The organism is Edaphosphingomonas haloaromaticamans, assembly GCF_001853345.1.
Taxonomy (GTDB): domain Bacteria; phylum Pseudomonadota; class Alphaproteobacteria; order Sphingomonadales; family Sphingomonadaceae; genus Sphingomonas_E; species Sphingomonas_E fennica.
This window is the reverse complement of the sequence record NZ_MIPT01000001.1, coordinates 7,501-62,183: the sequence shown is the minus strand read 5'-3', so window position 1 is coordinate 62,183 and position 54,683 is coordinate 7,501. Positions and strand designations below refer to the sequence as shown.

Below are 54,683 nucleotides of genomic sequence, written 5' to 3'. Positions count from 1 at the left end.
GCGCGGCCGCGATCGCTTCCGCCTGCTCGACGTCGGCTTCGGCGAGGGGGACATGCTGCGCCGCATCGCCCGCTGGGCGGCCCGGCGCGGGATCGCCGCCGATCTCGTCGGCGTGGACCTCAACCCCAACAGCGCGCCCGCCGCCCGCGCGGCGACGCCGGCCGGCATCGGCGCCGCCATCGACTATCGCACCGGCGACTATGCCGACCTTGCCGGCGCGGGCTTCGACTTCATCGTCTCCAGCCTCGTCGCCCATCATATGACGGATGCGCAGCTGCGCGCCTTCCTGCGCTTCATGGAGGCCGAGGCGCGGGCCGGCTGGCTGGTCAACGACCTCCACCGCCACGGCTTCGCCCATGCCGGCTTCCCCCTGCTCGCCGCCCTGATGCGCTGGCACCCGATCGTCGCGGCGGACGGCCGGCTTTCGATCGCGCGCGCCTTCCGCCCGGCCGAATGGCGGGCGATCCTGGCGGAGGCGGGGATAGACGGCGCCCGCATCGTCCGCCGCTTCCCCTTCCGGCTATGCGTCGAACGGATGCGCTGATCGTCGGCGGCGGGCCGGCGGGCGCGGCCACCGCGATCACGCTCGCCGCCGCCGGCCGGCCGCCGCTGCTGATCGAGCGCGCGGCAACGCCCCGGCCGGTGGTGTGCGGCGGCTTCCTCGGCGGCGATGCGCTGGCCGCCCTCGCCGCGCTCGGCATCGATGCCCCGGCGCTGGGCGCGCGGCCGATCCACCGCCTCCGCATCGTCGCCGGCGGCCATATGGTCGAACGCCGCCTGCCCTTCGCCGCCGCCGGCCTGTCGCGCGCCACGCTCGATGCCGCGCTGCGCGATCGCGCCCTGGCGCTCGGCGCGATCGTCGAGACCGGCCGGGCCGCCCGCGCGATCGAGGACCGGCCCGAAGGCGGCGCCATCGTCCGCCTCGACGACGGCAGCGCCATCGCCGCGCCAGCCGTATTCCTCGCCACCGGCAAGCACGACCTGCGCGGCAGCCCCCGGCCCCGCCCCGCGCCGGGCGCCGATCCCGCCGTCGGCCTGCGCACCGTGCTGCCGGCCGACCCCGATCTTGCCGGCCGGATCGAGCTTCATCTGTTCGATCGCGGCTATGCCGGCCTGCTGGTGCAGGAGGACGGCAGCGTGAATCTGTGCCTTTCCGTCGCCCGATCGCGGCTGGCGGAGGCGGACGGGAACCCGGCCCGCCTGATCGCCGCGCTGGCCGCCGCCTCCCCCCGTTTCGCCGCGCGCATCGGCGGGGCGGCGGCGACCGGCGAAGCCTGGCAGGCGATCGCGGCGGTACCCTATGGGTGGCAACAACCCCTCGGCGCAGAGGAGGCGCTCTACCGCGTGGGCGATCAGGCCGCCGTCATCGCCTCATTGGCCGGCGACGGCATCGCCATCGCGCTCGCCAGCGGCGCGATCGCCGCGCGCGCCTTCCTGGCCGGCCAGTCGCCCGCGGACCATGCCCGCGCGCTGGCCGCCCGCACCGGCCGGCCGATCGCCATCGCCGGCGCGATCCGCCGACTCGCCGAAGGCCCGCACCGCGCGCTACTGCTCCGCGCCGCCGCCCTGCCCGGCGCGGCGGCGCTGGCCGCGCGCCTCACCCGCGTCGGCCATTGACCGCCCACCGGCCGGCTTCCACATTTCCCGCCATGGAGCGACTCGACCTGTCCGAGCAGGAATGGCGGAAACGGCTGACCCCGCAGCAATATCATGTGCTGCGCGAGGCCGGCACCGAACGCGCCTTCACCGGACTGCTGACCGACAACAAGGCCCCCGGCACCTATCGCTGCGCCGGCTGCGGGGCGGTGCTGTTCGACAGCGACGCCAAGTTCGATTCGGGCAGCGGCTGGCCCAGCTTCACCCACCCCTTCAACCCCGATGCGGTGACCGAGCATGCCGACGACAGCCACGGCATGCGCCGGGTGGAGGTGCGCTGCGCGCGCTGCGACGGGCATCTGGGCCACCTGTTCCCCGACGGCCCCGGCCCCGATGGCCTGCGATTCTGCATCAACAGCGTGTCGCTGGACTTCAGGGGCCGTTCCAGGGGCCATGGCGGCTGAACAACGCTTCGGCCCATCCCGGCTTGTGGCGGGACCAGATAGGCTCTAATCCCCCACAGCGAAGATGGCATCCAGGAAGCGTCCCCGACCGCAAAGAGGCCCGATCTGGGGCGCGACCGTGAAGGTGGCCAAATACGGCTTCTTCGCGGGCCTTGCCGCGTTCGCGGCGCTGGTGGTCGCGGTGCTCGTCACGCGATCGACCCTGCCCGGCTATCAGGAGCTGCAATCCTCCCCCAACGGGCAGATGATCCGCGTCCATGCCGCCGACGGCACGGTGATCGTGTCGATGGGGCCGAGCTACGGCCAGTGGATCCCCTATGACCGCATCCCGCAGGCGATGAAGGATGCGATGGTCGCCACCGAGGACCGGCGCTTCCGCCTGCACCCCGGCATCGATCCGATCGGCATGATCCGTTCGGTGATGGTGCGCGTCGAGCGCGGGCGCTGGGCGCAGGGCGGATCAACGATCACCCAGCAGCTCGCCCGCAACATCTTCCTCACCAACACCCGCACCTTCGGCCGCAAGTTCCGCGAATGGATCCTCGCGCTGGCGATGGAGCGCAAATTCTCGAAGGACGAGATCCTCGAGCTATACCTGAACCGCGTCTATTTCGGCGGCGGGGCCTATGGCATCGACGCGGCCAGCCGCAAATTCTTCGGCCATCCGGGCACGGACCTGAGCCTGGGCGAGGCGGCGATCATCGCCGGGCTGGTGAAGGCGCCGTCCAATTATTCGCCGACCGCCGATGCCGAGGCCGCCGTGGGCCGCGCCTCCGTCGTCCTCGGCCTGATGCGCGAGCAGGGCATGATCACGCCGGCCGAAATGGCCGCCGCCGATCCCATGAACGTCAAGCTCGCGCCCGAGCCGAAGCAGAACAGCGTCCGCTACTTCACCGATTGGGCGCTCGCCCAGCTCGACACGATGATCGAGGAGACGGTGCAGCCGATCGACGTGTGGACGACGCTGGATATCAACATGCAGCGCGCCGCCGACGCGGCGATCCGCGCGAACACGCCCGAAGGGCTGCAGGGCGCGCTGGTATCGCTGGACCAGGACGGCGCGGTGCGCGCGATGGTGGGCGGCAAGGATTATGTGTCGTCGATCTACAACCGCGCCACCCAGGCGGTGCGCCAGCCGGGATCGGCGTTCAAGCTGTTCGTCTATCTGGCCGCGCTCGAGGCCGGGCACACGCCCAAGGACATCGTGGTCGACGAGCCGATCGACATCAACGGCTGGAGCCCCCGCAATTCGAACCGCCGCTATGCCGGCGAGATCGACATCCGCACCGCCTTCGCCTTCTCGATCAACACGGTCGCGGCGAAGCTGGGGCAGGAGGTGGGCTTTTCCACCGTGGCGGACATGGCCCGCCGCTTCGGCATCACCACGCCGATCAACACCCACCCCTCGATGGTGCTCGGCACCTCCGACGTGCGGCTGATCGACATGACCCGCGCCTTCGCCGCCGTCAGCCGCAAGGGCGTGGCGGTGGTGCCTTACGGCATCATCAAGGTGACGGCCGGCAATGGCGAGGTGCTGTATGAGCATCAGCCCGACGACCAGCGCGTGCTGGTGGCGCCCTATGTCGCCGCGCAGATGACCGATCTTCTCCAGACGGCGGTCAACACCGGCACGGCCCGCGCCGCCCAGATCGACCGGCCCGTCGCCGGCAAGACGGGCACGACATCGTCGAACAAGGACGGCTGGTTCCTCGGCTTTTCGAGCGGGATCACCACCGGCGTGTGGATGGGCCGCGACGATGCCAAGCCGGTCGGCGGCCTGCAGGGCGGCCGCGCGCCCGCCACCGCCTTCCGCGATTTCATGAAGGTGGCGGTGGCCAACCGGCCGATCGAGAAGTTCGATACCGAGGTGACGCTGCCCGACTGGCAGCTCGAGCCCGACGCCGAAGCCTATTATGGCGAGCCGACCGAGGGCTTCGTGGACGAGAACGGCATGCCGGTGGCGCCCGAGCCCGACGCCCAGCCGGCCCCCCCCGCCCCCGAACCGGAGGACGCGCAGCAGCCGGCCGCGCCCGAGGAGCGGCTGGACGATCGCTGGCTCGACAATGCCCTGGGCCGCTCGCCGCGCGGCGAGCGCCCGCCTCAGCCGACCCGGCCCAACCAGTAAAGCGCGGCGCCGTTGGCGCGCAGCCAGGCCCGCTCGGGCGCGGGATCGCGGCCGAGCAGGCGGCGGACGGCGGCGTGGAAGGCGGGGCTGTGATCCATGTGCAGCCGGTGCGCCACCTCATGCGCCACCGTCGCCTCGCGGACCTCGACCGGCGCCAGCACCAGCCGCCAGCTATAGCGTATGTCGCCCGTGGCCGAGCAGCTTCCCCAGCGCGTGCGGGGATCGCCCACCGCCACCCGCGCGATCGAGACGCCGGCGCTGTCCGCCATGGCGCGCGTTTCGCGATCGAGCCGGATGAGCGCCTCCGCCCGCATCCAGCGCAGCAGGCGGGCGGCGATCGTATCGGCCGGCCCGCCCAGCACGAAGCGATCCTCCTCCAGCCGCACCGCGCGCGGGGCGCCTTCGCGCCAGTCGATCAGGCGCAGCCGGCCTTCGAACGGCGCCTCGCCGCCGGCGACGATCGGCACCGCCGCCGGCAGGCGGGCCAGGGCCGCCTCGATCCAGTCCCGCTTCGATTCCACCCAGTCGAGCGCGTGGCGCAGGGCGGCGCGCTTCGGCAGCGTCAGCCGCACGGCGCCGTCGCGCGGATCGATGGCGAGCCTGAGCGCGCGCGCCTGCGCCATGCGCCGCACCTCCAGCCGCCGTGTCCGCCCCCCGCCGGTGAAGACGGGATCAGAGGAGTCGATCGACAATATGATTCTCGTAATCGCCCGCTTCGTCTTCCGAAACCGTCCAGCCGCGCACGGATTCGCCGGCCCGGTGCACCGCCTCGCGATCGCCGCAGACCAGATAATGCCATTCGGGCAAGGGCTTGCCCTCGTCCACCAGGCGATAGGCGCAGGTCGACGGCAGCCAGTCGATCTTGCGGAGCAGGGTGGGCGTCAGCCGCACGCATTCGGGCACATAGGCCCGGCGATGCTTATAGTCCCGGCACTGGCCGCTGCGCCGGTCGAGCAGGCGGCAGGCGATGTTGGTGGGGAATAATTCCCCGGTATCGTCATCCTCCAGCTTGTGGACGCAGCATTTGCCGCAGCCGTCGCAGAGCGATTCCCACTGGTCCCGGCTCATGCGGTCGAGCGGCGTGGTTTCCCAGAAGGGTTTCAGCTCACCCATTTCGCCAGCTCCGCCGCGATCTCATCGGGCGTTCCTTCCTGCGGAATCAGGGCGATCGGCTCACCCTTGGGGCCGAACAAGGTCGCCTGCCGGGCGTGATCCACCAGATAGGCATCGGCCGTGCCGCCATCGGCCTTGCGATAATATATCGCATATTCCTTGGCCACGGCGGCGATTTCCGCCTCCGTGCCGGTAAGGCCGATCAGGCGCGGGTGGAAGGCCGGGACATATTGCGCCAGCACCGCGGGCGTATCGCGCGCGGGATCGACGGTGATGAAGATCGGCTGGATCCTGGCGGCCTTTGCCGGATCGCTCTTCTCCAGCCGCGCAAGGCCCTGCATCAGCTTCTGCAGATCGACCGGGCAGACATCCGGGCAATAGCTGTAGCCGAAATAGATCAGCCGGTATTTGCCGGCGAACTGCGTGTCGCTGACCTTCGCGCCGGTCTGGCTGGTGAGGGTGAAGGGGCCGCCGATGCGGGCGCCGGCCAGCGGCGCCTCGCCGGGCGGCGCCTGGCAGGCGGCGAACAGCAGGGGCAGCAGGATAGCGGCGAGACGGGCTTTGTTCATGGCATGACCAGCCATGCTTTGCTATTGGCCCGAGTGCAAGTGAGGCGCGTGCGCCGGCAGGACGGGACGAGTGGTTATGCGGGGTTCTGGCTTTTGGGGTCGATGGGTGGCGGCGGCGGCCGCCATGATGATCGCGGCGACGCCCGCGGCGGCCCAATTTTCGGATTCCTACAAGTTTCTGAAGGCGGTGCGCGACCGGGACGGCAATGTCGTGACCGAGATGGTCGAAAAGCCCGGATCGACCATCATCAACACCAAGGAGACGACGTCCGGCGACACCGCGCTCCATATCGTGGTGAAGCGGCGGGACGCGACCTGGCTCAACTTCCTCCTTTCCAAGGGCGCCAACCCCAATATCCGCGACGGCGAGGGCAATACGCCGATGATCGCCGCCGCCCAGCTGCGCTTCGCCGACGGCATCCAGACGCTGATCGCCGGCAAGGGCGACGTGAACGCCACCAACAGCCGGGGCGAATCGCCACTGATCATCGCCGTCCAGAATCGCGACGTCGCATCGGTGCGGCTGCTGCTGGCGGCGGGCGCCGACGCCAGCATGCCCGATCGCATCGCCGGCATGTCGGCCCGCGATTATGCCCGGCAGGACGGGCGGTCGGACATCATCCTGAAGATGATCGAGGACGCGAAGGGCACCAAGCCCAAGGGCCCCGTCGCCGGCCCGACCCTGTAGGAGCGGGTGGCCGGACGCGGGCGTTCCTGCGCTGTCGCGATTTCCCGGCCGGTGATCGATGCCGATCGCGGCGAGATCGCCCTAATCCATGCCCGCCAGCACCGGATCGAGCGCGCCCAGCATCCTGAGCGCGCCGCGCCGGGCGAAGCGCAGCGTTTCCGCCTTGCGCCGGGGCGCCGGCATCGGCCGGTGGGCGGCATCGCGCATCACGGCGGCGTCGTAGCGATCGGCCACGATCAGCCCGGCCGTCTCGGGCAGGAAGCCGGGTTCATCGAAGGGGGCAAGATCGAATCCCTGGGGCACCGCCCAGAAGAAGCGATCGCAATAATCGAGATATTCCTGCCACTTGCAGTCGCCGCGCAGATCGGCGCGGGAAACCTTGATCTCGACGATGGTGATACCGCCTTTGGCGTCGATCGCGAACAGGTCCGCGCGGCGGCCATTGGCCAGCGGCACCTCGCACAGGGCATAGCTGTCCTGCCGGAAGAGCAGGCGGGAAACGCCGCGCGCCACGTCGCGCGCGACCAGCGGCATATCGTCGAAACAGGATTCGGCTGTGGCGGCCATGCCGCTTTCTAGAACATCACGGGAACAAATCCAAGGTCAGCCGCCCGTCATCTCATCGGCGATGGCGCGTGCGTCCGGCCCGTCCAGCTCGACGGCCCAGAGATCGGGATCGAACCGCCGCTGCCGGGCGATATAATCGGCGAGCACGCCGGGGGCATCCGGGTCCGCGGGGCCGGTTTCCGCCCAGCGATAGCGACCTTCGGCATCGAGCGTGCGCTGGAGCACCGCCAGCGTCCTCCCGCGATCGAGGATCACCAGCAGGATCGCGCCCGAAACCGGATCGCCCCTGGCCAGCACCATGCCGCTGCCACCCGTGGCCTCGACCCGGCGGATCAGCGCCGATACGAGGACCCCGGCCGCCAGCCGCGCCGTCATGGCAGGCGGTAGCCGGGCAGCTCGGCGAGCGGGATGCGCGATCGCATGAAGGTGCCGGTGCCGCGCGCGGCCTCCTCGCCATCGGCATCGACCAGCCGGGCCTCGGCCACCAGCACGCGGCGGCGGCCGCTGATCCACTTGCCCTCGGCCACCAGCTCGCCCCCCAGGATCGGCCGGGTGAAATAGAGGTTGAAGGCGGTGGTCAGCAGGAAATGCTCCGCCACCAGGCTGTTAGCGGCGTAGAAGGCCGCATCGTCCAGCATCTTGAAATAGGTGGTGCCGTGCACCGCGCCGGCGGCATGGTGGACGCTTTCATCCACCTTGAAGCGGATGCGCGCGAAGCCGGGCTCGACGATCTCGAGCCGGGAATGGAAGATCTGGTTGATCGGCGCCGCGGCGTAGAGCGATTCCAGGGCGCGGAAATGCGCTTCCCCCGGATGTTCCGCCACGGCATCCTCAGGCGGCATTGCGCGCCTCGCCGGTCGCAAACAGCGCATAGAGCGCGTCTTCCGAGCCCGCGCCGCGCAGCTTGGCGACGAAGGCGCGATCGCGCAGCCGGCGGCTGACCCGCGCGAGCGCCTTCAGATGCTCGACCCCGGCATCGGGCGGCGACAGCAGCAGGAATACGAGATCGACCGGCATGTCGTCGATCGCGGCGAAATCGATCGGGGCGGCCAGGCGCACGAATGCGCCCACCACCCGATCGAGCCCGTCGATCTTGCCGTGCGGAATGGCCACGCCGCCGCCGAAGCCGGTGGAGCCCAGGCGTTCGCGTTCGGCCAGCCGTTCCACCACCTGCTTGGCATCGAGCCCGGCGAGCTTCGCCGCGATCGAGCCGAGCTGCTGGAACAGCACCTTCTTGTTGGGCACGGGCAGGGTCGCCAGGATCGCCTCGGGCGCCAGCAGATCGCTCAGATCGTCAGGCGCCCGGGCGAGCCCCGCCACCGCATTCACTTCATTGTTCACGATAGGATCAATTTCCCGCTGAAACCGCCCGTTGGGGTTCAACCCAGCCGATCGTTCCATCGGTGCGGCGATAGACCATGTTATAGGCGCCCGTGCCGCTGTTGCGGAACAGGAGCGCGGTGGTGTTGCGCAGATCGAGCATCATCACCGCATCGGAGACGCTGGTTTCGGGCACGTCGACGCGGGTTTCGGCGATCACCACCGGATTATCCGCCTCGGTTTCCTCGTCACCGGCATCGAAGACGGTATAGCCGGCATCATATTCCACGCCGTTAACGGCGCCGGCGCCGCTGCTGTGGCGATCCTTCAGGCGGCGCATGTAGCGGCGAAGCTGCGTTTCGATCTTGTCGGCCGCCAGATCGAAGGCCGGATGGGCCTCCATCGCCTGGCCCGATCCCTTCAGGATCACGCCCTGCATGACGTGCGCGATGATATCGCAGGAAAAACCGTTGTCGTGAGGCCCTTTTCCGAACGTGACCTGCGCCGACAGGCTGCGCGAGAAATATTTGTCGGCGATGCCCTGCAGCCGTTCCTCGACATGCGCGCGCAGCGCATCGCCGGTGTCGACCTGATGACCCGAAACGCGGATTTCCATGGCTTCACCTCCGATTAGTCTGTGCGACCGCACCGTGGTTCGGGAGCGGCCGCGCCTTAGGCCCGGTCTTCTGCCCGGTCAACCGGGCGGCCCGGCGCTTTCCCAGAGCGGGTTGCTCAGCTTGGAGACAAACGCCTGATGGCGGATGATTTCCTCCTCGCTGGGGGCGTGCGGCCTTGCCGGCCGCAGCGGCCGGGCCACGCGCCGTTCCAGGATCGGCACGGCGCGTACGTCCGACGACGCATCCGCCGCCGGTTCGTTGCGAAGCGACAGGCCGATCTGCCTGCCGCCGGTAAGCTCGACATAAAGCTGGGCGAGAAGCTGGGCGTCGAGCAGCGCGCCATGCTTGACGCGATGGCTGCGATCGATGCCGTAGCGCGAGCAGAGCGCATCGAGCGAATGCTTGGCGCCGGGATGCTTCTGCCGGGCCAGGGCCAGCGTATCGACCATGCGGGTCAGGCAGATGGCGTCATGGCCGCACCAGCCGAGTTCCGCATTGAGGAAGGTGAAGTCGAACGTGGCATTGTGCGCCACCAGCGGCGCATCGCCCAGAAATTCCAGCAGCTCCCGCACCCCATCCGGGAAGAAGGGCTTGTCGGACAGGAACCTGTCGGAAAGGCCGTGGACGGCCTCGGCCTCGGCGGGCATCGCCCGGCCGGGGTTGAAATAGGCATGGAAGGTGCGGCCGGTCTCGACCCGGTTCACCAGCTCCACACAGCCGATTTCGACGAGGCGATGCCCATCCGCTGGATTGAACCCGGTGGTTTCGGTGTCGAAGACTATCTCACGCATTTGAGTCTGTTATCGGCCTCCCGAACGGCTGAGGCAAGCGATCACACGGCGAACCTGTGCTCTCGTTACGGTGAGTGTCCCCCCCGTATCGATAATGAAGTCCGCCCGCCGCCGCTTTTCGGCGTCCGGCGTCTGGAGTGACAAAATATGGCCGAGCTGGCCGGCCGTCATGCCGGGCCGCGCCAGCACGCGGCGGCGCTGGACCCAGGCCGGGGCGGAGACCACGGCGATGGCATCCACCTTGCGCCAGCCGCCCTTTTCGAACAGCAAAGGTATGTCCAGCACCACCAGAGGCCGGGCGCGATGGCGCAGCAGGAAGCGCCGCCGCACCTTGTGCAGGGCCGGGTAGAGGATATGTTCCAGCCGGCCGAGCGCCTCGTCATTCCCCCACACCGCCTTGCGCAGCGCGGCGCGATCGACGCCGCGATCGGGATGCGTGGTCCCCGGATGGAGCGCCTCGATCTCCGGGAGGAGCGGGCTGCCCGGCCCCTGCAGCCGGTGCACCTCGGCATCGGCATCGAACACCGGCACGCCTTCGGCGCGGAACATGGCCGCGACGGTGGACTTGCCCATGCCGATCGATCCGGTGAGGCCCAATATCTTCATGCCGTGAGCAGCGCCCGCAATTCGGCATCATATTGGCGCGGCGCCGGCTGGCCGAAGAAAAGCCGGAACGCCGCCGCCGCCTGGCCGATCAGCATGGCGAGGCCATCGACGACGACGAGCCCGCGCGCGCGCGCTTCGCCGAGCAGGGCGGTTTCCAGCGGCGCATAGACGATATCGTAGATCAGCGCGCCGGGCGGGACATGGCTGTAATCGAAGGGCAGGGGGGGCTGGCCGGTCATGCCCAGCGGGGTCGTGTTGACGACGATATCGAGGATGCCTTCGCGATCGTCGAAGGCGAAATCGGTGGGCCGGGCGAAATGATCGAGCGTGGCGACATGGGTGTCGACGCCCTCGATCTCGGCCGCCAGCGCCTCGGCCTGTTCCAGCTTGCGCGCGGCGATCACCAGCGTGAAGCCTTCGCCGGCCAGCGCATGCGCCACCGCGCGCGCCGCGCCGCCCGCGCCGAGGATGCGGGCCATGCGGTAGAGGTGGCGGGTGGCGAGCAGCGGCAGCAGCGGTTCGAGGAAGCCGGCCGCATCGGTATTGTGGCCGACGAGGTGATCGCCGTCATGGACGACCGTGTTCACCGCGCCGATCCGCCGGGCGACCGGATCGATCCGGTCGAGGAAGGGCATCACCGCCTGCTTGTGCGGCACGGTGACGTTGCAGCCGCGCCACAGGGCATCCTGCCGCCGGCCCTCGAGGAAGGCGCCGAGATCCGGCCCATGCACCAGGCTCTTGCCGTAGCGGCCGGCAATGCCCAGCTTTTCCAGCCAGAAGCCGTGGATCAGCGGCGATTTGCTGTGCGCGATCGGATCGCCGATCACCTCGGCATGGGGAATGGCGGCGGCGGTCACGATCCCAGCACTCCACGGACGCGCAGATAATCGAGCAGCGGCAGCAGCGGCAGGCCGAGCACGGTGAAATAGCTGCCGTCGATCCGCGCGAAGAGCTGCGCGCCGAGCCCTTCCAGGCGATAGCCGCCCACGCACCCCGCGATCGCCGGCCATTCGGCGTCGAGATAGGTTTCCAGCCAGCCGTCCGAAAAATCGCGCATGGCGAGCTTGGCGACATCGACGTGGCGCCAGATCGGCTCGCCGCCCAGGCAGATCACCGCCGCGCTGATCAGCCGGTGGGTGGTGCCGCGCAGCGCGCGGAGCTGGGCCGCGGCCTCGTCGCGGGTTTCGGGCTTGTCGAACATCGCGCCGTCGGCCGCCGCCAATGTCTGGTCGCACCCCAGCACCAGCGCCTCCGGGAAACGGCGGGACAATTTGAGCGCCTTGAGCTCCGCCAGCGCATCGGCCATGCGGCGGGCATCATTGCCCTCGGCCCGCAGCGCCTGCTTCGCGGCATCCTCGTCGACCCCCGGCGCCATGGCGTCATGCGGCACGCCGGCATCGGACAGCATCGCGCGGCGCGCGGCGGATTGTGAGGCGAGGATCAGCGTCATTCCCCATTCTCCGGCTTGCGCCGTTCGTTGACGAGATTGATGATCGCGGCCGCCGTTTCCTCGATCGACCGGCGGGTGACGTCGATCACCGGCCAGCCATTGTCCGAGAATATCCGCCGGGCGAAGGCCAGCTCGGCCGCCACCGCCTCCTGATCGACATAGGGCGTTTCCGGCGCCTGGTTGAGCGAGAGCAGGCGGTTGCGCCGGATCTGGACGAGCCGGTCCGGGCTGGTGGTGAGGCCCACGACCAGCGGCTGCTTCAGCCGGAACAGGGAGGCCGGCGGCGGCGATTCCGGCACCAGCGGGATATTGGCGACCTTGTAGCCGCGATTGGCGAGATAGATGGCGGTCGGCGTCTTCGACGATCGCGAGACGCCGGCCAGCACGACATCGGCCTCCTCCCAATCCTCGGCGGCGATGCCGTCGTCATGGGCGATGGTGAACTGGATCGCCTCGACGCGGGCGAAATAGGCGGCGTCCAGCATGTGCTGGCGGCCGGGCCGCTCCATCGCCTCCTGCCCCAGCACGCGCGATAGCGCCTCGATCACCGGGTCCAGCGCCGAAACCGTCGGCAGGCCCAGCGCGTGGCAGCGCGTTTCCAGCCGCTGGCGCACCTCGTGATTGACCAAGGTGAAGATGACGAGGCCGGGCCGCTGCGCGATCTCGACCAGCACGCGATCGAGATGCCCTTCCGATCGCACCATCGGCCAGAAATGCTTGATCGTCTCCACCCCGTCGAACTGGGCGAGGCCGGCCTTGGCGATATTCTCCAGCGTCTCGCCCGTGGAATCGGAGAGGAGATGCAAATGGAGCCGGATCATAGCGCCCCCCGGCGATCTGTGGGCACAGCCCTGTGGAAAACCATGGGGATGGCGCTAGCGTGAAGCTGGGCATGGATTCAAGCGGAGGATTCCATGCCCGCCATTCTGACTCGATTCAGCGATTCCTCCACAGGCTATCCAGCGGAATCGGCGCCTGTGGATAACGGGGAGCGATTCAACGACTCTGCGGGGAATCGATATGAGTCAGCCGAGTCAAGCTGTTGGCGGAATCGGGGCCAGGAAATTAACCCCGGTTTGCCACCGCCCTACAATCTTCTACAGAATCTCTAAGATTCTTAAGATTGGATAGTTATGGAGTCCGAACCCGCGACGCCGCGCGACGCCGCGCTGGCGCAAGATCGCCCCCTTCTCGCCGTGCTGCGCGGGGAAAGACGCGATCCGCCCCCCGTCTGGCTGATGCGCCAGGCCGGCCGCTATCTTCCCGAATATCGCGCGCTCCGGGCCGAGAAAGGCGGGTTCCTCGAGCTGGTGAACGACAGCGCCGCCGCGGCCGAGGTGACCCTCCAGCCGATCCGCCGCTTCGGATTCGACGGCGCGATCCTGTTTTCCGACATCCTCGTCATCCCGCATGCGCTGGGCCAGGACCTGTGGTTCGAGGCGGGCGAAGGGCCGAGGCTTGCCCCCCGGCTGGTCGATCATGCGCTGGGCGGGCTGGCGGCGGTGCCCGAACGGCTCGATCCGGTCTACGAAACCGTGCGGCTGGTCCGCGCGCAGCTTCCGGCCGCGACCACCTTCCTCGGCTTCGCGGGCTCGCCCTGGACGGTGGCGACCTACATGGTGGCGGGGCAGGGGAGCCGCGAGCAGGCCGAAGCCCGCCGGCTGGCCTATCGCGATCCCGCCGCCTTCCAGGCGATCATCGACGCGATCGTGGCGGCGACGGTGGATTATCTTTCCGGGCAGATCGCGGCCGGGGTCGATGCCGTCCAGCTTTTCGACAGCTGGGCCGGCAGCCTGGCCCCCGCCCAGTTCGAACGCTGGGTGATCGCGCCCACCGTCGCCATCGTCGAGGCGCTCCGGGCCCGCCATCCCGATACGCCGATCATCGGCTTTCCGAAGGGCGCGGGCGGCAAATTGCCGGCCTATGCCCGCGAAACCGGGGTCGACGCGCTCGGCCTCGACGAAACCGTCGATCCGCACTGGGCGCATCGCAGCCTGCCGGAGGGGCTTCCCGTGCAGGGCAATCTCGATCCGCTGGCGCTGATCACCGGCGGCGACGCGCTGGACGAGGCGGTGGCCGCGATCCGCGCGGCGCTGGCCGGGCGGCCGCATGTCTTCAACCTCGGCCATGGCATATTGCCCGATGCGCCGATCGCGCATGTCGAACGCTTGCTCGCGCTGCTCAGGTCACGCTAGAGCTTGCCGCCATGGACATCGCCAGCCTGCTTCCCGGAATTGGTTTCATGGGCGCGGCCTATCCGTGGGTGAAGGCCGCCCACCTGATTTTCGTGATCTTCTGGATGGCGGGCCTGTTCATGCTGCCGCGCTTCCTGGTCTACCACCAGCCGGTGCCGCCGGGATCGGCCGAGGACAGGCTGTGGATCAACCGCGAGGATCGGCTGCGCAAGATCATCATCAACCCTTCGATGATCATCGTCTGGGTGATCGGGCTGGCGCTGGCCGTCAATGTCGGCGCCTTCCAGGAAGGCTGGTTCCACGCGAAGCTGGCGGCCGTGCTGGGCCTTTCGGCCTATCATGGCTGGATGATCGGCTATGCCAGGAAAATGGCCGACGGCTTCCGCCCGGCAAGCGACAAGCCGCTGCGCATCATGAACGAGATCCCCGGCATCGCCACCGCGGTGATCGTGATCCTGGTGATCGTCCGCCCCTTCTGATCGGGCCGCCGGCTCCGGCTGAATCGGACGCTGCCTGCTTGACTTGAATCACCGCCTTGCTTTACCGCGCGGAACCGAGGCCTGCCGTCCGTGTTAGGCCATTTTCCTGATCATTCTTACGTCTTGCGCGCCTCCAGCGCTTCCTGCCCGGGAATATCCGATGCACCTCAAGGATTTGAAGAAGAAAACCCCCGCCGAACTCGTCGGCATGGCCGAGGAATTGGGCGTCGAGGGCGCATCGACGCTGCGCAAGCAGGATCTGATGTTCGCGATCCTGAAGGTGCAGGCCGAAAATGGCGAGCAGATCATGGGGCTGGGCACCATCGAGGTGCTGCCCGACGGCTTCGGCTTCCTGCGCAGCCCGGAGGCCAATTATCTCGCCGGTCCCGACGACATCTATGTCTCGCCCAATCAGGTCCGTAAATTCGGCCTGAGGACCGGTGACACGGTGGAAGGCGAGATTCGCGGGCCGAAGGACGGCGAACGCTATTTCGCGCTCACGCGGCTCGTATCGGTCAATTTCGACGATCCCGACGTCGTCCGCCATCGCGTCAATTTCGACAACCTCACCCCGCTCTATCCCGAGCAGAAGCTGACGCTCGATCCGCAGGACCCGACGGTCAAGGACAAGTCGGCCCGGGTGATCGACATCGTCGCGCCGCAGGGCAAGGGCCAGCGCGCGCTGATCGTGGCGCCGCCGCGCGTCGGCAAGACCGTGCTGCTCCAGAACATCGCCAAGGCGATCACGGACAATCATCCGGAAGTCTTCCTGATCGTGCTGCTGATCGACGAGCGGCCCGAGGAAGTCACCGACATGCAGCGTTCGGTGAAGGGCGAGGTGATCTCCTCCACCTTCGACGAGCCGGCGCAGCGCCACGTCCAGGTCGCCGAGATGGTGATCGAGAAGGCGAAGCGCCTCGTCGAGCACAAGAAGGACGTGGTGATCCTGCTCGATTCGATCACCCGCCTCGGCCGCGCCTACAACACGGTGGTCCCGTCCTCCGGCAAGGTGCTGACCGGCGGCGTCGACGCCAATGCGCTGCAGCGGCCCAAGCGCTTCTTCGGCGCGGCCCGCAATATCGAGGAAGGCGGCTCGCTCTCGATCATCGCCACCGCGCTGATCGACACCGGCAGCCGCATGGACGAGGTGATCTTCGAAGAGTTCAAGGGCACCGGCAATTCGGAAATCGTCCTCGACCGCAAGGTCGCCGACAAGCGCATCTTCCCGGCGATGGACGTCGGCAAGTCCGGCACCCGCAAGGAAGAGCTGCTGGTCGACAAGGCCAAGCTTTCCAAGATGTGGGTGCTGCGCCGCATCCTGATGCAGATGGGCACGATCGACGCGATGGAGTTCCTGCTCGACAAGATGAAGGATTCGAAGACCAACGAGGACTTCTTCGATTCGATGAACCAGTAAGGCCATCGACGGTTCTTCCCCCATCCCCCGCCGCGATCCGCGCGCGGGCATTTGAAACCTAATGTGTCTGGCGCGTCACGGCGGAGGAAGGCTGTGGCGCGCGGACTTTCGAATCCGCTAAGGACGCATCATGCTTGAGCTTTGGCATCACATCGTCGCGGATTTTTCGAACATCGGCTCGCCGTCGGCCCTGGCGGCGTTCGGCCAGGTGCTGATGATCGACATCATGCTGGCAGGCGACAATGCGATCGTCGTCGGCGCGCTGGCGGCGGGCCTGCCGGCCGATCAGCGCCGCAAGGTGATAATGATCGGCATCATCGCCGCCTTGGTGCTGCGCATCGCCTTCGCGCTGGTCGTGACCCAGCTGATGCAGATCGTCGGGCTGATCTTCGCCGGCGGCCTGCTGCTGCTGTGGGTATCGTGGAAGATGTATCGCGAGCTGCATCCCGCCCCGAACAGCCCCGGATCGCCCGAGATCGCCGGCGACGAAGGATCGGGCGTGGCGCCGGCCAAGAGCTTCGCGGCGGCCGCCTGGGCGGTGGCGGTGGCGGACGTGAGCATGAGCCTGGACAATGTGCTGGCGGTGGCCGGCGCGGCGCGCGAGCATCCCGGCATCCTGATCGTCGGCCTGATCCTGTCGGTGGCGCTGATGGGCGTCGCGGCGAACATCATCGCCAAATATATCGAGCGGTTCCGCTGGATCGCCTATGTCGGCCTGCTCGTGATCCTCTACGTCGCGGTCAAGATGATCTACGAAGGCTGGATCGACCCCAGCGTCGGCCTCATGCGCATCTTCGCCTGAAACCCTCCCCGGTGGCCCGCGCCGCCGGGGAAGGGCTTGCGTTCAGGGGACCAGGATCGTCGATCCCGTCGTCGTCCGCGCTTCCAGCGCCCGGTGGGCATCGGCCGCCGCCGCGAGGGCGAAGCGCTGGCCGATATCGGCCCGGATCGTGCCGTCGGCGATCAGCCCGAACAGACGTTGGCCGCCCGCCCGGCGGTCGTCCGCCGTTTCGATATAGTCGAACAGCGTCGGCCGGGTGAGGAAGATCGATCCCGCGCGCAGCAGGTCCAGCGGCGATATCGCCGGCACGGGGCCGGAGGCATTGCCGTAGGTGACGAGGATGCCGCGCTTGGCGACGCTGGCGAGCGAGGCCGCCCAGCTATCGGCCCCGACGCCGTCCAGCACCGCATCGACGCCGCGCCCGAGGGTGAGCGCGCGGACCTCCCCGGCGAGCTGGTCGAAGGGGAGGTGGAGGGCATGGTCCGCGCCGCTGTCGCGGGCGCGTGCGGCCTTGGCGGCGCTGCCGGCATGGGCGATCACCGTCGCGCCCGCCGCCTTCAGCCAGGGAACCAGCACCGATCCCACGCCACCGGCGGCGGCATGGACCAGCACGCTCTGCCCCGGCTGCACCCTGGCGCACCGTTCCACGAGCATCCAGGCGGTAAGGCCCTTGAGCAGCAGGGCGGCCGCCGTTTCGGCGGAGACGGCATCGGGCAGCGGAAAGAGGCGCGCCACGGGCGCCAGGCCATGCGTGGCATAGGTGCCCGGCGCTTGCGCGACATAGGCCACCCGGCGGCCGACCCATGTCGGGTCCGCGCCTTCGCCCACCGCCTCGACGATGCCGGCGGCTTCGGTGCCGAGGCCGGTGGGGAGGGGCAGGGGATAGAGCCCGCCCCGATGATAGGTATCGATGAAATTGACGCCGACGGCCTCGTGCCTGACCCTCGCCTCACCGGGGCCGGGGACGGGAAGCGCGATGTCCTCCCGCTCCAGCACCTCGGGCCCGCCGGTGCGGCGGGCCACGATCCGCCAGGCGCCGCTCATGCGAGATGTTCGGCGAAGAAGGCCGAGGTCCGCGAATCCGCGAGCCTGGCGGCATCGTCCACGCGGCGCTTGCCGAACTGGGTGGCGAAGCCGTGGTCGAGGCCGGGATAGTCCCAGAGCGTCACGCGCGGATGATTGTCCAGCCCCTCGTGCATCTTCTTCTGCACTTCCGGCGGCACGAACCCGTCATTGCCGGCGATGTGCAGCATCAGCGGCCGGGCGATCGCGTGGCTTTCGCCGAGCAGCCCGTCGATCCCCACGGCATAATAGCCGACGCTGGCATCGATATCGGTGCGGGCGGCGGTCATATAGGCCAGCCGCCCGCCCAGGCAGTAGCCGACGGCGCCCACCTTGCCGCCGTTCACCAGCGCGCGCGCGGTGCGGATGGTGGCCTCGATATCCTCGATGCCCTTCTGCTGATCGAACCTGGGGAACAGGTCCAGCGCCTGCTGCAGCTGGGTATCGGGATCAAGCTCGATGCCCGGCTCCAGCCGCCAGAACAGATCCGGCGCGATCGCCAGATAGCCTTCCTTCGCCAGGCTGTCCGCCTTGTCGCGGATGCCGGCGTTGATGCCGAACACTTCCTGGATCACGACCACCGCCGCCTTGGGCGATCCGCCGGCGGGCTCCGCGACATAGGCGTTGAAGGTGCCGCTGCCGTCCAGCGCCTCGATCGTGATCGTCTTTCCCATGTTCAGCCTTTCCGTTGTCGTTCGTGTTGCAGCAGCCACGCCTTGGTGGGGACGCCGTCTCCGGCGCTATAATGGCCGATCGCGCCGCCGGCGGCGAGCACGCGATGGCAGGGGACGATGATCGGCAGGGGGTTGCGGCGGCAGGCCTGGCCCACCGCGCGGGGCGACGATGCGATGCGCCGCGCGATCTCGCCATAGCTTTGGGTTTCGCCATAGGGGATGGCGATCATCGCGGCGCGATGCGCCTCGCCACGTGGCGTCGTGAGAGGATCGAGCGGCAGATCGAAATCCACCAGCCGCCCGGCGAACCAGGCGTCGAGCTGGGCCAGCGCCTCGCCGATGATCGCATCCGATCGGTCGTCCCCGCCGGCCTTGCCGATCCTCAGGCCGGCGAGCGCGGCATCGCGCGCGGTGACGAATATCGGTCCGATCGGGCTCAGATAGGTTGCGTGCGACATGGACCCTTTCCCGAGAACGCTTTACCAGCATGCATAGCGCTCGCTCAACAGGAGACGGCGAATATGAAGATCAGCGTCGATGTCGATTGCACGCCCGAGGAAGCCCGCCGTTTCATGGGCTTGCCCGATCTTAGCAGCGTGCATGACGTCTATCTAGAAAAGATGCGCCGCACGATCGAGGACGGCATCACCCCGGACACGCTGACCAGCATGGTCCAGAGCTGGGCGCCCATGGGCGAGGCCGGAATGGGCATGTGGCGGCAATTGTTCGAGCAGATGAGCGGCACCGGCAAGAAATGAGGCGCTGCGCTGGATGACTTCCACGATCTTCGCCTTGTCGAGCGGATCGCCGCCCGCGGCGATCGGCGTGATCCGGATCAGCGGCCCGCGCGCCGGCGCGGCGCTGGAGGCGCTGGCCGGACCCTTGCCGGCGCCCCGCACCGCAGCCCTGCGCTGGCTGGTGGACGGGCGGGGCGATCGGCTGGATCGCGCGCTGATATTGTGGTTTCCCGGCCCGCGCACCGCGACCGGNGAGGATCTGGCCGAGCTTCACGTTCATGGGGGCCGGGCCGTGGTGGCGGCGCTGCAGGCCGCGCTGGGCGCCATGGACGGGCTGCGCCCCGCCGAGCCGGGGGAATTCACCCGCCGGGCCTTCGCCAATGGCGTGATTGACCTTGCCGAGGCGGAGGGCCTCGGCGATCTCCTCGCCGCCGAGACGGAAGGGCAGCGGCGGCACGCGCTGGCCATTGCGGGCGGGGCGCTGAGCCGCCAGGTCGAGGCGTGGCAGCAGGCGATATTGGAGGCTTCCGCCCGCATCGAGGCGATACTGGATTTCGGCGACGAGGGGGATGTCGACGCCGATGAGGCGCGGCCCCGCGCGATCGCCGACGGGGTTGCCGCCGGCATCGCCCGGCTGCTCGCCGCGCCCCCGGCGGAGCGGCTGCGGGATGGCGTCCGCGTCGTGCTCGCCGGCCCGCCCAATGCCGGCAAGTCGACGCTGTTCAATGCGCTCGCCGGGCGCGAGGCGGCGATCGTCACCGATATTCCAGGCACGACCCGAGACGTGATCGAAGCGCCGATCATGCTGGCGGGCCAGCCGATCCTGCTGATCGACACGGCCGGCCTTCGCGATGGCGACGATCCCGTGGAGCGGATCGGCGTGGCCCGTGCGGAGGATGCTTTGGCCGGCGCGGATATCGTGCTGTGGCTTGGCGATCCCGGCGCGGCGCCCGACCATCCCGGCCTGATCCGCATCGGCGCGCGCTGCGATACGACCGGGCACACGGCGGGTGTCGACCTGTCGGTTTCGGTGCATGCGGGCGAGGGGATGGATCGGTTGCGCGATCTGCTGATCGATCATGTCCGGGCCTTGCTGCCGCGTGAGGCCGACCTTGCCGTCAATGCGCGGCAGCGGGCCGCGCTGGAGGAAGCTCTGGAGGGTCTGCATCTGGCCACCTCGACCGATGCCTTGCTCTTTGCGGAGGGGCTGCGGCTGGCACGGGTGGCGCTGGACCGCATCACCGGACGAGCGGGGATCGAGGATATGCTGGATGGCCTGTTCGGCCGCTTCTGCATCGGCAAATGACATGTTCCACGTGGAACAGCTTTGACTTGATGCGGCCGCTGGCCTAGCGGGCCGCATGCCCGATAGCTTTGACATCATCGTCGTCGGCGGTGGTCACGCCGGCACGGAGGCGGCCGCTGCCGCCGCACGGATGGGCGCGCGCGTCGTCCTGGTCTCGATGCGGCGCGACATGATCGGGGCGATGTCCTGCAATCCCGCGATCGGGGGCCTGGGCAAAGGCCATCTCGTCCGCGAGGTCGATGCCTGCGACGGGCTGATCGCGCGCGCGGCCGATCATGCGGCGATCCATTATCGCATGCTCAATGCCAGCAAAGGCGCCGCCGTCCAAGGACCGCGTGTGCAGGCCGATCGAACCCGCTATCGCGCGGCCATCCACGAGCTTCTGGCGGACCTGCCTTCGCTGGAGATCGTCGAGGGCGAGGCGGCGTCGCTTCGCCTCGGCGGGCTGGAAGGGCGCCGGGTGGAAGGGCTGGTGCTGGCCGATGGCCGTATCCTCGCTGCCCGCGCCGTGGTGCTAGCGACAGGCACGTTCCTCAATGCCCGCCTCCATTTCGGCATGCGTCATGTCGCCGGCGGGCGGGTTGGGGAGGGGGCATCGGTGCCGCTCGCCGAACAGCTCCGCGCGCTCGACCTGCCGATGGCGCGCCTCAAGACGGGAACGCCTCCCCGGCTCGACGGCCGGACGATCGACTGGGCGGCGCTTGATCGGCAGGAATCCGATGCCGATCCGTGGACAATGTCGCCCCTGGGCAAGGGCCGGGTCGCGCCCCAACTTTTCTGCGCGATCAGCCGCACCAATGCCCAGACACATGCGATCATCCGTGGCGGCTTGGATCGCTCGCCGCTGTTCGCGGGCGTGATCGAGGGGCAGGGGCCGCGTTATTGTCCTTCGATCGAAGACAAGGTTGTCCGTTTCGGCGATCGCGACGGGCATCAGATCTTCCTTGAGCCGGAAGGGCTCGACACGCATCTCGTCTATCCCAACGGCATCTCCACCTCGCTGCCGGAAGATGTGCAGATCGCCTTCGTCCGCAGCATCGCCGGGCTCGATCGCGCCGAGATCGTGCAGATGGGTTATGCCGTGGAATATGACCATATCGACCCGCGCGCGCTCGATTCCGGTCTCGCGGTGCGGGCGATGGAGGGCCTGTTCCTCGCCGGGCAGATCAACGGGACGACCGGTTATGAAGAAGCCGCTGCGCAGGGCCTCGTCGCCGGGATGAGCGCGGCGGCCTTTGCCGCCGGCGCGCAGCCGATGCGCTTTGATCGCACCGAAAGCTATATCGGGGTGATGATCGACGATCTGACCTTGCATGGCGCCTCGGAACCCTATCGGATGCTGACCGCGCGCGCCGAATATCGCCTGCGCCTGCGTGCGGACAATGCGCCGACCCGACTGACCGGGGCGGCAATCGCGGCCGGAATGGTGGGGCCGGAGCGTCGCGCCTGGTTCGAAAGCCGGATGGCCGCGCGCCAACGGCTGGAGGAAGCGACGGCCGAGCGGCTCTCAGCCGATCGCATCGCTGATACCGGTGCGCAGGTGACGCGCGACGGGAGCGTGCGATCGCTCAGCGAATGGCTGCGCTTCCCCGGTGTGCGGGCGGACACGCTTCTCGCGCTTCGCCCCGCGCTTGCCGATATCGACGGCGACATCATCGCGGAGTTCCGCACCGATGCGCATTATGCGCCCTATCTCACCCGGCAGGAGGATGAGATAAAGCGGCTCAAGTCGGACGACGGTATTGCCTTGCCGGCCGACATGGATTTCGCCGGGATACCGGGGCTCTCCAACGAGATGGTCGAGCGACTGGGCAAGGCCCGGCCGTCGTCGATCGGGGCGGCGGGCCGGGTGAGGGGAGTGACGCCCGCGGCGCTGGCGGCCATCCTCGTCCACGCCCGGCGCCGGGCGGCGGCATGACCGAGGACGAGGCGCGGCGCTGGCTGTCCGCCAATTTCGATGTTCCACGTGAAACATGGGGCCGGCTCGAACGCTTCGTGGCCGAAGTCATCGCGGAAAACGAGCATCAGAATCTGATATCGGCGGCGACGATCCCGGAAATCTGGGCCCGCCATATCGTCGATTCGGCCCAGCTTTTGCGCCATGTGCCGGCCGGGCCCTGGATCGATCTGGGATCAGGACCGGGCTTTCCGGGGCTGGTGATCGCGGCGATGGGGGATTTTTCCGTCACCTTGGTCNAATCGCGCCGCCGCCGCGCGGACTTTCTGGCCCGGACGGCGGAGCGCCTTGGCATTGCCGATCGCGTGACGGTGATCGACAAACGGCTGGAGCAGGTTGAAAGCCGGCCCTTCGCCGCGATCAGTGCCAGGGCCTTCGCGCCGCTGGACCGGCTGTTGCCGCTCGCCGCCCGTTTTGCCACGTCTGATACGATTTGGGTGCTTCCCAAGGGGCGAAGCGCGCAGGCGGAACTGGATACCGCGCGGATAACATGGCAGGGTGCGTTCCGGATCGAACCCAGCGTCACCGATCCGGAAGCCGGTGTCATCGTTGCCACGGATGTCCGGCCCAAGACCATCAGGCCAGGGAAAGCGCGATGATCCGGATTGCGATCGCAAATCAGAAGGGCGGGGTGGGCAAGACGACCACCGCCATCAACATGGCCACCGCGCTCGCCGCCACGGGATCGCGGGTGCTGCTGGTCGATCTCGATCCGCAGGGCAATGCCTCCACGGGTCTCGGCGTCGATCAGGCGGCGCGGGTGCGCTCCTCCTACGAACTGCTCACCGGCGACGCCAGCGTGGCCGAAGCGGTGATCGCCACCAAGGTGCCGCGCCTCGATCTGATCGCCGCGACCGTCGATCTTTCGGGGGCGGAGATCGAGCTTATCGATTTCGACAACCGCACCCATCGCCTGGATACCGCGCTGGCGGAGGCGCCGGCCGGCCGCTGGGACATCTGCCTGATCGATTGCCCGCCCTCGCTGGGGCTGCTCACCGTCAACGCGCTGGTCGCGGCGCAATCGCTGCTGGTGCCGCTTCAATGCGAATTCTTCGCGCTCGAAGGGTTGAGCCAGCTTCTCACCACCATCGAGCGCGTGCGCGCGCGCTTCAATCCCGAGCTGCGCATTCTCGGTATCGCGCTCACCATGTATGATCGCCGCAACCGCCTGTCGGAACAGGTGTCGCAGGATGTGCGGGCAACGCTGGGGCCGGTCGTGTTCCAGACGGTCATTCCCCGCAACGTCCGCCTGTCCGAAGCGCCGAGCCATGGGGTTCCCGCCTTGATCTACGATTATCGCTGCGCCGGATCGGAAGCCTATATGGCGTTGGCACGTGAACTGATCGCCCGCTTGCCCAAGATCGCCGCCAGCACCGGAGTTGCGGCATGAGCGAGGAAGCGGCCGCCCGCCGCCGCCCGTCCGGCCTCGGCCGCGGTCTTTCCGCCCTGCTGGGGGAGGCCGCGCGCGAACAGCCGATCGCCGCCGATGGCGAGCAGCGCGCGCCCGGCGTCCAGATCGTCGCCGTCGCCACCATTCGCCCGCATCCCGGCCAGCCGCGCCGCCGCTTCAACGAGGAAGCGCTGGAGGAACTCGCCCAGTCGATCCGCGCGCGCGGCGTCATCCAGCCGATCGTGGTGCGGCCGCACGGCACCGGTTTCCAGATCGTCGCCGGCGAACGGCGCTGGCGGGCGGCGCAGCGCGCGCAGCTTCACGAAGTCCCTGTCATCATTCGCGATTTCAGCGAGGCGGAGACGCTGGAAGTCGCGCTGATCGAGAATATCCAGCGCGAGGACCTGAATGCGATCGAAGAAGCGGAAGCCTATAGCCGGCTGATCCGCGATTATGGCCATACCCAGGAGGCGCTGGGCCGGCTGGTGGCGAAATCGCGCAGCCACGTCGCCAACCTGCTGCGCCTGCTCGACCTGCCGGCGCCGGTGCGGACGATGGTGGCCGATGGCGCGCTTTCCATGGGCCATGCCCGCGCGCTGATCACCGCCGCCGATCCCGAAACCCTCGCGCGCGAGGTGGTGCAGCGCGGGCTATCCGTGCGCGACACCGAGGGGCTGGCGCGCAAGGCCAAGGGCGCCACGGGCCGGGCGGCGGCCCAGATCGAGCCCAAGGCCGGCAACGATGCCGATATCGCGGCGCTGGAACGGCAATTGGGCGACATGCTGGGGCTGAAGGTCTCGATCCAGCATGCCGGGCAGGGGGGCACGGTGACGCTCGCTTATTCCTCGCTCGACCAGCTCGACATGGTCTGCCAGCGGCTGAGCGGCGAACCGATCTGACGGGCATTTCCGGCGGTTGAACCGGCCGATCCGCGTGGATCGGGCGCCTTGGCGCGGCCCGTCGCAATATGATGCTGCTGCGGGGCGCCTGTCGCGGCGGGCAGGCCATCGTCCGGCCTGACGCCGGTGCGCGTGACGGGCGCTCATGCCGGGAACGCGATTGCTTCCCGCCGCCGGCCGCCCGCTCAATCGGGCACCGCCCCGGAAGCGGAAGGCCGCAAGCGGGGCTGGTGCGTGCCGGATCTCACCGGATTGCTCGCCGGATTTCGAACGGGCCGGACCCGTTCAGCCGATCGAAGGGAGGCGGATCAGAAGGGAACGTCGTCGTCGAGATCGTTGTCGAACGGGTTGGAGGGGCGCGCCGCGCCGCCGCCGGCCGGGCTGCCGCCCCGGTTGCCGCCGCCGAAGCCGCCACCGCCGCCGCCCATACCGGTCGATCCGTAATCGGGATCGTCATCGCCCCAGCCGCCGCCGGCACCGCCGCCCCGGCTGCCGCCGCCGCCACCTTCGCCGCGCCCGTCGAGCATGACGAGCTGGGCGTTGAAGCCCTGGAGGACGATTTCGGTGGAATAGCGATCCTGGCCGGACTGGTCCTGCCACTTCCGGGTCTGGAGCTGGCCCTCGATATAGACCTTGCTGCCCTTGCGCAGATATTGCTCGGCCGTGCGGGCGAGGCCTTCGTTGAAGATCGCGACCGAATGCCATTCGGTCTTTTCCCGCCGTTCGCCGGTGGCGCGATCCTTCCAGCTTTCGGAGGTGGCGATGCGCAGGTTCACCACCTTGCCGCCATTCTGGAAGCTGCGTGATTCAGGATCGCGGCCGAGATTACCGACCAGAATTACCTTGTTCACGCTGCCAGCCATGTCCGTCTCCCGATAACAGTCGCCTGCTCTAAGCATCGGGAGCCCGCGCTGCAATCCCGCCCGTTCCATCTTGCGGCACGGGCGGGATCGGGAGCCTAGAAACCGATGTTGATCGAGGCGCGGAAGGCGATGGCGGCGTGGCCCTGCTGTTCCTCGGCGCTCAATTCGCCGCCGGCGGTGAAGCCGCTATTGCCCCCGAGCAGCCTGAGGCGGCCGACCCAGCCGTTGGTGCGGTCTTCCGGCACCAGGGTGAAGGCCTCGCCATCGCGGAAGCGGGCGGTGGTGCTGCCCAGCTTGCCGCCGATGATCTGGCGGCGGCCACCCTCGATCTCGGTGCGGAACCAGCCGGCGTCCGGATCCTTGCCGCCGAAGTTCAGGCCGACGGCGACGGTGCCGTTGGCGGCGAACTCGTCGCTGGTGCGGCTGTCGACGATCAGGTTGAAGGCATCGCCGCCCCCGGTTTCGTCATAGCCCTTCTCATGCAGGCGGTAATAATCGATCGATCCCACCGGCCGCACGCTGACGCGGCCGAACTGCATCTCGTAGGAGGCGCCGCCCGCCGCCGAGAAGAGCGTGCCGTTCCATTTGCCCCTGGTCTGGCGGGTGACCTCCTCGTCCCCGAACGTGCCGGCAAAATCGCGCCGGCCCTTGAACTTCACATAAGCGCCGGATGCGCGCGCGAAAGTGTGGAGGGCGCCGAAATCGGCCCGCCAGTAACCGGCCAGCTCGAACTGGTTGGACTGGACCTCGTTGTCCGTGCCGCCATCGGCATCCTTGCCGTAGAGATAGGCGAGCGACACGCCGAAATTGCCGAAGCCGTCCGTCTTGGCCTCGGCACCGCCGGAGGCGCCCCAGCCGGTGATGTCGTAGGAGGCGGTATCCCCCAGGCTCTTGGACGTGCCCCAGGCCACCTGCTGCAGCCAGAAACCCCAGCCGCCCTGATCGGCGAAGGGCGCGCGCGGATCGGCGAGCATGCGGGCGCTGGCGCGCGAACCGGAGGTCACCGCCTCGAATGTGCCGCCGGCATGATCGGGCAGCATCTGGCGGAGCTGGCGGCGGAAGCGACCGCCATCGGCGATGTCGAGGAAGGCGCCGGCGATCTTGGCGTCCTTGTCCAGCACCTTGAACACCGCGTCATAAGCTGCGGCCTGCGAACGGTTGAGGCCAAGCTCGGTCGCGTTCTTGCGCTGGATGTCGATCGCCAGCTCGTTGGTGTTGGCGCCGGCGACCACGCTGCTCTTGAACATGTAGGGCAGCGCCGTATCGGCCGAGGCGAGCTGATCGCCGCCGGTAACGCTGCCGGCGCGCAGGAAGGTGTAGACGCCTTCGGAATCGGAGACGTTGGCGAGCTTCACCACCACCTTCGATCCGGCGGCGAAGCTGGCGTCGCCCGCGACCTGGTAGAGCGTGCCGGTGCCCGCCGCGCCATCGACGTTGACGCGGATCGCGCCAGTGCCGCCCACGTTGAGCGAGGCCAGGGCGACGGTGCCGGTGTTGGCGAGATCGAGCGTGCCGCCCGCGACGTTCACCGCCAGCCCCTGCGAGCCGGCGAGCGTGCCGCTGAACCGGGCGGTATCGCTGAGGGTGAGGCTGTCCGTCCCGCCGCCGAAATCGGCGGTGCCGCTGAAGATCGACGTTCCAGACAGCGCCATGACGTCATTGCCCGCGCCGAACTCCGCCTTGCCGGCATAAGCGGCGTCGCCCGAAAGCTGGAGCCGGTTGGCGCCCGTGCCGAAGCGGGTCGTTCCCGAAACCGCGCCGTCGGCGATGTCGAGCGTGTCGGATCCCGCGCCGAAGAGGATATCCCCCTGGATGGCCGGGGCGGCGGCGCCCTGGGCGGCGGCGATCTGCTTCACGGTGGTGCCGCCATTATTGGCGGACAGATCGATGGCGACGTTGCGATCGGAGGTGGCGAGCGCGCCGGTGGCGACGATCGAGCCGCTATTTTCGACGAGGGTGACGGTGCCGGCCTTGTCGACGATGGCGGTGGCGGCGCCGTCGGCGCTGCCGGCCGAGGCCTTGATCTGGCCACTGTTGCGGATCGTGCCGACATTGGCGCCGGCATCGATGCGGATCGCGGTGGCCTTGCCCTCCGCGCCGGTGCCCGATCCCGCGCCGATGCCGCCGCTGTTGCGGATCTCGGCCACGGTGGCGCCGCTGCCGATGCGCAGGCCGGTGGCGGACGATCCCGCCCCGGCGCCGGTGGCGGTGATCGTGCCGCTCACCGTCATCCCGCCGGCGATGGTGACCGCCTTGCCCTGTCCGCCGATCACCATGGCATTGCCGTCGATGCCAGCGAAGACGCCGTTGCCCGCGATCGCGCCTTCGACGACGAGGCCATGGCCGTTGGCGTTGCCCGCCACGGCGCCGATGGCGACGTCCTGCGCGGCCGATCCGATCTCGACCGCCGCGGCGGAGCCGTAGGAGGTGATGGCGGCCGTGCCCTCCTTCGAATCCTCGATGCCGTCCTTGTCCTCATCCTTGTCGTCGGGATTGGTGTCCTTGGGCGGGGCGGCGAAGACGATCCCGCCCGCGACGTTGCCGGCGACGCGCACGGCCGGCCCGCCCTGGAGCAGATCGTCCGCATCGAGCTTGCTGGGATCGGAAACCGAGGTGCTGCGATAGCCCGTCGCCGTGATGGCGCCCTGCACCACCATCGCCCCGCCGACATTGCCGTCGACGGCGAGGCCCACCGAATTGGCGCCCTGCACGTTGATCGCGCCCTGCACGCGGACATCGCCGCTCACGTCGCGGGCGCGGATGCCGTAGCCATTGTCGCCGATCACGTTGATCGAGCCGCTGTTGGTGAGCGATCCGGTGAGCGTGCCGCCCAGCACGATGCCGCCGGAATTATTGCCCTCGATCGCGATGGTGCCGCCGTTGACGATATTGCCGGTCATCGCGCCCGCGGTGCGGATGGCGAAGCGGTTGCTGCCCTGCGCCAGCGGACCATCGAGGTCGCCGTCCTTGTCCGTATCGGTGGGCGCATAGGTTTCGTCGATGGTGATCTTGCCGCTGTTGGTGATCGTGGTGGTCATGCCATCGTTGATGAGGATGCCGGTCGCGTCGTTCACGTCGCTGAAGGTGATCGCGCCTTCGTTGGTGACCTTGTTGGCGCTGTTGACGGTGACGGCCGCGCCGCTGGCGGTGGGGACGATCGATCCGGCGCTGCTGATCTTGATGTCGTCGGCGGCGCCGGAATTGACGGTGGCCGTCGCCACGCCCGCCGTGCGCTTGTCTCCAATGGTGGTTTCGGCCTGGACGGGGGCGGCCAGGATGAGGAGGCCGAGCGGTGTAAGGCAGGTCGTGGCAAGAAGGCTGCGCATCGAAGAACTTTCCCTTTTCCCTCGCGGCGGATTCTTCGTCTCCGGGATAGAAGACGAGACCGGCCGTCATGGCGAAGACGGTGCCGAAAGCACGGAACCTTGACCGCGCGCCACAGAAATCGTCGTTGATGAGTATTTGGAAATGCGCGGAAAGCGGATTTTCCGCGCAGCGCCTGCTCAGAAGTGCGCGTCGAGACCGAGGCGGACCGTGCGCGGCCGCAGGGGCGTGATCTGGTCGATACGGTTGATGAGGAAGGGCGTGCCGAGCGCGAAGCGGTTGCCGACCGCGTCGGCGAGGTTGGTCAAGGTGAGCGTGACGCCGAGATCGGGCCGGCCGATGCGGACGCTGAGCGCGGTATCGACATAGTCGCCCTGCGCCTCCCCCAGGATCGGCCCCACGCCCAGCCGCGACCGGCCGACATAGCGGAGGTTGGCGCCGACCCGGAGATCGAGATCGTCGGTGAGGATCGCGCGATAGTCCACGCCGCCGCGCGCGGACCATTCCGCCACGTTGGGAAGCTGCGACAGGCGGCCGAGCGTGATGGCCGGCGCCGGATCGCTGACCTTGCTGTCATTGTAGATGATGGCGGCGTCGATGCCGAGCCCGGCGAACGGCCGCCAGCCGGCATTGGCGGCGATGGAATAGATCCGGCCGTCGCCGATATTGGCGGTGGTGGGCAGGCCGGTGGCGTCGATATAGTCGGCCTGGATGTCCTGCCAGCGCGTGTAGGAGAAGCTGGTCGCGAGCATGAAGGCGTCGCCCGGCCCGCCGTGGCGGAAGCCGCTTTCCCAGGTCTTCACCTGATCGCCCTTGAAGCGGCGGACGAACTGGTCCTCGATCGCCAGGCCGCCGGGGCGGAACCCTTCCTGATAGCGCAGGAAGAAGACGAGATCGGGCATAAGCTGCGCCGACAGGGCGAGCGAGGGCGAGACGTTGGTTTCGCCGCGTGCCGCGCGCAGCCGCGCATTGGCGGCGGCAAGCTGGAGCGCGGTGCCCTCGTCCTGATTTTCCGGCGCCAGATAGGGGAGCGCGATATCCACGCCCTCGCCCGACAGGCGGGAATGGGTGACGCGGCCGCCGGCGGTGAAGGTGAGATCGCGCAGCACCTCCACGCTCGCCTCGCCATAAGCGGTATATTCGCGGATGCGGTTGATCACGCCGGTCAGCGGGACCGCCAGCCCGTCCGGCCCCAGCGAACGCCGGAGCTTGGCGCGATTGTCGAGATAGCTTGCCCCCACCACCCAGCCGAAGCCGTCGCGCGTCGGCCGCGACAGCCGGGTCTCGTGCGAGAAGAAGCGGGTATTATTGTGCTGGGTGAAGGCCATCGGCACGCCTTCGGCGACACCCGCGACCCGCACCGCGAGCAGCGGCCACAGCCGGTTGATCGCGGTGCCGTCGTCGGCGGGGCCGTCGGGCACGGTCGCGTCATAACGTTCGCCCAGCTTCTGGCGGGCGATGCCGGTGGAGGAGACGAGGCGGAGATCGTCCCAATCCTTCGTCACCACCAGATCGCCGAGCGCATAGCTGCCGTCGAAACCCTGGTCGACCCGGGTGGACCGGGTGAGGCGCGGGCCATCGCGATCGGCATATTGGCTGTCGGCGCCGTGAATGTCCTGATAGGTGGCGCCGATATCGATCGTCCAGCCATCGCCCGGCGCGATCCGCAGCGTGGCCCGGCCGCCATAGGTATCGGTGCGGTTGACGTTCTTCCGGTCGAGCAGCGGATTGTCGATATAGCCGCCTTCGGTGACGCCGTAGCCGACGAGGCGCAGCGCCATATTGTCGTCGGCCATCGGGAGGTTGATCATGCCCCCGATATCCGCGCCGGGATCGCCATGCTGGGTGAGGCTGGCGCCGGCCGAGAGCGCGCCTTCGAGCATGCCGGGCCGTGGCGCGTTGCGGACGACGCGGATGATGCCGCCCAGCGATCCCGCGCCGTAGAGCGTGCCGTTAGGGCCTTCCAGCACCTCGACCTGGGCGATGTCGTAGAGCTTCAGATCGGGATCGGGGGCGTTGTAGCTGAGCCGCACGTCGCCGAAATATTGGCCGACCGTCGCCTGCGTGGGGCCGGTGAAGCTGGAATCGGCGATGCCCCGGATGAACAGCTTGTTGCGCCCCGCGCCGAGATGGGTGGAGGACAGGCTGGCAAGCCGCGCCAGGATCGAATCCGTGCCGCCTTCCCCGCCGAAGGCCAGATCCCGCCCGTCGATCATGTTGACGGTGGCCGGATAATCGCCCAGCCGCGCGTCGCGCTTGCTGGCGGTGACGATGATGTCGCTGCCGCTTTCCGGGGCGGGGGCGGGCGGGGGAGCCGCCGCCGGCGCCCTTTGCGGCGCGGGGCGGGCCGCGGCCGCAGGCGCCGCGGCGACGATCCGCCAGCCGTCGCCGGGGAGCGCGACGGCGCGGCCGCCGGCCGCCGTGGCCAGCCGCCGCACCGCATCGCGCACCGTCATCCGCCCGTTGAGCGCCGGCACCGGCCGCGCCCAGAGCGCGGCATCGGGCACGCTGACGCTGACCCCGGCCTGCCCGGCCAGGGCCGCCACGGCATCGCCCAGCCGCCCGGCGGGAATCTGGAGCGAAACGGACGGCGCGGACGCGGCTACGGCCGGCGCCGCCATCAGCAACGCCGGTAGCATCATCCATGAAGGCGCGGAGCGGCTCACTTCTGCTTGGCGGTCAGAACCCATCCCTTCCCGCCCCGTTCTATGCGGACGTCGAGCAATGGCCCCAGCCGCTCCAGGAAGCGATCGCGCTGGCCGTCCAGCGCGATGACGCCACGGAAGGGCCGGGCCGCGACGTCGGGCGCGACCGAAACCGGCAGGCCGAGATTGCGGCTTATATCCTCCGCCACCACGCCGATGGGGGTGCCGTCATAGATCAGGCGGCCCTGCTTCCACGCCACCATCGCGGCGGGATCGGCCGTGCCGAGCGTGACCACCGAATCGTTCGCGCGGGCATGGAGCGTGCGGCCGGCGCCAAGCTCCACCGATTCCCCGCGCGGATTATAGACCACCGCGCCCTCCGCGACCGCGACCGAAAGCCCGGCCCGATCGCTGACGACGTTGAACACCGTGCCGACGTCGCGCAATTCCGCGCCGGCGGCATGGACGATGAAGGGGCGGCGATCGTCATGGACGACGGTGAACAGCGCCTCGCCGCGATCGAGCGTGGCAATGCGCTGGTTGCGGTGATCGAGGGTGATCCGCGATCCGCCGTTCAGGTCCACCTGGCTGCCATCCGCCAGCGCGATGCTGCGCCGTTCGCCGGGCGCGGTTTCGATGCTGTAGGGATCGGCCCGGTTCTGCAGCTCCGTATAGCCGGAGACCGCGACCAGCGACGCTGCGATTGCGCCGCCCAGCCAGCCGCCGAAGCGGCGGCGCGTGACCGGATTGGCGACCGGCGGCGCTTCGACAGGCGCGGCCGCCGGCGGCGCGGCGGCGAACCATTCCCCGACATCGGCGTCGGCGGCGGCAAGTTCATGATAGACGCGCGCGCGATCGGGATCGGCGGCCAGCCAGTCGCCGAACGCCTCCCAATCGCCGAACGCGGGATCGCGCTGGCGGATCAGCCAGTCGAGCGCCGCTTCGCGCATTGCCATGTCATCCATCATTGCCACGCCCTGTAGACGGAATCACATGCCGCCAGCCTCAGCCCCGTTTCATTCGGCATCGAGACGGCTCCTGAGCTCGATCATCGCGCGATAGGCGCGGCGCAGGTCGCTTTCGACCGTGGAGAGGCTGACGCCCAGCTCCATGGCGATCTCGCGCTGCGAAACCCCGTCCAGCCGATGCCGCCGGAACACGGTTTCCGCCCGCGTTCCCAGCGCCGCCAGCGCGGCCTCCGCCTGGCGCAGCCTTTCCCGCGCGATCAGCGTCCGCTCGCCGCCCGGCATGTCCGAAACCCCCGGCACCGTGGCGCCGGTGGCTTCGCTCCATTCATGGTCGCGCCGTTCCGCCGTGCGGAGCGCGCGATGGCGATCGACGATCAGATTGTTGGCCGCCCGGTAGAGATAGGCCAGCGGTTGCGCCACCGGCCCGGCCGGCGCCGCCGAGATGCGGACCCATAATTCCTGCAGCAGATCCTCCGCGCTTTCGCCGGCGCCATGGGCGGCGAGGAAACGAAGCAGCCGATCGCGATTCTCGAGGAAAACCGTTTCGAGGCCGCCGCTGTTCCGCATGGCCGCTTGCTATCAGCCCAATCGCGCGCCGAACAGGGCGGTGCCCACGCGGACATGGGTGGCGCCCAGCATCACCGCCGTCTCATAATCGCCCGACATGCCCATGCTGAGGCCGGCCAGCCCATGATCGCGGGCGATCTTCGCCAGCAGCGCGAAATAGGGCGCGGCCTCCGTATCGGCCGGCGGCACCGCCATCAGCCCGGCGAGCGGCAGCCCCGCCGCGCGAACCTCGGCGAGGAGCGAGGGCACATCGGCGATCGCGCAGCCGCCCTTTTGCGGCTCCTCCCCGATATTGACCTGGATGAAGCAATCCGGCCGGCGGCCGGCCCGCTCCATCGCCCGGGCGAGCGCGGTGACGAGCGACGGGCGATCGACGCCGTGGATCGCATCGAACAGGGCGACGGCATCGTCGGCCTTGTTCGACTGGAGCTGGCCGACATGGTGGAGCCGGAGCCCCGGCATCGCATCCCGCAATGCCGGCCACTTCGCCTGCGCCTCCTGCACGCGATTCTCGCCAAAGCTCGCCTGGCCCTGCGCGGCGAGCGCGAGGATCGCGTCCGCCGGCTGGGTCTTGGAAATGGCGATCAGCTCGATCTCGGAAGGGTCGCGCCCGGCGACGCGGGCGGCGCGGGCAATGCGCGCCCGCACCGATTCAAGCGCCGGCAGGCCATCATCGTCTCTGGAGTCTTCGTGTGGAACCATGGTCGCTGCTATAGGGAGCCGCATGACTTGCCGCCAGCCTTGCCCGCGCCTTTGGCTGATGACCGATGCGCGGATGGGCGAGGCGCTGTGGACCGCGCTCGGCCGGCTGCCGCGCGGGGCGGGCATCGTCTTCCGCCATTATGGCCTGCCCGATCGCCGCGCCATCTATGAGCGCGTCCGCCGGATCGCGCGGGCGCGCGGGCTGGTGCTGGTGCTGGCCGGATCGCCGCGCGAGGCGGTTGCCTGGAAGGCGGACGGCGCGCATGGCCGCTCCCCGCACCGCTTTGCCGCGCGCCCGCTGCTGCGCACCGCCCCGGCGCATGATGCGGTGGAGCAGGCCGCCGCCGCGCGGCATGGGGCCGACCTGGTCTTCCTGTCCCCCGCATTCGCCACCCGATCCCATCCCGGCGCCCGTGCGCTGGGGCCGGTGCGCTTCGGCCTGCTGGCCGGGCGCGGCCGCCTTCCGGTGATTGCCCTGGGTGGCATGGATGCGCCGCGATACCGAAGGCTGCGCGCCCTGGGCGCATCGGGCTGGGCGGGGATCGATGCCTTTACGGGCCCGGATTCTCAGGGAATCGGAGCGGCGAAGGGCTGAATTCAGGTGCGGAAGCTCCGCACCGCCCGGCGATCAGGCGCTATCCGGGCGATCAGAACTTGAAGGCGGTGCCGATATAGACGGCCTGGCTGTCGCGCCGGTCATCCTCGATCGACAGGCGATCGCGCTGGAGGCGGTAACGGACGCCGCCGGTGACCTCCAGATTGCGGGTGATCGCGTAGGAGCCGCTGAGATCGGCCGAGACCGCCTCATCCACGCCGATCAGGCCGGATCGGACGTCGGTGGGCCGATCGGCGCCGAGCTGGAACTTGGTGCTCCACTTGGGCGCGTTATAGCTGACGCCGACATCCACCGCCTCGCGGCCCGGCAGCAGGCCGCCATCGACGCGGGCGACCTCGCCCGAAAGGGCGAAGCGCTTCCAGCCCACCGCGACGCCCAGATTATAGGCGGTCGGCGTGATGCTGGTGGAAGGCGTGATCGCCAGGCGCTGGGCTTCTTCCTTGGTGGTCGCGCGGGCGCGGACCGCCACCGTCACGCCCCGGCGATTCGTGGCGGAGGAAGCGGGCGTGAAGCGGAAGGCGCCGCCGACCCCGCCGCCCGACAGCCCCGCGCCGTTGAAGGCGGCGGCAAGCTTCGGATTGGCGGCGGCGGGCGTGAAGGAACCGAGGCTCCCCGGCGCCGTCAGGCTGATGGCCGGCGCCCGCTGTTTCGCGGGCTTGACCGACGCGGCGATCGCGGGCGCAAACGCCAGGGCGCAGGCCGCCGCAGCGACCCCCGCCAATCCAGCAGTTTTGCGACTCACAGACACGGTTGCATACTCTCCCTGCAACTTGCGCCTAACATGAACGGGCAGGCGGGTTCCACCACTCGTCTGCAAATTCCCACGGCCTGTTGCACCAACTCCACAACCCGGGGAGGGTGCTGCGCGGGCATGCCAGCATCCCGCCGCCCGGCCAAGCGCCCGCGCGACGCAAGCGCGCCGCCGCACGGCGGACGGATTCGGCCCCGCATGCCGCGCTTGCGGGGCGGACGGGAGCATCTATAACGGCCCGCGACACCATATGCCTTCCAAGGACTATTTCATGGCCCGCTCGTCCGTTTCTCCCCTTGCCCTGGCCGCCGCGCTTTCCGCGCTGGTGGCGCTTTCCGCCTGCGGTGGCGGCAAGGAGCGGCCGAAGACGGACCTCGCCGCCTCGCGCGTCACCACGATCGGCGTGAACGCCTATCTGTGGCGGGCCGCGCTCGACACCCTGTCGTTCATGCCGATGGTGCAGGCGGACGCCAATGGTGGCGTGCTGGTGACCGACTGGTATGTGAACCCCGCGCTCGCCACCGAGCGGATGAAGGTGACGGTGACGGTGCTCGACCAGGATCTGCGCGCCGATGCGCTGCGGGTCGCGGCCTCGCGCCAGGTGATGCAGAACGGCCAGTGGGCAGATGCGCCCGTCCAGGCGGCGACGGTGCAGAAGCTGGAGGAGATCATCCTCACCAAGGCGCGCGACCTGCGCCGCGCCGCGGTCGCCGGCTGAGGACGGACGCCCCATGACCACGCGGTTCAACCCGCAGGCGGCGGACAAGCGCTGGCAGGCGGCCTGGGACGAGGGCCAGACCTTCCGCGCCGACGATGCCAGCCCCAAGCCCAAAAGCTATGTGCTGGAGATGTTCCCCTATCCTTCGGGGCGCATCCACATGGGCCATGTGCGCAACTATACGATGGGCGACGTGCTGGCCCGGTTCCGGCGGATGACGGGGCATGAGGTGCTCCACCCGATGGGCTGGGACGCCTTCGGCATGCCGGCCGAGAATGCGGCGATGGAAAAGAAGGTCCATCCCGGCAGCTGGACGCGCGAGAATATCGCCGCGATGAAGGCCCAGCTGAAGCGGCTGGGCTTCGCGCTCGACTGGAGCCGCGAGCTGGCGACCTGCGAGCCCGATTATTACGGGCAGGAACAGGCGCTGTTCCTCGATCTCTATGCGGCCGGCCTCGTCTATCGCAAGGAATCGGCGGTCAACTGGGACCCCGTCGACATGACGGTGCTCGCCAACGAGCAGGTGATCGACGGGCGCGGCTGGCGTTCGGGCGCGCTGGTGGAGCGGCGCAAGCTCAGCCAGTGGTTCCTCAAGATCACCGATTTCGCCGACGAGCTGCTGGAAGGCCTCTCCACGCTGGAGCAGTGGCCCGAAAAGGTGCGGCTGATGCAGGAAAACTGGATCGGCAAGAGCCAGGGCCTGCGCTTCACCTTCAAGCTGGACGCGCCGGCCGCCGGCCATGACGGCTTCGACGTGTTCACCACCCGGCCGGATACGATGTTCGGTGCCAGCTTCGCCGCCATCTCGGTCGATCATCCGATCGCGCTGGCGCTGGCGGAGCAGGACGCCCGGCTCGCCGCCTTTTCGGAGGAATGCCGCCGCACCGGCACCGCCGCGGCCGAGATCGAGACCGCCGAGAAGTTGGGCTACGACACCGGCCTTTCGGTGATCCACCCGCTCGATCCCACGTGGAAGCTGCCGCTGTTCGTCGCCAATTTCGTGCTGATGGATTATGGCACCGGCGCGGTGTTCGGCTGCCCGGCGCACGACCAGCGCGACCTCGATTTCGCCCGCAAATATGCGCTGCCGGTCGAACGGGTGGTGGCCCCTTCGCCCGAGGAGGCGGACGCGCCGATCGGCGACGAGGCCCATACCGGCCCCGGCCGGCTGGTGAATTCCCGTTTCCTCGACGGCATGTCGGTGGAAGGGGCGAAAGCGGCGGTGATCGCCCGGGCCGAAGGCGAAGGCTGGGGCCGCGGCACCACCGTGTGGCGCCTGCGCGACTGGGGGGTTTCCCGCCAGCGTTACTGGGGCACGCCGATCCCGATCATCCATTGCGACGCCTGCGGGCCCGTGGCGGTGCCGAAGGACCAGCTTCCCGTGGTGCTGCCCGAGGATGTTTCCTTCGACGTGCCGGGCAATCCGCTGGACCGTCATCCGACCTGGAAGAATGTCGATTGCCCGTCCTGCGGCGCGCCCGCGCGCCGGGAGACCGACACGCTCGACACCTTCGTCGATTCGAGCTGGTATTTCATCCGCTTCGCCAGCGCGCCCAAGGACAAGCCGTTCGATCGCGCCGTGGCCGAGCAGTGGCTGCCGGTGGGCCAGTATATCGGCGGGGTGGAGCATGCGATCCTCCACCTTCTTTATTCGCGCTTCTGGACGCGGGCGCTCAAGCGGATCGGCCGGATCGACATTGCCGAGCCCTTCACCGGCCTGTTCACGCAGGGCATGGTGACGCATGAGACCTACAAGGCGCCCGACGGCCGCTGGCTGAGCCCGGAAGAGGTGGAAAATCGCGACGGCGGGCTGGTGATCGTCGAGACCGGCGAGGCGGTGACGCCCGGCCGTGTCGAGAAGATGTCCAAATCCAAGAAGAACGTCGTCGATCCGGGGCCTATCGTCGATCAATATGGCGCGGACGCGGTGCGCTGGTTCATGCTGTCCGACAGCCCGCCCGAGCGCGATCTCGCCTGGAGCGAGGCCGGCATCGAGGGCGCGTGGCGCTTCGTCCAGCGGCTGTGGCGCCTGGCCGGCAGCATCGCGGGCACCGAGGGCGAGGACAGGGACCTGGACCGCAAGCTCCACCGCACCATCGCCGGCGTGGCGGAGGATGTGGAGGCGCTGTCCTTCAACAAGGCCGTCGCCAAGCTCTACGAGCTCGCCAACGCCATAGAGAAGGCCCAGCCTTCGGCCTCGCGCGATTTCGCGGTGCGGACGATCGTGCGTCTCGTCGCGCCGATGGTGCCGCACCTCGCCGAGGAAGCCTGGAGCCTGCTGGGCGAAACCGGCCTCGTCGCCGATGCGCCCTGGCCCGAGGCCGATCCGGCGCTGCTGGTCGATGACGAGGTGACGATTGCCATCCAGATCAACGGCAAGCTGCGCGACACGCTCGTCGCCCCCAAGGGCACCGACCGGCCGGCGCTGGAGGCGCTGGCGCTGGGATCGGACAAGGTGATCCGCCTGCTGGAAGGCAAGACGCCCAAGAAGGTGATCGTGGTGCCCGATCGCCTGGTGAATCTGGTCGCATGAGGCCGGCGCGCCCCGCCTCCCTGCTGGCGCTGGCGTTGCTCGGCCTTGCCGCGCCGATGCTGTCGGGCTGCGGGCTGCAGCCGCTTTATGCCGGCGGCAGCAAGGGCGCGGTGGCGCAATCGCTGGCCAATATCGAGGTGGCGCCGATTCCGGGGCAGGCCGGCTGGCTGGTGCGCAATGCGATCAACGACCGGCTGGCCGCCAGCGGGCCGGGGGAGAAGCGCTACCGGCTGGAGATCGAGCTGGACGACCAGCTCACCGGCTTCGGCGTCCGCACCGACAATGCCGTGACGCGCGAGCGGCGGACGCTGCGCGCCCGCTACAAGCTGATCGACGGCACCGCCGTGCTGCTGGATGCCACCGCCGGCTCCGATGCCGGCATCGACGTGGTCGGATCGGAATATGCGACCATCGCGGCCGAACAGACCGCGCTCGAGAATCTCTCCAACCAGATCGCCGACCAGATCGTCGCCCGCCTCGCGCTCTACGCCAAGCGCACCCAGACGGAGCAATGAAGGCCAGCCAGCGGCAGATCGAGCAGGCGCTGGACCGCGCCGATCCCGCGATCCGTTTCTACCTGCTCCACGGCCCCGATGAATCGGCGTCGCGCGCGTTGGCGAAGCGGCTGGCCAAGGCGCTGGGCGCCGATGCCGAGAAGGTGGCGCTGGCCGGGGCCACGCTGAAGGCCGATCCCGCCTTGCTGGCGGACGAGGCGGCCGCCATCGCCCTGTTCGGCGGCCCCCGGCATATCCTGATCGATCCGGCCGGCGACGAGATATTGGAGGCGGTCGAGGCGCTGCTGGCGCTTGCCCAGGCCGGCAATCCCGTGGTCGCCGTCGCCGGCGCGCTGCGCAAGGATTCGAAGCTGCTGAAGCTCGCCACGGCGGACGACGCGGCCATGGCCTTCGCCAGCTACGTGCCCGAGGGGCGCGACGCCGATCGCATCGCGGTGGCGCTGGGGCGGGAGATGGGGTTGCTGATCGAGCCCGACGTCGCCCGGCGGCTGGCGGCCGCCAGCGCCGGCGACCGCGCGGTGCTGGGGCAGGAGCTGGACAAGTTCGCGGCTTTCCTCGATGCGGACCGGGACCATCCCAGGCCGCTTGACCATGAAGCGCTGGACAGGCTGGGGGCCGACAGCGAGGAAGGCGATCTCAGCCGCCTCGTCGATACGGCGCTGGCCGGCGACGTCGCCGCCGCGGATGACGAGCTTTCCCGGCTGATCGCGCTCGGCACCGATGCCATCCCGATCGTCCGTGCCTTCCAGCGTCAGCTGCTGCTGCTGATCCAGCTCCGCGCCGAGGTGGCCGAGGGCAAGTCGATCGACGCGGTGATGGCGGGCCCGGCCGGACGCGCGGTGTTCTGGAAGGAAAAGGACCGGGTGGCCCGGCTCCTGACCCGCTGGACGCCCGAGGCGCTGGCCACCGCGCTCGGCCGCATGGCCGATACCGGCCGGCAGGTGATGCGCNCCGGCGGGCCGGGGATCATCGCGATGGAAACCGAGATACTGGCGCTGGCCCGCGCCGCCAGCCGCCTGCGCTAGGCCGGAATCCAGCCCGGCCCCGGCCGGATCGCCCCGCCACTTTCTGCCCGTCCCGATCAGCTCAGGCCGACGCGCCCCAGCACCTTGCGCGCCCAGGGCTGCAGCCGGTGCGGCACCCAATCGTTCACGAAATGCCGGCCGCGCACCTGCCAGTCGGTCTTGTCGCCGCTGCCGGGGCGCGGCTTGAACACGGTCGTGCGTTCGGGAACGGCGGCCGCCCCGTCCGGGAAGGCGGTGTAATAATAAAGCGCGATCGATCGCCGCGCCCGATCGGGCGGGCAGGTCAGCGGCTCGGGATGGCCGTGATAGCTGTCGAGCGCGGTGTTGAAGAGCACGGCGCGGCCCAGCAGCGGCGCGATCACCTTCTGCCGCGCCTTCATGCCCCGGTCCCACAATTCCAGATGGCCGCCATATTCCTCGGGCCAGTCGTCGTTGAGGTAGATCAGCAGGTTCAGCCGCCGCTCCACCTTCATCCGGCCGTGGATGTTGAAATCGGCATGGACGGAAAGATGCCCGCCGGCATGGATCTCATGCAGGCCGGCGCCCGAATAATAAGGATCGGGTATCAGCCCCTTGATGCCGGATATCCCCTCGATGAAGCGCAGGAAGGCATCGCTGTTCAGCTCGGCCAGCAGGTTGCGGATCAGCGCGCTTTCGATCGACTTGGGATGGAACTGGTATTTCAGCCGTTCCTGCGCGCGATTGAAATAGTCGCGTCCCTCGGTGGACGGGAATTGGGCGACGATCCGCCGCAGCAGATCCGCATCCAGGAAATCGTCGATCACCGCATGGGGAAAGGGATCGGCTGCGGCATAGTCCGCCGCCAGCGCCTCGCCGGCGGCGCGGCATTCCTCGGGATCGAAATGCAGATAGCCCTGGACGTCGCGAACATTCAGCAAAGGCATCGGCTTTCTCGCTACTCAGCAGGATCAGCCTCGATCGAGGCGGGCCGGGGCTTGTCCGGCGGTGCGGATGGTGCACCGCACACCGATCCTACGATCCGCCAGCCCAGCGTCAACCCTCGCAGCTGTCGCCCACATGCCGGCCGGACGAACGCGCCACCATCGTCATGCCCTTGCTGCCGGGGCCGCCCTGGCTCGTCATCCGCACGGTCATGTCGTAGGAATCGGCCGCATACGTGCCCGACATCTCCATCCGCAGCGGCTCGCCTTGCCCTTCGCGCGCGCCGCAGACGACCACGGCGTCGATTTTCCCGCCGGCCATGTCGAATTTTTCCGACGTGCAGTTTCCATTTTTCACGTCGGGATGTGCGAAGAAATCGGCGGGCGGCCGCTCCGCCTGCTCGGGCGTCACGCAATTGTGGAACTCGGTCTTCCGGCCGATGCCGTTCTTCAGCAGCGCCGGGTCCACGCCCGGCATCTCCATGGATATCAGCTCGGACGTGCCGTTCCAGGCGCCGGCCTTCAGCTTCACGGTTCCGCCGGACGGTGCCGTGGCCGTGGCGGCAGGCGCGGTTCCGGCGGTTTCGTTGCCGGTTCCGCTCTTGCCGCAGGCGGCGGTGGCAAGCAGCGCCGGCACCAGCAGATAGGCGATTTTCATCCGGGGCCCCTTTGCGAATGCCCGCCTGATTGCGAACAGGTTGGCAACATCCCATATTCGCACCCGATGGCAATCCAGATTCGCACCAGCCTTGCCGAGCCGGAAACCGGCGAAGGCTTCGTCCCCCACCGGCCCGAGCGGCCGCCCAAGGCGGAAGGCGGCAAGCCGTTCAAGCTCGTTTCGGACTACCAGCCCGCGGGCGACCAGCCGGCCGCGATCGCGGAGCTGGTGGAGCAGGCGAGGGCGGGCGAGCGCGATCAGGTGCTGCTGGGCGTCACCGGATCGGGCAAGACCTTCACCATGGCCAAGGTGGTGGAGGCGTTGCAGCGCCCCGCGCTGGTGCTGGCGCCCAACAAGATCCTCGCCGCACAATTATATGGGGAATTCAAGAGCTTCTTCCCCGAAAACGCGGTCGAGTTCTTCGTCAGCTATTATGATTATTACCAGCCCGAAGCCTATGTGCCGCGCACCGACACCTACATAGAGAAGGAATCGTCGATCAACGAGGCGATCGACCGGATGCGCCATTCGGCCACCCGATCGCTGCTGGAGCGCGACGACGTGCTGATCGTCGCCTCGGTCTCCTGCCTCTACGGCATCGGATCGGTGGAAACCTATTCGGCGATGATCTTCGACCTGAAGAAGGGCCAGACGGTCGACCAGCGGGAGATCATCCGCAAGCTGGTGGCGCTGCAATATAAGCGCAACGACCAGGCCTTCACCCGCGGCACCTTCCGCGTGCGCGGCGACAATCTGGAAATCTTCCCCTCGCACTATGAGGATTCGGCCTGGCGCATCGCCTTCTTCGGCGACGAGATCGAGGAGATCGTCGAGTTCGATCCGCTGACCGGCAAGAAGGCGGCCTCGCTCGATCATATCCGCGTCTATGCCAACAGCCATTATGTGACGCCGGGGCCGACCCTGAAGCAGGCGAGCGAGGCGATCCGGCACGAGCTGGCCGAGCGGCTGAAGGAGCTGCAGGCCGAGGGCAAGCTGCTGGAGGCCCAGCGGCTGGAACAGCGCACCAATTTCGATCTGGAGATGATCGCCGCGACGGGAAGCTGCGCCGGCATCGAGAATTACAGCCGCTTCCTCACCGGGCGCCTGCCGGGCGAGCCGCCGCCCACTTTGTTCGAATATCTGCCGGAAAATGCGCTGCTGTTCGTCGATGAAAGCCACCAAACGGTGCCGCAGGTTGGCGGCATGGCGCGGGGCGACCATCGGCGGAAGATCACGCTGGCCGAATATGGCTTCCGCCTGCCGAGCTGCATCGACAACCGGCCGCTGCGCTTCAACGAATGGGATGCGATGCGCCCGCAGACGGTATCCGTCTCGGCGACGCCGGGCTCGTGGGAGATGGAGCAGACCGGCGGCGTCTTCGTCGAGCAGGTGATCCGCCCGACCGGGCTGATCGATCCGCCGGTGGAGGTGCGCCCGGTCGAGGACCAGGTCGACGATCTCGTCCGCGAATGCCGGGCGGTGGCGGCGCAGGGCTATCGCGCGCTGGTGACGACGCTGACCAAGCGGATGGCCGAGGACCTCACCGAATATCTGCACGAGGCGGGGCTCAAGGTCCGCTACATGCATTCCGACGTCGAGACGCTGGAGCGTATCGAGCTGATCCGCGATCTTCGCCTGGGCGTCTATGACGTGCTGGTCGGCATCAACCTGTTGCGCGAGGGGCTCGACATCCCCGAATGCGGGCTGGTGGCGATCCTCGATGCGGACAAGGAAGGTTTCCTGCGGTCCGAAACCTCGCTGATCCAGACGATCGGCCGCGCCGCCCGCAATGCCGACGGCAAGGTGATCCTCTATGCCGATCGCATCACCGGATCGATGGAACGCGCCATGGCGGAAACCCAGCGTCGCCGCGAAAAGCAGATGGCCTACAACACCGCCCATGGCATCACGCCGGAAAGCGTGAAGCGCGCGGTCGCCGATATCGTCGGCCATCTCGCGTCCAAGGACCAGGTGACGGTCGATACCGGCATCGAGGAACGGTCGCACATGGTCGGCCATAATCTGCGCGCCTATATCGAGGAGTTGGAAGGCCGCATGCGCAAGGCGGCCGCCGATCTCGAGTTCGAGGAAGCGGGCCGGCTGCGCGACGAGATCCGCCGGCTTGAGCAGCAGGAGCTGGGCCTGCCGGTCGAGGAACATCGCGCCCCGCTCAAGGAACATGCCTCCAGCGGCCGGCCCGGCACCCGCACCACCCGTTACGGCAAGGCCAAGGCGGCACGGTCCGCCCGGCGGGGGCGCTAGGCCCTCCGTTCCGCCCGCCGGTGATCGGCCCGCCGCCGGAATCGCACCTGCCGTCTCCACGCCGTTGCGCTGGGGCCACAGTTTTCGGGCGAAAACCATGATCTTGCAACGGGATGACACCGCGCCGCGTTGTGCGGGGCGAGGGCTTGGGGGCGAGTCCTCGGCGCGCGGATGACCGTCGCGTCTCCTTGGCAGCAAGGATCATGAGTATGCGCAAAATGTTGATGATCGCCTCCGCCGCCGCCCTGTTGGCGCCGGCCGCGGCATATGCCCAGGATGGCAGCTCCCTGCCGCTGGGCATGGAACCCTATATCGGCCTGATGGCGGGCTATCATGATTTCGACAGCGACAATCGCGGCCCGCTTACCCGCAACTGCAACGGCGCGTCGGGCTGCGTGGACGGCGCGGTGATCGAGGCGGTCGGCGGCGTCAACGTGCCGGTCGGGCCGGTCTTCGTCGGCGTCGAAGGCAATTGGGCGCGCGGCTTCAGCGGCATAGACTGGGAATATGGCGTCTATGGCCGCTTCGGCGCCCGCGCCGGCAAGAGCGGGCTGATCTATGTGAAGGGCGGCCGCCAGTGGATCGATCCCGACGGCCCCGGCAACAAGGATGACGACTGGTCATACGGCATGGGCGTCGAGGTCGGGCCGCAGGATATCGGCCTTGGCGGCCTCACCCGCGCCAGCGGCGTCCGCCTGCGGCTGGAAGCCAGCACCTATGATTTCCAGAGCATCCGGCCGACCGCCGGCATCATCTACCACTTCTGATCTCGTGGCAGGCCCGGTTGCCGCCGGGCCTGCCCTTCCCGGCCGAAGGGAACCGCCGGGCCTCTCCGCGCTTTCTACCCGCATGCGCCGTAAGGGAGCGTGCCATGGACTGGAGGACGGTCCTTATCCTGGGATTCTTGCCGCTCGGCCTTTCCGCCGAAGCGGCGGCCGCGCCGGAAAGGCCGGCGGCCGGCCGGCATGGAGCGATGCCGGTGCTGCTTGCCGATGCCTGGAAATCGCCGGTCGAAAGGCAGAGCCCGGCCGATATGGCGCGGGATCGCTGGCTGCTGGGCGAACCGCTGCGCATCGCGGCGCCCGATCCGCCGGCCATCCGCTGGCGGCTGCGGGGGGCCGGCGTCAAACTGAAGATGCCGGTCGACCTGCCCTGAGCCGCCGCACGGTGGTTCAGTTCGCCCGGATCATCGGCTAGGCTGGATCGCGATCCATTCCAGGCTGATGAGGACCGGCAGTGACGAAAGCCCCACTTCCCCGGCGGGGCGCGAACTCCGCATTGCGCGATTTCCTGCGGTCCGAGGCGTCTGGCGGCATCCTGCTGATCGCCGCCGCCATCCTGGCGATGATCGTCGCCAACAGCCCCCTGGCCGAATCCTATTTCCACCTGCTCCATCACCGGACCGGGCCGGTGCTCAGCGACAAGCTGGGACCCATGACGGTGCATCTGTGGATCAACGATGCGCTGATGGCGCTGTTCTTCATGCTGGTGGGGCTGGAGATAAAGCGCGAGTTTCTCGACGGCCATCTTTCCACCTGGAAGAATCGCGGCCTGCCCATCGTCGCGGCCGCCGGCGGCATGATCGCGCCGGCCATCGTCTATCTCGCCGTCACCGGCGCGGCGCCGGCGCTGATCCGGGGATGGGCGATCCCTTCGGCCACCGACATCGCCTTCGCCATCGGCGTGCTGGCGCTGCTCGGCAGCCGCGCGCCGACATCGCTCAAGCTGTTCCTCACCACCGTGGCGATCGTCGACGACATGGGCGCCGTGGTGATCATCGCCGTCGCCTATACCGCCAGCATCGGGGGAGCAGCGCTGCTGGCCGCCGCCATGCTGTGGGCGGCGATGTTCGTCCTCAACCGGCTGAAGGTGATGCGGCTCTGGCCCTATCTGCTGCTGGCGGCCGCCTTGTGGTTCGCGGTGCTGTCGTCGGGCGTGCACGCGACGATCGCCGGCGTGCTGGCGGCGATGGCGATTCCGCTGCGCGTCACGCCGGCCGCGCCCGATGCCGATGATTCCCCGCTGCACCGGCTGGAACATGGCCTCCATCCCTGGGTCGCCTACGCCATCGTCCCCTTGTTCGGCTTTGCCAATGCCGGCGTTTCGCTCAACGGGGTGGGGGCCGAGCAGCTTTTCGCGCCGCTGCCGCTCGGCATCGCGCTCGGCCTGTTCCTCGGCAAGCAGGCCGGCATCTTCGCCAGCATCCGGCTGGCGGTGGCGCTGCGGATCGGCGATCGCCCGGCCGGGGCGACCTGGCTCCAGGTCTATGGGGTGTCGCTGCTCTGCGGCATCGGCTTCACGATGAGTCTGTTCATCGGCGGCCTCGCCTTCGTCGATCCGCTGCTGATGGACGAGGTGAGGATCGGCGTTCTCGGCGGCTCGCTGCTGTCGGCGCTGGCCGGCTTCACGCTGCTGCGCCTCGCGCCCGCAAAAGGAAAAAATTAAGCATCCATCGCTACCTCCGTTCGTTCTTCCCACTGGGAATCGGATGGACGATCGTGCGGATACTGGCGGTGATTCACGAACAGCGGGCGGAAGATTCGCGCAACGACACGCGCCGTCCGGTCGATATCAATGCCAGCCTGCGCATGGCCGGCGCGCGCGGCATCGGCTGCGTGCTCTCCAATATCTCGCTCGCCGGCTTCATGGCGCGCAGCTATGCGCGGGTCGAGCCGGGCCGGCCGATCTGGCTGCGCGTGCCGGGCTTTCCGGCGCTGGCCGCGCGCGTGATCTGGTCCGACGACCAGCGGCTCGGCTGCCAGTTCGAAACGCCGCTCTCGCCCGAAATGCTGGTGCGGATCGTGGCCGAGGCGCCCAATCTCCACTGATTCCGGCTCCGGTGGCCGGGACCGGACAGCAAAAGGGCGGCCGTCGCGGGCCGCCCTTCGCATTTTAACGAGGCCGGAGGCTCAGAGCTTGTCGGTCAGTTCCGGCACGACCTTGAACAGGTCGCCGACCAGGCCGATGTCCGCCACCTGGAAGATGGGGGCGTCCTCGTCCTTGTTAATGGCGATGATGGTCTTGGAATCCTTCATGCCGGCGAGGTGCTGGATCGCGCCCGAGATGCCGACCGCGATATAGACTTCCGGGGCGACGATCTTGCCGGTCTGGCCGACCTGATAGTCGTTGGGCACATAGCCCGCGTCCACCGCCGCGCGGCTCGCGCCGACGGCCGCGCCCAGCTTGTCGGCGAGCGGCTCGATGATCGTGTGGAAATTCTCGCTGTTCTGCAGCGCGCGGCCGCCCGAGACGATGATCTTGGCCGACGTCAGCTCCGGCCGCTCGGACTTGGAGATTTCCGCGCCGACGAAGCTCGACAGCCCCGAATCGCCCTTGCCGGCCACCGCTTCCACGGCTGCCGATCCGCCCTCGCGCGCCGCCTTCTCGAAGGCGGTGCCGCGCACCGTGATCACCTTCTTGGCATCCGACGACTGCACCTTGGCGATCGCGTTGCCGGCATAGATCGGCCGGGTGAACGTATCGGCTGATTCCACCGACAGGATGTCGGAGATCTGCATCACGTCCAGCAGGGCGGCGACGCGCGGCGCGATATTCTTGCCGTTCGACGTGGCGGGCGCCACGAACGCATCGTAATTCGCCATCAGGTCCACGACCAGCGGCGCCACATTTTCCGGCAGGGCATGGGCATAGGCCGCGTCGTCCGCCAGCAGCACCTTGGAAACGCCGGCGATCTTGGCGGCGGCATCGGCCGCGGCCTGCGCGCCCGAACCCGCGACCAGCGCGTGGACCTCGCCCAGCTTGCCCGCCGCGGTGACGGCGGCGAGCGTCGCATCCTTCACGGACGCATTGTCATGTTCGACCAGAACCAGAACGGTCATGCCGCAACTCCCAGCGCCTTGAGCTTGGCGACAAGCTCGTCAACATCCGCAACCTTCACGCCCGCCGTCCGCTTGGGCGGCTCGGAGACGTTGAGGGTCTTGAGGCGCGGGCTGGTGTCCACGCCGTAATCGGCCGGGGTCTTCTGCGCGAGCGGCTTGGACTTGGCCTTCATGATGTTCGGCAGCGAGGCGTAGCGCGGCTCGTTCAGGCGAAGATCGGTGGTGACGATCGCCGGGGCCTTGAGGCTCACGGTCTCGAGGCCGCCGTCCACCTCGCGGGTCACCTTCACGCTGTCGCCTTCGACGGTGACGGCGCTGGCGAAGGTGCCCTGCGGCCGGCCGGTCAGCGCCGCCAGCATCTGGCCGGTCTGGTTGGAATCGTCGTCGATCGCCTGCTTGCCCAGGATCACCAGGCCGGGCTGTTCCTCGTCGACGATCGCCTTCAGGATCTTGGCGACCGCCAGCGGCTCCACCTCGCCCTCGGCCACCACCAGGATCGCGCGATCCGCGCCCATCGCCAGCGCCGTGCGCAGGGTCTCCTGCGCCTTCGCCTCGCCGATCGAAACCGCGACGATCTCGGTCGCCACGCCCTTTTCCTTCAGGCGGATGGCTTCCTCGACCGCGATCTCGTCGAACGGGTTCATCGACATCTTGACGTTGGCCAGATCGACGCCGGTCCCGTCCATCTTCACCCGCGGCTTCACATTATAATCGATCACCCGCTTCACGGGCACCAATAGCTTCATGAGCTGTCTCCTTGAGCCTTCCGATCTCCCTGGGGAGGAGTGATCAGGCGGCCTTCTTCACCTGCGCCACGATCTTCTTGGCGGCGTCGCCCAGATCGTCGGCGGCCACGATCGGCAGGCCGCTATTGGCGAGGATGTCCTTGCCCTGCTGGACGTTGGTGCCTTCGAGGCGGACGACCAGCGGAACCGAAAGATTCACTTCCTTGGCGGCCGCGACGATGCCCTCGGCGATGATATCGCAGCGCATGATGCCGCCGAAGATGTTGACGAGGATGCCTTCCACCGCCGGGTCGCTGAGGATCAGCTTGAAGGCTTCCGTCACCTTCTCCTTGCTGGCGCCCCCGCCCACGTCGAGGAAGTTGGCCGGGAAGGCGCCATTGAGCTTGATGATGTCCATCGTCGCCATGGCGAGGCCGGCGCCGTTGACCATGCAGCCGATATTGCCGTCCAGCTTGATGTAGGCGAGGTCATACTTCGACGCTTCGACCTCGGCGGGATCCTCCTCGGTCTCGTCGCGCAGCGCCAGGATATCCGGGTGGCGGAAGAGGGCGTTCGAGTCGAAGCTCACCTTGGCGTCGAGCACCAGCAGCTTGCCGTCGGTCGTCTCGATCAGCGGGTTGATCTCGAGCATCGCCATGTCGGTGGCGGTGAACGCCTCGTAGAGCTGGCCGGCGAGCTTCACGGCCTGCTTGTTGAGATCGCCCTTCAGCTGAAGCGCAAAGGCCACGGCGCGGCCATGGTGCGGCTGGAAGCCTTCGGCCGGGTCGATGGTGATGGTGCGGATCTTCTCGGGCGTGCTGTGCGCCACTTCCTCGATGTCCATGCCGCCTTCGGTGGAGACGATCATGGCGATCCGGCCGGTCTTACGATCGACCAGCATGGAGAGGTAATATTCCTTGGCGATGTCCGCGCCGTCGGTGATGTAGAGGCGGTTCACCTGCTTGCCGGCTTCGCCCGTCTGGATGGTGACGAGGGTGTTGCCCAGCATGTCGGCCGCATTCGCGCGCACTTCGTCCAGGGTCTTGGAAAGGCGCACGCCGCCCTTGGCGTCGGCCGGCAGTTCCTTGAACTTGCCCTTGCCGCGGCCGCCCGCGTGGATCTGGGCCTTCACCACATAAAGCGGTCCGGGGAGCTTGCCGGCGGCGGCGACCGCTTCGTCGACCGTCAGGGCGGCGTGCCCCGCGGGAATCGCGACGCCGAACTTCGCCAGCAGTTCCTTGGCCTGATATTCGTGGATGTTCATGACGCTCCCAGCCTGCTCCGGTTCAAAATCCGCCGGGCTAAAGCATGAAAGTGTCGCGAATGAAAGCCCGCACGCGCGGCATCCGGCGCAAAGATGGGCCGGTCAGCCGGCTATGGCGCAGCCTATGCCTGCCCGGCTGACCACGGCGAATATCTCCGGGTCCTTCAATGCGCGCAGGTGGTGGAGGAACTGGTCGATGGTCATCGATCCGATATCGCGATCGGGCATCTTCGCCAGCGACTGCAAGCGTTTGAGCTGGGTTATCGAAAGCCTGTCGACCATGCGTTCCGCCATGCAGCCGGCGATCGGCGGGGCGATCCCGGCGTCGATCAGCGATGCCCGCACCCGGGCCTCGGGCGAGGTGGAGGCGCAGCCGGCAAGCGCGAGCGCGCCGGCGATCACGGGGAAATATGTCTTCATGGCCATGCTTATTTTGTCCGAACCGATGAATCGGAGCTGAGCGGGAATCAGCCGGCGAGCAGCCGGGTGACATGGCCCATCTTGCGCCCGGGGCGCGGCGCCCCCTTGCCGTAGAGATGGAGATGGGCGGTCGGATCGGCGAGAATTGCGGGCCAGTCGTCCGCTTCGGCGCCGATCAGGTTGCGCATTTCGACTCGCGGCGCGGCGAGCGCGGTGGAGCCGAGCGGCAGGCCGCAGATCGCGCGGATATGGTTTTCGAACTGGCAGGTCACCGCCCCCTCGATCGTCCAGTGGCCGCTATTGTGGACGCGGGGCGCCATCTCGTTGAACACCGGCCCGCCGGCGGTGGCGAAATATTCCACCGCGAGCACGCCGACATAATCCAGCGCCTCGGCGACTCGCCGGGTCATCGCCACGGCTTCCTCCACCTGCGCCTGCACCAGCGGCCCGGCGGGCACGGTGGAAAGGGCGAGGATGCCGTTTTCGTGGACATTGTCCGGTGCGTCCCAGGTGGCGAAGGCGCCATCGATGCCGCGCACGGCGATGATCGAGAATTCCCGGTCGAAGCGGACGAATCCCTCCAGCACCGCCGGCCGGCTGCCGATCGCCGCCCAGGCGGCCTCGGCATCGGCGGGGGAGGCGATGCGCGCCTGGCCCTTGCCGTCATAGCCGAAGCGGCGCGTCTTGAGGATCGCGGGCGCGCCGAGATCGGCGATCGCGGCGCGCAAGCCCTCCAGATCGTCCACCGCGCGATAGGGCGCGGGCCGCAGGTTGAGCCCGGCGACGAAATCCTTCTCGGCCAGCCGGTCCTGCGCCACTTCCAGCGCGATCGGATTGGGGTGGAGGCGCGATGCCAGCAGCTTCACCGGCGCCACGGGCACATTCTCGAACTCGTAGGTCAGGACGTCGACGGTGGCGGCGAAGGCGGCCAGCGCATCGGCATCCTCATAGGCGCCCTGCGTCCAGCTTGCCGAAACGTCGGCGGCCGGCCCGCTCGCCTCGGGCGCGTAGATATGGCAGCGATAGCCGAGTCGCGCCGCCGCCAGGGCCAGCATGCGGCCCAGCTGGCCGCCGCCGATGATGCCGATGCGCGAACCGGGGGGAACGATCATCCTCAGCCCTTACTCCGGCGTTTCGGCGACGTCGGCGGTCTGCCGCGCGCGCCAGGCGTCCAGCCGGGCGGCCAGCGCCTCGTCGGTGGTGGCGAGGATCGCGGCGGCGAGCAGGGCGGCGTTGACCGCGCCGGCCCGGCCGATGGCCAGCGTGCCCACCGGGATGCCCGCCGGCATCTGGACGATGGAAAGCAGGCTGTCCATGCCGCTCAGCGCCTTGGATTCCACGGGCACGCCCAGCACGGGCAGGCGCGTCATCGATGCGGCCATGCCCGGCAGGTGGGCGGCACCGCCGGCGCCCGCGATCACCACGCGCAGGCCGCGCCCGGCGGCGGACTTCGCATAATCATAAAGCCGCTCGGGCGTGCGGTGCGCGGAAACGACCTTGCATTCGTGCGCGATGCCGAGCGCGTCGAGCGTCTCGGCGGCATGGCGCATCGTCTCCCAGTCGGAGCGGGAGCCCATGATGATCCCGATCAGCGGCCCGGCATCGGCCATTCTCGTTCCCCCGGCAAAGCGCGGTCCTTAATGCGGGACGGCGCGGCGCGCTAGATGCAACTGGGTCTGCGGCCCGCCGGCGCCGGCGGGCGCCACCTCAGCGTTCGGACAGATAGTAACGGTCCTTCGCGGAAAGATCGTCGGCAAGCTCGTAGACGATCGGCTGCCCGGTCGGGATCTCCAGCTCGGTGATCTCATCGTCCGGGATGTGCGACAGATGCTTCACCAGCGCGCGCAGCGAATTGCCGTGCGCGGAGATCACGACCCGCTGGCCGGACCGCAGCGCGGGCGCGATCCGCTGTTCCCAATAAGGCAGCACGCGGGCGATCGTGTCCTTCAGGCTTTCGGTATTGGGAATGGCGATGCCGGCATAGCGGCGATCACCGGAAAGATCCCATTCGCTGCCGGCTTCCAGCGGCGGCGGCGGCACATCGAACGAGCGGCGCCAGATCTTCACCTGCGCCTCGCCATGCTTGGCGGCGGTCTCCGCCTTGTTGAGGCCGGTCAGCCCGCCATAATGGCGCTCGTTCAGCCGCCAGTCCTTCTCCACCGGCAGCCACAGCCGGCCCATCGCCTCCAGGGCGATGTTCAGCGTCTTGATCGCGCGGGTCTGCAGGCTGGTGAAGGCGATGTCGAAATCCAGGCCCTTGGCGGCCATCAGCTCGCCGGCGGCCTTGGCCTCGGCGATTCCCTGCTCGGTCAGCGTCACGTCCCACCAGCCGGTGAAGCGGTTTTCGAGGTTCCAGGCGGACTGGCCGTGGCGGATCAGGACGAGCGTGGGCATGGCGGCTCCCGGATTTTGACGATTCGGGCCGCTAACTAGCGGCTCGNGCGGCGGGCGCAACGTGTCTCGGCACGATTGCCGTCGGGGCGGGCGCACTTTCCGGGCCGTCGGCGCCGAACGGCCCGCCCGGTGCGCCCTTCCGCGCCATGGGAGATTCCACCTGCTTCGAAAAGGCTCTAGGAACGCGGACGAACCCGCCCTGCCGGAGGAAGGCCCCATGACGATCCAGACCCGACCCGTCGAGCATGACGGCCCCGGCGGCCCGTTCGAAGGCGTCTATATATGGGATGATGCCGTTTCCGGCCCGCGCCCCGGCGTGCTGGTCTTCCCCAATGTCATGGGGCTCAAGGCGTTCGATATCGAACGCGGCAAGGCGCTGGCGGCGCAAGGCTATGTCGCTTTCGCCGCTGACGTCTATGGCAAGGGCAGGCGGCCGGCGGACCGGGAATCCGCCTTCGCGCTGATGCAGGAAGCCGGCGGCGACCGGAAGATATTGCAGGGTCGCCTGCTCGCGTCGCTGGCGGCGATCCGCGCCCAGCCGGAAACCGACGCCGCGCGCGTCGCCGCGATTGGCTTCTGCTTCGGCGGCAAGTGCGTGCTCGATCTCGCCCGCTCGGGCGCGGACGTGGACGGGGTGGCGAGCTTCCACGGCGTCTATGATCCGCCGCCCTTCGCCAATGCCGATCCGATCCGCGCCCGGCTGATCGTGTTCCACGGCTGGGACGACCCGCTCTGCCCGCCGGAGGCGACCGTCGCGCTCGCGCGGGAGCTGACGGCCGCCGGGGCCGACTGGCAGATCCATGCCTATGGCCACACCGGCCATGCCTTCACCTCGCCCGAGGCGAGCGGTCCTGGCCTTGCCTACCAGCCCGATGCCGATCGCCGCTCCTGGCAGGCGTTCGGCAACTTCCTTGGCGAATTGTGGGGGTAGCGCGGGGCGGGGGGCTCGCCTTATAGCGCCTCCCATGGTTCGCTTTTCGTTCTGTGGAGTCGATCTGGCCGCGCTGCCGCACGGCGCCCTGTTCCTGCCGGGCCGGCGCGCGCTGCTCGTCGCCGATCTCCATCTCGAAAAAGCGAGCTGGTTCGCCGCCGGCGGGCAGATGCTGCCGCCTTATGATTCCATGGCCACCCTCACCGATCTCGATCGCATCGCGCGCGACGTGGATGCGGCGGAGATATGGTGCCTGGGGGACAGCTTCCACGATTCCGCCGGCTGCGACCGGCTGCCTGCGCCGGCCGAGGCGCTGCTCCGCCGGATGGCGGGCGCGATGCGCTGGACCTGGATCACCGGCAATCACGATGCCGGCATGGTCGATCGCTGCGGCGGGGCGGTGACGGCGGAAGCCGAGGTGGAGGGCCTGCTGCTCCGTCACGAAGCCGACCCCGCCGATCCCCGGCCGGAGCTGTCGGGCCATTATCACCCGAAGCTGCGCGTTTCGATGCGCGGCCGGCAGGTGGCCCGCCGCTGCTTCGTCGCCAGCGCCACCAAGCTGATCCTGCCGGCCTTCGGCGCGCTCACCGGCGGGCTCGATGCCGGCCATCCCGAAATCCTCCGCGCGGTGGGCGGCCCCGCCCAGGCCTGGGTGCCGCTCGCCGATCGGATGCTCCGCTTCCCGCTCGCGGCCTGAGCGCCGCCGGCGCTCAGCGCGCCGCGGTGGGGCGGACGACGATCTCGTTCACATCGACATCGCCGGGCTGCTCGATGGCAAAGGCGATGGCGCGGGCGATCGCATCGGCCGGGATGGCGGTCTCGCGATAGCGTTCGATCATCGCCCGGGTCTCGGCATGGGTGATGGTGCCGGCCAGCTCGGATTCGGTCACGCCCGGCGAGACCACGGTGACGCGGATATCCTGATTTTCCAGCCGCAACCCTTCCGAAAGCGCGCGCACCGCATATTTGGTTGCCGAATAGACGGCGCCCGTCTCCATCACCCGGTGGCCGGCGATCGAGGAGATGTTGACGAAATGGCCGCTGCCCTGGGCCTTCATCCGCGGCAGGGCGGCGGCGATGCCGTTCAGCACGCCCTTGATGTTCACATCCACCATCCGGTCCCATTCGTCGACCTTCAGCGCGGCGATCGGCGAAAGCGGCATCAGGCCGGCATTGTTGACGAGCACGTCGACACGGCCGTGCTTCTCCAGGGCGGTGGCGACGAAAGCCTCCATGCTGGCGCGATCGGTGACGTCGA

The 54,683-nt window shown here is 68.6% G+C and carries 60 protein-coding genes (2 of these 60 only partly in view); 27 read left to right on the top strand and 33 right to left on the bottom strand.

What is annotated here, in order from left to right; genetic code table 11:
* The 4 genes from BHE75_RS00335 to BHE75_RS00320 form a co-directional block, all read left to right on the top strand.
* Nucleotides 1-544 carry the 3' portion of a methyltransferase domain-containing protein gene (locus BHE75_RS00335; RefSeq protein ID WP_015458780.1) on the top strand. The gene continues 152 nt to the left of window position 1, outside the view, so only the last 544 of its 696 coding nucleotides appear in the window; its start codon lies beyond the left edge, outside the window; its stop codon occupies nt 542-544.
* The gene (locus BHE75_RS00330; protein ID WP_070931623.1) at nt 523-1,617 is read left to right on the top strand and encodes an NAD(P)/FAD-dependent oxidoreductase; all 1,095 of its coding nucleotides are present in this window, start codon (nt 523-525) and stop codon (nt 1,615-1,617) included. Before BHE75_RS00335 ends, BHE75_RS00330 begins: the two co-directional genes overlap by 22 nt.
* A 32-nt stretch (nt 1,618-1,649) precedes the next feature.
* A complete protein-coding gene (msrB, locus tag BHE75_RS00325; protein WP_015458778.1) occupies nt 1,650-2,060 on the top strand; it encodes a peptide-methionine (R)-S-oxide reductase MsrB in 411 nt (136 codons plus the stop codon).
* 64 nt (nt 2,061-2,124) lie between these two features.
* A complete protein-coding gene (locus BHE75_RS00320) occupies nt 2,125-4,185 on the top strand; it encodes a transglycosylase domain-containing protein (protein WP_236626759.1) in 2,061 nt (686 codons plus the stop codon).
* Here the strand turns inward: BHE75_RS00320 and BHE75_RS00315 are convergent.
* The 3 genes from BHE75_RS00315 to BHE75_RS00305 are packed head-to-tail and all read right to left on the bottom strand — an operon-like array spanning nt 4,161 to nt 5,882.
* The gene (locus BHE75_RS00315; protein WP_084652811.1) at nt 4,161-4,877 is read right to left on the bottom strand and encodes a M48 family metallopeptidase; all 717 of its coding nucleotides are present in this window, start codon (nt 4,875-4,877) and stop codon (nt 4,161-4,163) included. The two genes, BHE75_RS00320 and BHE75_RS00315, sit on opposite strands and share 25 nt — an antisense overlap.
* Nucleotides 4,858-5,298, bottom strand: coding sequence for a YcgN family cysteine cluster protein (locus tag BHE75_RS00310; RefSeq protein ID WP_015458775.1), 441 nt, complete (start codon nt 5,296-5,298; stop codon nt 4,858-4,860). Before BHE75_RS00310 ends, BHE75_RS00315 begins: the two co-directional genes overlap by 20 nt.
* Nucleotides 5,286-5,882: an SCO family protein gene (locus BHE75_RS00305; RefSeq protein WP_041864875.1), complete on the bottom strand. Its 597-nt coding sequence runs from the start codon at nt 5,880-5,882 to the stop codon at nt 5,286-5,288. Before BHE75_RS00305 ends, BHE75_RS00310 begins: the two co-directional genes overlap by 13 nt.
* A 61-nt stretch (nt 5,883-5,943) precedes the next feature.
* On the opposite strand from BHE75_RS00305, the gene BHE75_RS00300 reads away from it, so the two are divergent.
* Nucleotides 5,944-6,555: an ankyrin repeat domain-containing protein gene (locus tag BHE75_RS00300; RefSeq protein ID WP_015458773.1), complete on the top strand. Its 612-nt coding sequence runs from the start codon at nt 5,944-5,946 to the stop codon at nt 6,553-6,555.
* A gap of 81 nt (nt 6,556-6,636) precedes the next feature.
* Here the strand turns inward: BHE75_RS00300 and BHE75_RS00295 are convergent, their stop codons facing one another.
* The 10 genes from BHE75_RS00295 to BHE75_RS00250 all read right to left on the bottom strand — a co-directional run bounded on the left by BHE75_RS00295 (nt 6,637) and on the right by BHE75_RS00250 (nt 12,727).
* Nucleotides 6,637-7,122, bottom strand: a complete 486-nt coding sequence (locus tag BHE75_RS00295) for an MmcB family DNA repair protein (protein ID WP_070931621.1) — start codon at nt 7,120-7,122, stop codon at nt 6,637-6,639.
* A 36-nt stretch (nt 7,123-7,158) separates the two neighbouring features.
* Complete coding sequence (locus BHE75_RS00290) at nt 7,159-7,497, bottom strand: DUF1491 family protein (protein ID WP_015458771.1); 339 nt, start codon at nt 7,495-7,497, stop codon at nt 7,159-7,161.
* Complete coding sequence (locus tag BHE75_RS00285; RefSeq protein WP_015458770.1) at nt 7,494-7,964, bottom strand: PaaI family thioesterase; 471 nt, start codon at nt 7,962-7,964, stop codon at nt 7,494-7,496. Before BHE75_RS00285 ends, BHE75_RS00290 begins: the two co-directional genes overlap by 4 nt.
* Nucleotides 7,954-8,463 (bottom strand): PTS IIA-like nitrogen regulatory protein PtsN, encoded by a 510-nt coding sequence (ptsN, locus tag BHE75_RS00280; RefSeq protein ID WP_015458769.1) that lies wholly within the window; start codon nt 8,461-8,463, stop codon nt 7,954-7,956. Before ptsN ends, BHE75_RS00285 begins: the two co-directional genes overlap by 11 nt.
* Before the next feature lie 7 nt (nt 8,464-8,470).
* Entirely contained in the window at nt 8,471-9,058 is a 588-nt protein-coding gene (hpf, locus tag BHE75_RS00275) for a ribosome hibernation-promoting factor, HPF/YfiA family (RefSeq protein ID WP_015458768.1), read from the bottom strand.
* 78 nt (nt 9,059-9,136) lie between these two features.
* Nucleotides 9,137-9,850, bottom strand: a complete 714-nt coding sequence (gene dnaQ / locus BHE75_RS00270; RefSeq protein WP_015458767.1) for a DNA polymerase III subunit epsilon — start codon at nt 9,848-9,850, stop codon at nt 9,137-9,139.
* A 9-nt stretch (nt 9,851-9,859) separates the two neighbouring features.
* Nucleotides 9,860-10,456, bottom strand: a complete 597-nt coding sequence (coaE, locus tag BHE75_RS00265) for a dephospho-CoA kinase (protein ID WP_015458766.1) — start codon at nt 10,454-10,456, stop codon at nt 9,860-9,862.
* Nucleotides 10,453-11,313 carry a shikimate dehydrogenase gene (aroE, locus tag BHE75_RS00260; protein ID WP_070931619.1) on the bottom strand — a complete coding sequence of 287 codons (861 nt, stop codon included), beginning with the start codon at nt 11,311-11,313 and terminating at the stop codon, nt 10,453-10,455. Before aroE ends, coaE begins: the two co-directional genes overlap by 4 nt.
* Nucleotides 11,310-11,906 carry a Maf family protein gene (locus BHE75_RS00255; RefSeq protein ID WP_015458764.1) on the bottom strand — a complete coding sequence of 199 codons (597 nt, stop codon included), beginning with the start codon at nt 11,904-11,906 and terminating at the stop codon, nt 11,310-11,312. The genes aroE and BHE75_RS00255 overlap by 4 nt, the downstream gene beginning before the upstream one ends.
* Nucleotides 11,903-12,727, bottom strand: a complete 825-nt coding sequence (locus tag BHE75_RS00250) for a pyruvate, water dikinase regulatory protein (protein WP_015458763.1) — start codon at nt 12,725-12,727, stop codon at nt 11,903-11,905. The genes BHE75_RS00255 and BHE75_RS00250 overlap by 4 nt, the downstream gene beginning before the upstream one ends.
* 312 nt (nt 12,728-13,039) lie before the next feature.
* On the opposite strand from BHE75_RS00250, the gene hemE reads away from it, so the two are divergent.
* The 4 genes from hemE to BHE75_RS00230 all read left to right on the top strand — a co-directional run bounded on the left by hemE (nt 13,040) and on the right by BHE75_RS00230 (nt 16,799).
* Nucleotides 13,040-14,101, top strand: coding sequence for a uroporphyrinogen decarboxylase (gene hemE / locus BHE75_RS00245; RefSeq protein WP_070931618.1), 1,062 nt, complete (start codon nt 13,040-13,042; stop codon nt 14,099-14,101).
* 11 nt (nt 14,102-14,112) lie between these two features.
* Nucleotides 14,113-14,580: a CopD family protein gene (locus BHE75_RS00240; RefSeq protein ID WP_015458761.1), complete on the top strand. Its 468-nt coding sequence runs from the start codon at nt 14,113-14,115 to the stop codon at nt 14,578-14,580.
* A gap of 160 nt (nt 14,581-14,740) precedes the next feature.
* The gene (gene rho / locus BHE75_RS00235; RefSeq protein ID WP_015458760.1) at nt 14,741-15,997 is read left to right on the top strand and encodes a transcription termination factor Rho; all 1,257 of its coding nucleotides are present in this window, start codon (nt 14,741-14,743) and stop codon (nt 15,995-15,997) included.
* A gap of 130 nt (nt 15,998-16,127) precedes the next feature.
* Nucleotides 16,128-16,799, top strand: coding sequence for a YjbE family putative metal transport protein (locus BHE75_RS00230; protein ID WP_015458759.1), 672 nt, complete (start codon nt 16,128-16,130; stop codon nt 16,797-16,799).
* A gap of 42 nt (nt 16,800-16,841) precedes the next feature.
* On the opposite strand, the gene BHE75_RS00225 is transcribed toward BHE75_RS00230, so the two are convergent.
* Genes BHE75_RS00225 through BHE75_RS00215 form a run of 3 tightly spaced genes read right to left on the bottom strand, consistent with a single transcriptional unit; the run spans nt 16,842 to nt 18,972 of the window.
* Nucleotides 16,842-17,822 carry a quinone oxidoreductase family protein gene (locus BHE75_RS00225; RefSeq protein ID WP_070931616.1) on the bottom strand — a complete coding sequence of 327 codons (981 nt, stop codon included), beginning with the start codon at nt 17,820-17,822 and terminating at the stop codon, nt 16,842-16,844.
* Nucleotides 17,819-18,514 carry a dienelactone hydrolase family protein gene (locus BHE75_RS00220; protein ID WP_015458757.1) on the bottom strand — a complete coding sequence of 232 codons (696 nt, stop codon included), beginning with the start codon at nt 18,512-18,514 and terminating at the stop codon, nt 17,819-17,821. Before BHE75_RS00220 ends, BHE75_RS00225 begins: the two co-directional genes overlap by 4 nt.
* A 2-nt stretch (nt 18,515-18,516) precedes the next feature.
* A complete protein-coding gene (locus BHE75_RS00215) occupies nt 18,517-18,972 on the bottom strand; it encodes a methylated-DNA--[protein]-cysteine S-methyltransferase (RefSeq protein WP_070931614.1) in 456 nt (151 codons plus the stop codon).
* Between the two features lie 63 nt (nt 18,973-19,035).
* Here BHE75_RS00215 and BHE75_RS00210 point away from each other — a divergent pair, with 63 nt between their 5' ends.
* The 6 genes from BHE75_RS00210 (at nt 19,036) to BHE75_RS00185 (ending at nt 24,803) form a co-directional block, all read left to right on the top strand.
* A complete protein-coding gene (locus BHE75_RS00210) occupies nt 19,036-19,272 on the top strand; it encodes a DUF6489 family protein (RefSeq protein WP_070931612.1) in 237 nt (78 codons plus the stop codon).
* A 13-nt stretch (nt 19,273-19,285) separates the two neighbouring features.
* Entirely contained in the window at nt 19,286-20,557 is a 1,272-nt protein-coding gene (gene mnmE / locus BHE75_RS00205; RefSeq protein WP_070931610.1) for a tRNA uridine-5-carboxymethylaminomethyl(34) synthesis GTPase MnmE, read from the top strand.
* 55 nt (nt 20,558-20,612) lie between these two features.
* Entirely contained in the window at nt 20,613-22,475 is a 1,863-nt protein-coding gene (gene mnmG / locus BHE75_RS00200) for a tRNA uridine-5-carboxymethylaminomethyl(34) synthesis enzyme MnmG (RefSeq protein WP_070931608.1), read from the top strand.
* Nucleotides 22,472-23,113, top strand: coding sequence for a 16S rRNA (guanine(527)-N(7))-methyltransferase RsmG (gene rsmG, locus BHE75_RS00195; RefSeq protein WP_070931606.1), 642 nt, complete (start codon nt 22,472-22,474; stop codon nt 23,111-23,113). The genes mnmG and rsmG overlap by 4 nt, the downstream gene beginning before the upstream one ends.
* Nucleotides 23,110-23,904 carry a ParA family protein gene (locus BHE75_RS00190; protein WP_070931605.1) on the top strand — a complete coding sequence of 265 codons (795 nt, stop codon included), beginning with the start codon at nt 23,110-23,112 and terminating at the stop codon, nt 23,902-23,904. Before rsmG ends, BHE75_RS00190 begins: the two co-directional genes overlap by 4 nt.
* A complete protein-coding gene (locus BHE75_RS00185; RefSeq protein WP_015458750.1) occupies nt 23,901-24,803 on the top strand; it encodes a ParB/RepB/Spo0J family partition protein in 903 nt (300 codons plus the stop codon). Before BHE75_RS00190 ends, BHE75_RS00185 begins: the two co-directional genes overlap by 4 nt.
* A gap of 308 nt (nt 24,804-25,111) precedes the next feature.
* Here BHE75_RS00185 and ssb read toward each other — a convergent pair whose 3' ends face one another.
* The 6 genes from ssb to BHE75_RS00155 form a co-directional block, all read right to left on the bottom strand.
* Nucleotides 25,112-25,666, bottom strand: coding sequence for a single-stranded DNA-binding protein (ssb, locus tag BHE75_RS00180; RefSeq protein ID WP_070931603.1), 555 nt, complete (start codon nt 25,664-25,666; stop codon nt 25,112-25,114).
* A gap of 95 nt (nt 25,667-25,761) precedes the next feature.
* Nucleotides 25,762-28,992, bottom strand: a complete 3,231-nt coding sequence (locus BHE75_RS00175; protein ID WP_070931601.1) for an autotransporter outer membrane beta-barrel domain-containing protein — start codon at nt 28,990-28,992, stop codon at nt 25,762-25,764.
* Between the two features lie 177 nt (nt 28,993-29,169).
* Nucleotides 29,170-31,611, bottom strand: coding sequence for a TonB-dependent receptor (locus BHE75_RS00170; protein WP_254684316.1), 2,442 nt, complete (start codon nt 31,609-31,611; stop codon nt 29,170-29,172).
* A gap of 41 nt (nt 31,612-31,652) precedes the next feature.
* On the bottom strand, nt 31,653-32,591 hold the full coding sequence (locus BHE75_RS00165; RefSeq protein WP_254684315.1) for a FecR family protein: 939 nt from the start codon (nt 32,589-32,591) through the stop codon (nt 31,653-31,655).
* A gap of 60 nt (nt 32,592-32,651) precedes the next feature.
* Entirely contained in the window at nt 32,652-33,170 is a 519-nt protein-coding gene (locus BHE75_RS00160; protein ID WP_070931597.1) for a sigma-70 family RNA polymerase sigma factor, read from the bottom strand.
* Between the two features lie 12 nt (nt 33,171-33,182).
* Entirely contained in the window at nt 33,183-33,872 is a 690-nt protein-coding gene (locus BHE75_RS00155; RefSeq protein ID WP_070931595.1) for a YggS family pyridoxal phosphate-dependent enzyme, read from the bottom strand.
* 58 nt (nt 33,873-33,930) lie between these two features.
* On the opposite strand from BHE75_RS00155, the gene BHE75_RS00150 reads away from it, so the two are divergent.
* Nucleotides 33,931-34,467: a thiamine phosphate synthase gene (locus BHE75_RS00150; RefSeq protein WP_254684314.1), complete on the top strand. Its 537-nt coding sequence runs from the start codon at nt 33,931-33,933 to the stop codon at nt 34,465-34,467.
* A 52-nt stretch (nt 34,468-34,519) separates the two neighbouring features.
* Here BHE75_RS00150 and BHE75_RS00145 read toward each other — a convergent pair whose 3' ends face one another.
* Nucleotides 34,520-35,209 (bottom strand): hypothetical protein, encoded by a 690-nt coding sequence (locus BHE75_RS00145; protein ID WP_015458742.1) that lies wholly within the window; start codon nt 35,207-35,209, stop codon nt 34,520-34,522.
* Nucleotides 35,210-35,510: 301 nt separating this feature from the next.
* On the opposite strand from BHE75_RS00145, the gene BHE75_RS00140 reads away from it, so the two are divergent.
* From BHE75_RS00140 to holA, 4 genes are read left to right on the top strand one after another with little or no spacing between them, the layout of a single operon-like run.
* A complete protein-coding gene (locus tag BHE75_RS00140) occupies nt 35,511-35,957 on the top strand; it encodes a DUF3576 domain-containing protein (protein WP_041865322.1) in 447 nt (148 codons plus the stop codon).
* Between the two features lie 13 nt (nt 35,958-35,970).
* Entirely contained in the window at nt 35,971-38,490 is a 2,520-nt protein-coding gene (leuS, locus tag BHE75_RS00135) for a leucine--tRNA ligase (RefSeq protein ID WP_070931591.1), read from the top strand.
* Nucleotides 38,487-39,005 carry an LPS assembly lipoprotein LptE gene (lptE, locus tag BHE75_RS00130; protein ID WP_015458739.1) on the top strand — a complete coding sequence of 173 codons (519 nt, stop codon included), beginning with the start codon at nt 38,487-38,489 and terminating at the stop codon, nt 39,003-39,005. The genes leuS and lptE overlap by 4 nt, the downstream gene beginning before the upstream one ends.
* On the top strand, nt 39,002-40,030 hold the full coding sequence (holA, locus tag BHE75_RS00125; protein WP_070931589.1) for a DNA polymerase III subunit delta: 1,029 nt from the start codon (nt 39,002-39,004) through the stop codon (nt 40,028-40,030). The genes lptE and holA overlap by 4 nt, the downstream gene beginning before the upstream one ends.
* Before the next feature lie 56 nt (nt 40,031-40,086).
* Here holA and BHE75_RS00120 read toward each other — a convergent pair whose 3' ends face one another.
* Nucleotides 40,087-40,935, bottom strand: coding sequence for a 2OG-Fe(II) oxygenase (locus BHE75_RS00120; protein WP_070931587.1), 849 nt, complete (start codon nt 40,933-40,935; stop codon nt 40,087-40,089).
* Nucleotides 40,936-41,044: 109 nt separating this feature from the next.
* Nucleotides 41,045-41,590: a DUF3617 domain-containing protein gene (locus tag BHE75_RS00115; RefSeq protein WP_070931585.1), complete on the bottom strand. Its 546-nt coding sequence runs from the start codon at nt 41,588-41,590 to the stop codon at nt 41,045-41,047.
* 66 nt (nt 41,591-41,656) lie between these two features.
* On the opposite strand from BHE75_RS00115, the gene uvrB reads away from it, so the two are divergent.
* From uvrB to BHE75_RS00090, 5 genes are all read left to right on the top strand, one after another.
* The gene (gene uvrB / locus BHE75_RS00110) at nt 41,657-43,852 is read left to right on the top strand and encodes an excinuclease ABC subunit UvrB (protein ID WP_070931583.1); all 2,196 of its coding nucleotides are present in this window, start codon (nt 41,657-41,659) and stop codon (nt 43,850-43,852) included.
* 209 nt (nt 43,853-44,061) lie between these two features.
* Nucleotides 44,062-44,619 carry a hypothetical protein gene (locus BHE75_RS00105; RefSeq protein ID WP_015458734.1) on the top strand — a complete coding sequence of 186 codons (558 nt, stop codon included), beginning with the start codon at nt 44,062-44,064 and terminating at the stop codon, nt 44,617-44,619.
* Between the two features lie 104 nt (nt 44,620-44,723).
* Nucleotides 44,724-45,008, top strand: coding sequence for a hypothetical protein (locus BHE75_RS00100; protein ID WP_070931581.1), 285 nt, complete (start codon nt 44,724-44,726; stop codon nt 45,006-45,008).
* A gap of 80 nt (nt 45,009-45,088) precedes the next feature.
* Entirely contained in the window at nt 45,089-46,297 is a 1,209-nt protein-coding gene (nhaA, locus tag BHE75_RS00095) for a Na+/H+ antiporter NhaA (RefSeq protein ID WP_070931579.1), read from the top strand.
* A gap of 53 nt (nt 46,298-46,350) precedes the next feature.
* Entirely contained in the window at nt 46,351-46,680 is a 330-nt protein-coding gene (locus BHE75_RS00090) for a PilZ domain-containing protein (protein ID WP_015458731.1), read from the top strand.
* Nucleotides 46,681-46,761: 81 nt separating this feature from the next.
* Here the strand turns inward: BHE75_RS00090 and BHE75_RS00085 are convergent, their stop codons facing one another.
* The 7 genes from BHE75_RS00085 to gpmA form a co-directional block, all read right to left on the bottom strand.
* Complete coding sequence (locus BHE75_RS00085; protein WP_015458730.1) at nt 46,762-47,691, bottom strand: electron transfer flavoprotein subunit alpha/FixB family protein; 930 nt, start codon at nt 47,689-47,691, stop codon at nt 46,762-46,764.
* On the bottom strand, nt 47,688-48,437 hold the full coding sequence (locus BHE75_RS00080; RefSeq protein ID WP_015458729.1) for an electron transfer flavoprotein subunit beta/FixA family protein: 750 nt from the start codon (nt 48,435-48,437) through the stop codon (nt 47,688-47,690). The genes BHE75_RS00085 and BHE75_RS00080 overlap by 4 nt, the downstream gene beginning before the upstream one ends.
* A gap of 43 nt (nt 48,438-48,480) precedes the next feature.
* Nucleotides 48,481-49,680, bottom strand: coding sequence for an ADP-forming succinate--CoA ligase subunit beta (gene sucC, locus BHE75_RS00075; RefSeq protein ID WP_015458728.1), 1,200 nt, complete (start codon nt 49,678-49,680; stop codon nt 48,481-48,483).
* 102 nt (nt 49,681-49,782) lie between these two features.
* Entirely contained in the window at nt 49,783-50,100 is a 318-nt protein-coding gene (locus BHE75_RS00070; RefSeq protein WP_041865321.1) for a hypothetical protein, read from the bottom strand.
* 47 nt (nt 50,101-50,147) lie between these two features.
* Complete coding sequence (locus BHE75_RS00065) at nt 50,148-51,212, bottom strand: 5-(carboxyamino)imidazole ribonucleotide synthase (RefSeq protein ID WP_070931577.1); 1,065 nt, start codon at nt 51,210-51,212, stop codon at nt 50,148-50,150.
* A gap of 9 nt (nt 51,213-51,221) precedes the next feature.
* Nucleotides 51,222-51,710: a 5-(carboxyamino)imidazole ribonucleotide mutase gene (gene purE, locus BHE75_RS00060; RefSeq protein ID WP_015458725.1), complete on the bottom strand. Its 489-nt coding sequence runs from the start codon at nt 51,708-51,710 to the stop codon at nt 51,222-51,224.
* A 97-nt stretch (nt 51,711-51,807) separates the two neighbouring features.
* Nucleotides 51,808-52,494, bottom strand: coding sequence for a 2,3-diphosphoglycerate-dependent phosphoglycerate mutase (gene gpmA, locus BHE75_RS00055; protein ID WP_070931575.1), 687 nt, complete (start codon nt 52,492-52,494; stop codon nt 51,808-51,810).
* A gap of 217 nt (nt 52,495-52,711) precedes the next feature.
* Here gpmA and BHE75_RS00050 point away from each other — a divergent pair, with 217 nt between their 5' ends.
* Both BHE75_RS00050 and pdeM read left to right on the top strand, forming a co-directional pair.
* Nucleotides 52,712-53,425 carry a dienelactone hydrolase family protein gene (locus BHE75_RS00050; RefSeq protein WP_070931572.1) on the top strand — a complete coding sequence of 238 codons (714 nt, stop codon included), beginning with the start codon at nt 52,712-52,714 and terminating at the stop codon, nt 53,423-53,425.
* A gap of 34 nt (nt 53,426-53,459) precedes the next feature.
* On the top strand, nt 53,460-54,122 hold the full coding sequence (gene pdeM / locus BHE75_RS00045; RefSeq protein WP_070931570.1) for a ligase-associated DNA damage response endonuclease PdeM: 663 nt from the start codon (nt 53,460-53,462) through the stop codon (nt 54,120-54,122).
* 13 nt (nt 54,123-54,135) lie between these two features.
* Here the strand turns inward: pdeM and BHE75_RS00040 are convergent, their stop codons facing one another.
* Nucleotides 54,136-54,683, bottom strand: partial view of an SDR family oxidoreductase gene (locus BHE75_RS00040; protein WP_070931568.1) — the 3' portion only. 184 nt of this gene lie beyond the right edge of the window; 548 of the gene's 732 nt are visible here — the last part of the coding sequence; its start codon lies off the right edge, out of view — the gene reads right to left on this strand; it ends in the stop codon at nt 54,136-54,138.

Coding starts and splice junctions, on each gene's coding strand:
- BHE75_RS00210 (WP_070931612.1), top strand. CDS start 19,036: ATGAAGATCAGCGTCGATGTCGATTGCACGCCCGAGGAAGCCCGCCGT.
- BHE75_RS00065 (WP_070931577.1), bottom strand. CDS start 51,212: ATGATCGTTCCCCCCGGTTCGCGCATCGGCATCATCGGCGGCGGCCAG.
- lptE (WP_015458739.1), top strand. CDS start 38,487: ATGAGGCCGGCGCGCCCCGCCTCCCTGCTGGCGCTGGCGTTGCTCGGC.
- BHE75_RS00295 (WP_070931621.1), bottom strand. CDS start 7,122: ATGGCCGCCACAGCCGAATCCTGTTTCGACGATATGCCGCTGGTCGCG.
- BHE75_RS00155 (WP_070931595.1), bottom strand. CDS start 33,872: ATGGTTCCACACGAAGACTCCAGAGACGATGATGGCCTGCCGGCGCTT.
- BHE75_RS00170 (WP_254684316.1), bottom strand. CDS start 31,611: ATGGCGGCGCCGGCCGTAGCCGCGTCCGCGCCGTCCGTTTCGCTCCAG.
- BHE75_RS00185 (WP_015458750.1), top strand. CDS start 23,901: ATGAGCGAGGAAGCGGCCGCCCGCCGCCGCCCGTCCGGCCTCGGCCGC.
- mnmG (WP_070931608.1), top strand. CDS start 20,613: ATGCCCGATAGCTTTGACATCATCGTCGTCGGCGGTGGTCACGCCGGC.
- BHE75_RS00100 (WP_070931581.1), top strand. CDS start 44,724: ATGGACTGGAGGACGGTCCTTATCCTGGGATTCTTGCCGCTCGGCCTT.
- BHE75_RS00300 (WP_015458773.1), top strand. CDS start 5,944: ATGCGGGGTTCTGGCTTTTGGGGTCGATGGGTGGCGGCGGCGGCCGCC.
- BHE75_RS00225 (WP_070931616.1), bottom strand. CDS start 17,822: ATGAGCGGCGCCTGGCGGATCGTGGCCCGCCGCACCGGCGGGCCCGAG.
- hemE (WP_070931618.1), top strand. CDS start 13,040: ATGGAGTCCGAACCCGCGACGCCGCGCGACGCCGCGCTGGCGCAAGAT.
- BHE75_RS00115 (WP_070931585.1), bottom strand. CDS start 41,590: ATGAAAATCGCCTATCTGCTGGTGCCGGCGCTGCTTGCCACCGCCGCC.
- BHE75_RS00230 (WP_015458759.1), top strand. CDS start 16,128: ATGCTTGAGCTTTGGCATCACATCGTCGCGGATTTTTCGAACATCGGC.
- sucC (WP_015458728.1), bottom strand. CDS start 49,680: ATGAACATCCACGAATATCAGGCCAAGGAACTGCTGGCGAAGTTCGGC.
- hpf (WP_015458768.1), bottom strand. CDS start 9,058: ATGGAAATCCGCGTTTCGGGTCATCAGGTCGACACCGGCGATGCGCTG.
- BHE75_RS00105 (WP_015458734.1), top strand. CDS start 44,062: ATGCGCAAAATGTTGATGATCGCCTCCGCCGCCGCCCTGTTGGCGCCG.
- BHE75_RS00190 (WP_070931605.1), top strand. CDS start 23,110: ATGATCCGGATTGCGATCGCAAATCAGAAGGGCGGGGTGGGCAAGACG.
- BHE75_RS00250 (WP_015458763.1), bottom strand. CDS start 12,727: ATGATCCGGCTCCATTTGCATCTCCTCTCCGATTCCACGGGCGAGACG.
- BHE75_RS00305 (WP_041864875.1), bottom strand. CDS start 5,882: ATGGCTGGTCATGCCATGAACAAAGCCCGTCTCGCCGCTATCCTGCTG.
- BHE75_RS00220 (WP_015458757.1), bottom strand. CDS start 18,514: ATGGGAAAGACGATCACGATCGAGGCGCTGGACGGCAGCGGCACCTTC.
- BHE75_RS00085 (WP_015458730.1), bottom strand. CDS start 47,691: ATGACCGTTCTGGTTCTGGTCGAACATGACAATGCGTCCGTGAAGGAT.
- msrB (WP_015458778.1), top strand. CDS start 1,650: ATGGAGCGACTCGACCTGTCCGAGCAGGAATGGCGGAAACGGCTGACC.
- BHE75_RS00320 (WP_236626759.1), top strand. CDS start 2,125: ATGGCATCCAGGAAGCGTCCCCGACCGCAAAGAGGCCCGATCTGGGGC.
- BHE75_RS00290 (WP_015458771.1), bottom strand. CDS start 7,497: ATGACGGCGCGGCTGGCGGCCGGGGTCCTCGTATCGGCGCTGATCCGC.
- coaE (WP_015458766.1), bottom strand. CDS start 10,456: ATGAAGATATTGGGCCTCACCGGATCGATCGGCATGGGCAAGTCCACC.
- uvrB (WP_070931583.1), top strand. CDS start 41,657: ATGGCAATCCAGATTCGCACCAGCCTTGCCGAGCCGGAAACCGGCGAA.
- BHE75_RS00165 (WP_254684315.1), bottom strand. CDS start 32,591: ATGGCAATGCGCGAAGCGGCGCTCGACTGGCTGATCCGCCAGCGCGAT.
- BHE75_RS00240 (WP_015458761.1), top strand. CDS start 14,113: ATGGACATCGCCAGCCTGCTTCCCGGAATTGGTTTCATGGGCGCGGCC.
- BHE75_RS00120 (WP_070931587.1), bottom strand. CDS start 40,935: ATGCCTTTGCTGAATGTTCGCGACGTCCAGGGCTATCTGCATTTCGAT.
- BHE75_RS00310 (WP_015458775.1), bottom strand. CDS start 5,298: ATGGGTGAGCTGAAACCCTTCTGGGAAACCACGCCGCTCGACCGCATG.
- BHE75_RS00140 (WP_041865322.1), top strand. CDS start 35,511: ATGGCCCGCTCGTCCGTTTCTCCCCTTGCCCTGGCCGCCGCGCTTTCC.
- purE (WP_015458725.1), bottom strand. CDS start 51,710: ATGGCCGATGCCGGGCCGCTGATCGGGATCATCATGGGCTCCCGCTCC.
- dnaQ (WP_015458767.1), bottom strand. CDS start 9,850: ATGCGTGAGATAGTCTTCGACACCGAAACCACCGGGTTCAATCCAGCG.
- gpmA (WP_070931575.1), bottom strand. CDS start 52,494: ATGCCCACGCTCGTCCTGATCCGCCACGGCCAGTCCGCCTGGAACCTC.
- BHE75_RS00080 (WP_015458729.1), bottom strand. CDS start 48,437: ATGAAGCTATTGGTGCCCGTGAAGCGGGTGATCGATTATAATGTGAAG.
- BHE75_RS00070 (WP_041865321.1), bottom strand. CDS start 50,100: ATGAAGACATATTTCCCCGTGATCGCCGGCGCGCTCGCGCTTGCCGGC.
- BHE75_RS00255 (WP_015458764.1), bottom strand. CDS start 11,906: ATGACGCTGATCCTCGCCTCACAATCCGCCGCGCGCCGCGCGATGCTG.
- BHE75_RS00160 (WP_070931597.1), bottom strand. CDS start 33,170: ATGCGGAACAGCGGCGGCCTCGAAACGGTTTTCCTCGAGAATCGCGAT.
- rho (WP_015458760.1), top strand. CDS start 14,741: ATGCACCTCAAGGATTTGAAGAAGAAAACCCCCGCCGAACTCGTCGGC.
- BHE75_RS00175 (WP_070931601.1), bottom strand. CDS start 28,992: ATGCGCAGCCTTCTTGCCACGACCTGCCTTACACCGCTCGGCCTCCTC.
- BHE75_RS00050 (WP_070931572.1), top strand. CDS start 52,712: ATGACGATCCAGACCCGACCCGTCGAGCATGACGGCCCCGGCGGCCCG.
- ssb (WP_070931603.1), bottom strand. CDS start 25,666: ATGGCTGGCAGCGTGAACAAGGTAATTCTGGTCGGTAATCTCGGCCGC.
- pdeM (WP_070931570.1), top strand. CDS start 53,460: ATGGTTCGCTTTTCGTTCTGTGGAGTCGATCTGGCCGCGCTGCCGCAC.
- BHE75_RS00285 (WP_015458770.1), bottom strand. CDS start 7,964: ATGCCGCCTGAGGATGCCGTGGCGGAACATCCGGGGGAAGCGCATTTC.
- BHE75_RS00150 (WP_254684314.1), top strand. CDS start 33,931: ATGACCGATGCGCGGATGGGCGAGGCGCTGTGGACCGCGCTCGGCCGG.
- leuS (WP_070931591.1), top strand. CDS start 35,971: ATGACCACGCGGTTCAACCCGCAGGCGGCGGACAAGCGCTGGCAGGCG.
- BHE75_RS00330 (WP_070931623.1), top strand. CDS start 523: ATGCGTCGAACGGATGCGCTGATCGTCGGCGGCGGGCCGGCGGGCGCG.
- BHE75_RS00215 (WP_070931614.1), bottom strand. CDS start 18,972: ATGTCGCACGCAACCTATCTGAGCCCGATCGGACCGATATTCGTCACC.